This is a genomic window from Streptomyces sp. NPDC048248 (assembly GCF_043201875.1).
Classification (GTDB): domain Bacteria; phylum Actinomycetota; class Actinomycetes; order Streptomycetales; family Streptomycetaceae; genus Streptomyces.
The window spans coordinates 1-55,020 of sequence record NZ_JBICZL010000030.1 but is presented as its reverse complement, the minus strand read 5'-3'; the positions used below and the strand labels follow the sequence as shown (position 1 = coordinate 55,020).

Genomic DNA, 55,020 nt, shown 5'->3' with positions numbered 1-55,020 from the left:
CCGGCGCGAAGGGCTTCGCGGAGCTGAAGGCAGCCGGAATGAACGGAATGTATTTGAGTGATCAGGCCCTGCACCAGACGGCGTTGTTGGTGTCCGCTCTCCTGATCACCCGTGTGTGATCTGGTTGAGGAACCACGGGAAGCCCGAGGGAGACCGGGCCGTTTCGCTCGAAGCGGCGAGCCTGCTCACGCTTGCTTCGCAGGAGCGTGAGGGTGAGGTCGAGTCCATCGCTCTCACCCGCCAGTCCTCTGCGATGGCGTGCTCGCGGCGGGCAAGGAGGTCCTCTTCCAGCTCGTCCAGCCGGGGCAGCATCTTCGGGTTGACGCTCAGCATCAGGCAGCGGACACAGGCTCCTCTGAACTACGCGCGCGGCATGGCTCTTGGGACGGCGTTCAGCGCTGCCAGAGGAACGCGGCCTCACTGCAGGGCTGGCAGTGGAAGAGGTAACCGCGACCCCCGCCGCCGAAGTTCGCGGAGGTGGCGTATTCGTAACCCTCCTCCAGCTCGGCCGTGAACGTCATGCGAGTGGTGCACGAGGGGCAGTCAGGAGTCTCGTCACCCTGAATCCAGTCAGGCTCGCCGCCCAGCCGTCCGAGGACCGGCTCCTCCGTGGGATTGTCAGCGAGATGGAGGCGCAGAGCCGTGACCGCGCCCAGGAGTGTCTCGCCGTCGGCCGGGACGATGGTCGGGGTGAGCTCACCGGAGAACAGGTAGGCGCGGTTGGCACCGGCGTTGGCGTCCCAGTCGTCGCACATCCCGGGATCGTTCTGGCAGAAGAACACCGCGACCACGCCGATGTCGAGGGGCAGATGGGCGAGGAACTGCATGGCCTCATCGCACTCGCGGCACTTCGGCCAGACGAATTCACCCGGGACGAGCGGGACTCCGCCGGTGCGCGGCGTGGGCGCGTCGGCGGTGGTCTCCCCGTCGTAGATCAGCAGCATGGCCACAGCGTATGGTCAGCCCGTTGGGTCAGGTAGCTGGATCTGGCCTGATCCCAGACAACGTCCAGCAGCCACAACACTCTTTTCTGCACTTTGCAACCCGGCGGGCTGAGTAGACCTTGTGCCTGCGTAGGCTGCCCGCATGATCGTCCGCTGCATTCAAATCATCAGCCAGGCAACTGGAGAGGTCGTGGCCGATCACCCCTCCATCCGTGTCGGCAGTTCGTCGTATGGTGTGCACCGCGAGCTCTCGCCAGGCTCCGAAGCCCGGCCCGCCGAGGGTCCCGATGCCGTAGTGACAAAAGACGGGCAAATCGAACAGGTTCGCCGTGGACCGGACGTGCTCAGGTTGTCTCTCCAAGTCGGTGAGGGGCACCCGCTTCACGAAGACCGGAGTTCCGGCGACCTCCAGCAGGACCGACTTCCCACCGATGCCGGCCCCGATCGGTATTGCCGTGTCCAAGAGCTCGTGCAGGGCGTCGCCACTGCACGAGGACAGGGACTCTGAAACCGCCTTATGGACGGTCAGACGCGCATCACGCGACATGTCAGGGCACTTCACTGTGGCCTCCCCCGGGCGCCGGCCTCAATTCTGCACCCGCACGAGCAGTGCAGTACCAGAACACCGCCTCTACGCCAGTACGCCACCCTGCCGACGGCCGAAGCATCGCCACCGGTATCGCTGTCCTCGCCTGGAGCGCCGCATCTGCTCTTGCGCTGCGCGGACTGAGCCTGCGCCCGCAGGTGTGACCCGTCGCCGGTAGCCGTTCGTGTCGGGGAGTGGTCGGTCGGACGTAAGCCGGTCACTGCTCAGGCGGTCACGGTGCGCTGTGTGGAGCGCGATCGCTGGTCCGCCTCTGGCCTGGCCGGCATACGGGCCGGGCATGCGGTGCTGTCTGGCATCTCGTCAGTCCCCGCCGCCACCGCCGCCGCAGCTGAAGCCATCGCCGTAGCCATCATCCTTGCCGAAGTCGCCGCCGGCCCCGTCGTGGTGGCTGCCGGAGCTGTTGGAGCTGCTGGATGAGGAGCGAAAGATGTTGACGCCGATCGACAAGAACACCAGCCCCAGCAGCACATAGAGCCCTCCCATTGCCAGCCCCCCAATCACGAGCGACTTCAGTAGTACCTCTACGTGCAGCACGCCACCCCCTGCGGCCGCCACCGTGGCGGCCTCCACTGTGGCGTACCGGAGGCGGGCGCGGGAGGCCTTGGGGGCGGCGCGATGACGCCAGATAGCCGTGTTGGGTCGCAGGGCTGGCGGGTGGCCAGGTGACGCTCGCGCCCAAGAAGTGGCAGCGCCCAGGCTTCTGGGAGGAATACTTCGACGGCGAGCCAACTGCTGGCGCTGAACGCCACACCTGGAGGGGCCCGGCCCGTCACAACCGGACCGAGCCCCTCCATCTTCTAGCTCTTGCGGTAGCCCCGCGCGGAAGGCGGCAACGCCATGTCCAGGAGGCTGTCGATGGTCTTGCCATCGAGCCCGCTGTCCAGGCTGAAGGATCGGCGGAACAGACCCCCGACCACGGCAGGCTGCAGGCCCAGGCGCACGCGAGCCGTGAGGCAGACCTCCCCGAGGAGGTTCGCGGTCTCACGGGGCCGGCGCTGGATGTACCAGGTGAGGAGCTTCACGGCACTCGTGGGCATGTCCGAGAGCATGATGTCCTCCACCCCCTTGCCTTCGCTGACACGCTGTTCGACGTCTTCCGCGAGACGGCCGACGATGGACTCGACGAGCACATCCCGCAGCGGGCCATGAGGGATGAGCCCCTGGTCGTGGCCGTACATGAGGCTGGCCGCCGCGTCCCAGGCGAGAGAGTCGGCAGCACTTTGCGCCAAGTCGCCCTTCATAAAGGCCGGCTGCTTCTTCCCGCCGCTGTGGCGGGATTCCGTCAGAGCTTCGTGGAAGACACCGCGCAGCCGGTTGTGGTCGTCCACAAGGCCGGTGGGCTGGACCGTGTCGTACACAGTGGTGGCTGACAGGAGCGCTTCGGGCCCGTTGTCCCGAAGGTGGTTCTCGGCCCAGTCCTGCGCGACCGGCACGGACCACCACATGCTGCCAGCCGCCTCAAGCTGCGGCTCGGGCAGCGAGTTACGTCCGTACTTCGGATCGGGCAGGTCGTCCACACCGATCGCCGCGATCTTCGCCAACCCCGCCATGTCGACGAGGGCCTCCCGCTCCAGCTCGGGTGCATGAAAATCGACGATGCACGCGTCCAACGGCAGCCGGCCAGGATCTGCCGCACGGAGCTCCGCCCATAGGGCTAGGTGATCCTTCCAGTTCGTCACAGGCTCCTGCGCCGTGAAGCTGGCAATCTTCATGATGCTGGCGTTCTCAGGGCTCCCGGCGGAGTCCAGCAGATGGGCCGCCGTGATCGTCGTGGGGTTGTCGACCGGCCGAGGATCGTAGCCCTCGAAGGCCGTGTCCGACACCTGGCTGGGGCGATGCCAGCGCTTGCCGTTCCACCAGTAACCGCCTCGCCTGTGCAGGAAGCCCGAACGCCCATACTTCCACTGGTGGTGCAGATCGCCCTGATACCTGTCATGGATAAGAAGGACAGTGCGGCCATAGGGCGGGTGGTGATAGACGGCCCAGGCAAAGGACGGATTCTTGGGCTCGGTGGTGAACGCAACCCACCCGCCGCCCGTGGTGCGATCAGTGCGCCCCCAGAGCCCTGCACCCTGGTTCCGGCCGGTGCGTTCGATCGCATCGGGACTGTCCAGGGGCAGACGGCCGTCGTTGATGAACGGCAGGCCCGGGATCGGGTGGTCGGTGCTGATGCCGTTGGCCACCGGACGTAAGCGGTACAAGCCGGTTCCCCCTCTGCTGATGGTTATCGTGACGGCGGAACGCTAACCAACTAACGACCCAGATATGCCTCATGAGATATCCCGGTCTCCTCGTCCGTTGCCGTGAGGCTCCTCAGCCGACTGGCGCCACCACATTCCGGATTGCAACCGGAACATCAGCATCTGCCGGCCGTGCTGCACCGCCTTCGCCAATGTCGCCGAGAACTGGGCCAGGGGCCGTGGCCGCGGGGACATAATTTGGCCGTCTCCACGCCAGGCGCGTTGTCGTCGTCGAGCAACCTTCTCAGTATCAAGGGGAGCGCGTCGTCAGAGGTCTGCGGTGCCCGAGACCGGGCACCGCGCGATCAGTGCGTGGAACGCGGAACGACTTCGAACTCTCCGTCGGCTGGGAGCCCGGTCAGTTGTTCCGTCCGCTCCTGCGCGACGGACGGCCTGACAAGCTCGCGCCGCCAACAACTCGCCGGCCTGACAGGGCTTTGGGAACGAAGGCGCAGGCTAGCTATCTCCCATCACCAGGCCTTCATCGCCCGCCGCCGAACTGAGCGGCCCAGCGAGGAGTACCGCGAGCGCACCGCTACCCAGTGGGACGAGTTCCTGGCTCACTTCGAGCTCCGCAGGGTCGCCCTGGGAACCTGCGGCCGCGACTACGCGACCTCGTGCCAGCATGAAAACGCCTGCTCAGATGTCCCCTACTGCTTGTGGACTCGGCCCAGATGCCACGTCTCCAGGAGATCCACGCCAACCTCGTCGACCGCCTCCAGGAGGCCCGGGGCCAGGGCTGGCTTGGCGAGGTGGCCGCCAGCAGCCAGCGAACTACAGGACTGCGCCACTCTCTGGAGCGTGGGCGAGATCCCCGCAAGCGATGTCGTCAGCGCGGCCTGTGACGCGCTCGTCGCCGGCCTAGACAGCCCCGGACTTCGGGTGCTGGCAGCCTGCACACGCGCCGAGGCGGACTACGACGTGCACGACTTGCTCCCCGGAGCGCTCGATGAGCTCGGCCTCATTCTCTACCCGGCCGCCAGCGAGGCCAGCGAACAAGCCGCCGCGCGAGCGCTCGCACGACGCATGCTGGCCGGCGAGCTGAAACCTTGGGAGCTCACTTTCCGGATCAACCAGCGCTACGGGCATGAGCTGCCCCTGACAGCACGGCTCGTCGAACTCGATGACGAGTACGCCTTCCTCGAATACAGCGACGACAAAGCAATAGCTCAGATCGAGGCTGAGGTCACGGCCGAAGCCCGCCGCCTCGCCGCAGTCCACCCCCGCGTTCCCGCCGAACCCACGGACTTCCCCACCTGATGCACACGGAGCGACCCGCGAGTTCCCCCTGAACAAGCTTCAGTTTCTCTGAACCCACGGGGCTCACCGGCCTCGGGGAACATCGGTACAGCGGTTGGCGCTGAGAACGATCATGCTTGGCTAGCACACCGGCTGGAGGCTCCGCTGGGGTTCGCGGAAAGATCGCCGGGTCGGTTCCGCAGCTGGTTACGGTCCGCCTCGTGCCGGTTGAGATTCTGACTGATGAGCAGGCTGCGGCGTACGGGAAGTTCGCCGAGGGTGTTCGGATCGTCAATCCGTCCCTGCTTACGGAACTGGCGCCGCAGTGAGCGGGCGGGCTTCTGCGCAGGTTCTGCGGCCCCACCAGGTCGAGGCGGTGGCGGTCGTGCGGACCCTTCAGGGGCCCGCAGACGGGCACCTGCAGGAGGTGGAGCTGGGTGCCAGTGCATCGCCGCCAGCGGCTCCGGCCAAACGCTCATCGCCACCGCGACCGCCCAGCGGCTTCGGGCGCGGCGGGTGGTGGTGCTGGTGCCGACGCTGGATCTGCTGGTGCAGACGGCGACGGCGCGGCGGCGGGATCGTGGCCGGTCGGGGGCGATGGTGGGTGTGTGTTCCCTGCCGGCCAAGGATTCCGGAGGTCTGCCGTGCACCACGGACGAGGGCGAACTGGGGCGCGGCTGGCGGCGTTGCAGTCGGGGGTGCTGACCGCGGCCGCGCGGGAGAACCTACGCAAGGTGCTGACTTCCAACAGCCTGCAGGCAACGCGCAGGCACGAAAGGGCTCACCGATCGCTACAAGTCACCCATCTGGAGGAACAGCAGCTCCGTGCGGCATGGCGAACCGTTCCGCCAGGAAAGCCAGTTGCCATGAGACTCCTGCACCGCACGAGCGCGCTGTTCGCCGCCGCCGTCCCTGCCATGCTGGCCGCCTCACTGGCCGGCCTCGCGCCCGCCCACGCCACCACGGCGGGCTCCCCCGGCGCGGCCCAGCACCAGATCAGCTGCCCGCGCGGATTCGTCTGTATCTACCCCGAGATCGAATTCGGCGGCCAGCCCTACGTCAAACGAGCCGTCGACGGCTCCGTGCGCCACCTGCCCGACTACATCCGCGGAGCCGGCAGCTCCATCATCAACAACAGCGGCCGCACCGCACGCGTCTACCAGAAGGACAACTACTTCGGCCGGCACGTCTGCGTCGGACGCGAGGGAGGCACCATCGGCGACCTGCGTTCCTACCAGCTCAACGACACCACCCACAGCCTGCGCAACAACGACACCCCCTGCGGCGCCTGACACCGCCGCCTCCCCCTCCCGGCGGCAGGAGACAACAGGTCCCGCCTCAGAGCGCCGACGTCGGGGGAACGAGCCGGCGCTGGCCAAGGGCCGCAAGCCGCGCGGTCCCGGGGGCGGGCGGCCTGGGCCGCAGTGGACCGTACGGCGCGGCCGGGATGGCGGGAGGTGCTGGTCGGTCAGTTCTCTGAGGGGATCCGCGCTGCAATCTCCCGGGCGAACCAGTCCGCCTCCTGCGACAACTCCTCCAGCCCCTCCCCCGCGATCAGCTGAAGCAGGCGCAGCAGGTCGTGGGCTTCCTCCAGGGTGAGCATCTCCAGGCGGCGCGCGGCGTCCTGGGCGGGAAGCAGGGTGGTGATGTCGTTGCTCATGCTCCGATCATCAGCCGCGCTTCCCGGCCGGCGGGCCTGCATGCGGGATCGTCCACCCGCATGGAGGACGCTGTTCGCGACTGGTGCCCGTGCGTCGCACCATCAACGGCACGTTCAGGCGCTGTCGGCGTCCTGGCCACCGGCCGGGACGTACTCGACGTCCTGGTGGCCGCAGCCGTTCGCCAGTTCGGTCAGAGCGGCCGTCTCGGCCCGGTCGGCGCTCAGGCCCACCGGAACTTGGTGGCCGCGCCCGCTGCGCGACCCGGACGCGCCGGATCTGGACGAGAACGACGAGGAAGAAGGCTCCTGACACCTACTCGCTGGTCATCCCGTCACTTCTGCGGCAACGCCTGGCTGCGGCCGGGTACGCATGCCCAAGTGGGCAAGAGACGGGCCGACAGCGCCCAGTGCAGCGAAGAACAGCGCCAGCAGCAGCCAGCCTGTCGTGCCGAGTCCGAGCACCACCGTGGTGAGGATCGCGGGGGCAAGAGCCTGGCCTGCGCTGAAGCCGAGCCCGAGGACACCTTGGTACTGGCCCTGGGCATGGTCGGGGGCCAGACCGAAGCCCAGGGCGAAGCCCGCCGATGATTCCCAGACCTCTCCCAGGCCATGGACGAAGATCGCAGTCAGGACCAGTCCTACTGCGGCCCAGACTGGGCCGTAGGCCGCCAGCGCCATCATCGGGCAGCTGACGAGGAAGAGCAGCCCCGCTGTGCGAAACGCCCGGCCGCCGTCGTGCGGGGTCTCGATACGCGAGCCGATCCTGGTCTGCATCAACACACAGAAGAGAGAGTTGACGGCGAACAGCGCGGCTACCGCCCACACGTGGGAGTAATTGTCAAGAGTTGTGGATCATCGGAGAGCGTCTATTGGCGTTGCTCCCACGCGGTCCGGGTGAGCTCGTAATCGACGTCGCCGTGCTCCGAGCCCGGGATCGGTTCCGGCCAGTCCCCGGCGAAGCTCCGTAGGAAGGACAGGCCGGACTTCTCCATCACTCGTCGGGAACCAGTGTTAACCGCCATGGTGTGCGCGATGACCCGCTTCACCCCGAGCACCGTGAATCCCTTGTCGATCAGGGCCCGTGATCCCTCGGTGGCGTAGCCGCGGCCCCAGGCGTACTTGCGGAGCCGGTAGCCGAGTTCGACCTCGGCGCGGCTGTGCTCGTCCAGCGGCCGGAATTCGAACCAGCCCAGGAACGCCCCGGTGGCCTTCTCCTGTGCGGCCCAGTAGCCGCGGGTCCCGGTGCCCGGGTAGTCGCGCAGGAGCCGTGGCAGGGTGTACTCCCGGATCGTCTCGGTGCTGGCCGGCTTCCCGCCGTTGATGAAGCGCATGGCCTCGGGGTCGTCGTTGAGGGCGAACAGGTCGTCGGCGTCGGCCTCGGTGATCGCGCGCAGCACGAGCCGGCCGGTCTCCAGGAAGATATGCATGCCGCGATCTTCACCGCCGTCGGCCGGGGGCGCTACCGGTTTCAAGATGGGCTGGTGACGGAGCGCCGGTTCACGCAGCACAGGCTCCTGGGCGTTCGATCAGTTGTCCGCGTTCGAAGCGGGCTCCGGCTCGGACGAGGGCGACGAGATGGGATGCGTTCACGGCCCGCCAGCGGGCCTGAGCGGACTCGATGAGCTTGAACACCATGGCCAAGGCGGCTGCTCGGGAGCCGGCGCCCTTGGTGACCTTGGTGCGCAGCTGGCTTCTCCAGGGGCAAGGTCAACGGCCGGCGGCAGCAAGCGAGTCGCGAGGGGCGCGGTCGCCACCGCGTAGGGACACTTGCGCACCGGTCCATGGCCTCGGCCAGCTCAACGCCATGGTTATGACAGGTCGGTGCCCTGGCCGCCGCCTGACACGTTCAGCTCAGCTGGGTGCCGCGGTTAGTCGCGGTCTCGCCCTCTTACGGGACGCAGATCACCACACGGAGTCGCCCAGCAGACCTCGCATCCAGGCGGGGGACCCCGCGCCTCTCTCGTCGATCTCTTCCAGACCCTCTTCCAGTTGATACCGCAGTGCGCGCTGCTCGAGGTCGCTGGGAGCCATCGCCATGAAAAGCGCGGCGAGCTTGCGAAGGTGGAGCATCGCCACGAAGGAACGGAGATCCGAAGCGATCACCTTGTCCGGGCTCCAGCCCCCGGGCTCGTCGTGTGCCTGAGCCCGCAGAACGATTCCGTTGGAGCCGTCGATCACCACGGCCCCGCCCCACCACCGTCCTATCTGGAGGAAGGGGCCCTCAGCGTCGGGAGGCTGCTGCTCGCCGTCAGGCCAAGGGCTCGTCGCACGCAACTCGCTGTCGCCGGGAAGCGAGAGCTCAAGACCGCCCACCTCCCCCGTGGGCAGACCCATCTCTTGGAGGACTTGGCGTGTGGTGGGGTCGCTGAGTTCGGCCGGCAGCCTCCCGGGAGCAATTCTTGCGACGGGATCGGGTGCGAAGACCCTTCGGCAGGCGTCGTAAGCAGGGATGAGGACTTCCGCTGGAGGAGAGCCGGTCACGCTGCGGTAGGGCCAAACCGCATCCGTTTGCCTGGTGGGAGTCAGGTGCACAGGTGTCGACCAGCCGGCCGGGCCCACGGCGAAGGCGCCGCCCGGCCCGGCTACCACGAGCGTGTCGCCTACGTGCAGGGCACATGGCAGCCAGTCCCGGTCGGGGCCCTCGCCGTAGCTGCGTGCGGCTTCGTAGGCGAGGTTCTCGAAGGTCAATTCGACGTCACGGCCATCTGGCCATGCCATCGCTGCCAGGGTGTCGTCGGGGATGACGGTGTCGAACGGGGCTGTCAGCAGTTCACCGGTCGCCGCATCCCACATCCAGATCGGCCGAGCCGCATCTCGGAACTCACCCCACCCGAGAACGACGTGCTTGGCCTGCCAGCTCACATGAGCCAGAGCTGCGATGGGGCCGGGCTCGATGAACTGCGGCTGCCAGCTGCCGGGCGGCCTCCAGTGTGCCCAACGGCAGCGCCACGGCAGCGGATGCCTGATGGCGATGGCGATGTCTCGCGCCGTATCTGTCGCTCCCCGCGCGGTGGTGAACAGGTTGAGCCACGCCGCCCATTCCCCCGGATCACCCGGCGTGACGCCGTAGCTGTGTGCGTAGAACGCGTCCGATGCGAGTGTGTCGACCGGGGGGCCGTGGCGCAGGCAGGAAGCTGCATCGAGCAGAGCATCCTGGGAGACGGCGACGAGAGCGGCGCCGTTCTGCATCAAGCGCCTGAATTGTCCAGCGCTGGCTGCGTGCATGGCCGTTGCGCTTGCCCGGTAGCCCATGGCACCGGGGGTCTCTTCGGCGTCTGTGTCGAGAAGCCAGTTCATGACCGCGTGGTGCGCACGTTCCGCGATTTCGTTGCTGAGCGTACTGCGCAGCGCCTCGGCCACCGACTCGTCTGCGAACGCCACGGTGCCATCGGCGGACAACTGCAGCCCGGGGTGTTTCGAGGCGACTTCTTCAAGACGCGCCTCGTCCCACGTTCGTGAGGTGAGAACCCTCGCCAGGACACTCCAAATCGGCAGAGGAACCTTCCGCGCTTCAGCGAGCGAAAGGGCCAGGATTTCGGGAGAGGAAGAATAGGCGGCTGCTTCACGGGTCTCGTCCTCGGGCGGGCGCATCACGTACCGGTGGCGGTCCGCACTGAGGAAGTCCTCCTCGTCGTTGATCTCCACGAGGATCCCGAGTCCGTACTCCTCCGCGAGCTCGTCCAGCCGGGACTCGATGATCCTTCGTGGGTGGGAAGACCGCCGTGTCCGGCCGGCGCGGTGAGCGTTAACCAGCAACACCAGGGCTCGGCTGCTCCCCGTCTCCTCCTTGGAGCGGACGCGGATCGCTTCGGAGAGTTCCTCAGTGGTCCGTCCGGTTGCGTCGAGAACAAGTGCCTCCGGGATCTCCTGGGAGAGCAGTCTCAGCACGCTCGTGCGGCCGGAGCGTGGAGGGCCAGCGATCTCCCGCACCTCTGGCATCCAACTGGAGTCGCTCCACCAAGCGCTGAGCTGCGCGACGGCGTCGCGCTGGGTTACTTCGTGGCGCACAACTCTCCTCCATTGCCCAGCTCGGGAGACAGCGGGGCAGCAGCAGTTTGTGGGAACAAGATCAACAGGCGAGTCAGCGGTTGTCCAGTCCTGCGGTCAGGGCTGGCCCGTTCATATCATTCTGATCAGTCGACCGGCCCAAGAACGAAACCCTCATCCCCGACCACGCCGGAGCCGGGCAGCGGCGAGGGCACCGCCGGTAGTGGGGGTCATGGGTGGGCAACCACCGCCTACGCTCGCTGTGTTTGAAGCAGACAGGATCAGCGACGATCGTTCGGGCCGGGAAGCCCCCGCCGGCTCTCCGCCAGCCGGGACGTCAGCACGGGGCAGGGGGGCGTCGCCCCACGTGAGGTGAGCGCCGGTCACTGGCCACTCCCCCGGCGGGACCGGCGCCATCCGCCGGGCGTCGCGGATTGCTTCGTTGGTGCAGCACGGCCCGCAGATGCTGATGTTCCGCTCGGTGGCGATCCGGGAGCCTCCGCCAGTGTCGCCGGGGAACTGGGCCAGGGGGCCGAGGCAGTGGGGGCATTCTTGGGCCGTCTCAGGGCCGGACGCGTTGTCGTCCATCGAGGAACCTTCTCTGTATCAAGGGGAGTGCGTCGTCAGAGGTCTGCGGTGACGACCGGCGCCGCGCGATCAGTGCGTGGAACGCTGAGCAGTCCAGAGGTTTCCGTCGGCTGGTTCCACGTCAGCTGTTCCGTCCACTCCCGCGCGACAGAGCGCCTTAGCCGTCGCACCCGTCGATGTCGTCGTCGCAACCCTCCACGTTGTCCCTGGTGACGGTGTTCAGGCGCCACATGACGAGACCGGTGCCGTCCTTGACCGGGTCGACTTTGGCGGCGAAGGTGCTGCCCGGAGGGATGTTGAACTGATCGGCTTCGCTGTCGCCGCAGCCGACTCCGTATGCCTGTTCTTTGCTGCCGCGTGCCAGCGTGAGGGTGAGTTCCTTGACGCCTTGCGTATCGCAGGTGATGTCGAGGCGGTACCAGCGCTTCCCAGGCGCCTGGAACTCTTTGTGCGCGCCGCTCGCGATGTTTGCGGTTCCGGAGTCAATGAGTTTGGGGTCGCTGCCGTCGCCATCGTAGGCGTCCAAGGCCCGCTCAGCGCGGTCCAAGGCGTCGTCCGGTTCCCACGGCCGACTGTCGTCCGGTGGAGAAGTGGCCGGCCTTTGGGGGACCTTGGAGGGCTGCGCCAAAGAGGCGCTGGGCTCGGGAGTGGCGTGTTGTGCTTCGTTGGCGCAGCCGACGAGGAGCAGGAGGGTGACTGCGCTGAGCGGGAGTATGTGGTGCAGACGCATGGGGTCCCCGGGGTGTGGGTGTTGCTGATGGCGGGGCCTGGTGCAGGCCCCGCCATCAGTGCGGAGTGGTGGGTGCTAGCTAGTGGTCAAGCGGCGCAGTTGGCCGGGGCCGCATTTATGACGGATTCATACATTAGTACTAACTTTCTACACTCCTCGGCAATTCGGGAGTGTTGTCTCAGACGATCTCCGCAGCAGCGTTTCAGCGCCATCCCGACCAGCAGGTTTCGCAACGTGGATGACAATTTTTCGGACTGAACAGGACACCTGATCGCAGGACCGCTGGCCCAAGCGTGACCTCAGCACGTCGCCTCTGCCTGGCGAAGTCCTCTGCTCGCGAGTGACGCCGGGACTCCCCCGCGCGCGCCGCGCCTCCTGCGCCTCGAACACGACATCGCGCCCCGGCAGCGAAGCTGTTTGCCGGACCGGCTAGACGGCGCCCTGGCCCTCGGGCAGAGAATCGTTCATGGCTCCGTGCCGGAGATGGTCGCCTAGAAGAGTGCGGGGCGCGGCTACCCATTCAGCGCCACCTGGCCGCCGAGACGAGGCACCATCCTCACCCGACACGGGTGGGTCACTGCGTGGGTCTGCGGCCGCATGCTCCGTGGCGTGTCCACAGCCAAACGGAGGCAAGCTCTTGTTTCTTCGCTGGGAGCGATCCTAAGCAGAGCACGCAAGTTGTCCACTGGAGGTTCGGACGTGTCATGTACCCACCGACGTCTTCGCGCGGTCGTGCAGTTGCATCCCCCGGCGCCCGGTGGGTGCGTGCCGGCTCGGTGAGCCGGGGTAATGCCGGCCGTTCTCAGCGGGCCGGGGGCGGGGCGGACGGTTGGGGGGCGTCCAGCGGGAGGGCGTCCAGTAGCCTGGTCGCGTCCCCCAGGCGTAGGGCGCCCATTTCCACGTACGCGCGTCCGGTTCCGGAGACGAGAGGGCGGATGCTGGAGACGGCCGTCTCGGGTACTCCGGCGCGCTGGAGGGCAGCGCGGAGCAGGGCTGCGACGTGCTCGGCCTCGGCGCGGGCGCTCTTGTAGTCCTTCATGGGGATCACGCGGGGCTTCGCTTCAGCTTGTGGGGGTGTTGGCGGAGCTCCACATTGAGGTCGGAAGCCTTTGAGAGGTCGCCGCGGGCACGAGCTTGGTGGCGCTCCATGGCGAGCGCGGCGCACACGTCGCAACTGGGGTCTGGGCCCGGGTCGGCGTCGACTCGCAGGGGGAGCTCGACGGGTGGGCCCGGGTAGGTCGTCGGGTTGGTCATGGCCGTCCCCTCACGTAGTGACAGTGACGACGACGCTATGAGTCAGCTCGCCTGCGGCTCCACGAACTTGCACAAGCTTGCACATGAATTCCGTTGGCCTGTAGCAGTATTGACGGCTGGTTCGCTGCTCAGCAACGCTTGTGCAAGTCCGAGCAAGTGCCTAGAACAGGGAGCCAACCATGGCCGTAGAGTTCATCGGCATTGACCCTGACACGGACCGGGACCACTGCCCTACCGCGTGGGCGGACACGGAAGCTCAGGAGGTCTTGTTACAGGGGTGGAAGCTAGACGCCGAGACCCAAGCCGCGTGTGAGGCGACGAGCCCCGCGAACGGCTCCGTGCCCGAAGGCGAGGCTATCGTCAGGATTCCGGCCCGGATGATCCCCTTGATCAGGGAGGCGTGCGATGCCCTCGAGCGTGCCCAGCTTCGCTGAGCTGCTTGGGCAATGCCAGCGCTCTGCCATGCACCTGGAGATGCGGGATGCCTACGTGCCCTCGGACCGCTTCAGGGCATGGCAGCGCGGTGAACGGATCAGTTGGGAAGACCGTGCGAGCTGGTGGCATCCCTATGACCAGCTGATCCATGACACCGTGGCTCGGGGCGTGGTGATCCGCAGGGCGCGGATCATCTCCGAGCCTGTGTCGGAGTACATTCGGTGGGAGCACTACGTCACCCGATGCAACGTCACGGCAGGTGAGGAAGTCCGGTGGCTACCGCGCCGACAGGCCACCAACATCCCTCTGCCCGGCAATGACTTCTGGCTGTTCGATGACGTGCTGCTCAGGGTCCATCACTTCTCCGGTGACGGCGCGGTGGTGGATGACGAGATCACGGAGGACGCGGAGACGGTGAGACTGTGCTCCGCCGCCTTCGAAACGGTCTGGAAGCGCGCGGTTCCGCACCATCTGTACAAGATCTGACGAAGGTCCGCTCCCCATGCCCCCACATCCGTCGTCGAGCGTTCAGAAGGCCCGGGAGGCTCTCGCTGGGCAGCTGCGTGAGATCCGGCGGGAAGCTGGAATGAGCGGGCGGGAGCTGGCCGTCAGGTGTGGCTGGTCCGAGTCGAAGTCATCCCGGATCGAGAACGCCAAGACGCCTCCTTCTGACGCGGACATCCGAGCGTGGTGCCGTGCCTGCAACGCCGCAGACCAGACACCTGACCTGATCGCGGCCAACCGTCAATCCGCCGACAGGTATGTCCAGTGGCGGCGACTACAGCGAAGCGGGCTCCGCCGGCTGCAGGATTCCGCGGGAGACCTGTACCAACAGACCAGCCTGTTTCGGGTCTACGTTTCTGATGTGATCCCCGGATTTCTCCAGACCTCCGGATACGCGACCGCTCTTCTGTCGTCCATCGCAGACTTCCGAGGCACCCCGGACGATGTGAGCGCAGCCGTCGCTGCCCGTATGAGGCGTAACGCGGTGCTGACCAACGGGGCGCACCGATTCTCCTTCGTGCTGGAGGAGTCGGTACTGCGGTACCGGTTGTGCAGCGCAGCGGCCATGGCTGCGCAACTTGGCCATCTGCTGGGAGTGATGGACCATCACAATGTCGCTCTGGGCATCGTCCCCTTCTCGGCACGGCGGTCCGTGTGGCCCATGCCGACCTTCACGATCTTCGATGAGGTCAGAGTCCACGCCGATACTCTGGACGCAGCTTTGTCGCTGACGCAGCCCAGCGAAGTCGAGCTGTACGCTCGTGCCTTTGAGCGGTTCTCGCAGGGAGCCACAAGGGGGTCTGCGGCGCGTGCTCTTGTGGCGGAGGCGCTGTCGTCCATGGGGTGAGCGGATCATGGTGCAGCTCGTTCGATGCCGTACGGCGGGGGCGCGAACTGCGCGTACTTCTGCGGGGTATAGACCCTGAGCCGCTCGATCATGACTGCCCGCACGGCGATGGCCAGCCGGACGCAGTTCTCCGGGAGTCGGGGCACCCAGCGCAAAGCGTCCAAGGCACACCTCGATCACCTCTACGCCTCGGCGGAGTTCCGGGCGCCAGAAGGCGCGTACCCCGTCGACGTATGGACCTGTGGGAGCCTGCTCGCCGACTGGGCGCGTCGCGATGGACGAGCGGTATGAGGAGATGGATGAGGAGGATGGCGATGACGGATAGGTTCAGGGCCGCCGCGATCGGGCTTCTGAAGCAGAAGTAACTCTGGCGGCTTCCGCCGAAAGACAGTGGTCCCCCTCCATCAGTCCACCCCAGCTTGGCAATACGACACCCAAGGAGCCAGAACCTCATGGGCGACATCCCGCCTCCCCCAGAACGCGACCGCGCAATCCACCGTCGGGTTGGCCACTACATGGCCAGCGTCGCAGAGCTCCTGCTACGGGACGGCTACCCCGTGGCCTACGTGGGATCCTGCCCGCCAGAAGAACTAGACGACTCCCCCGAAAATGATGGCGCCGGGTACATCGACTTCGCCCCCGTAGTGATCACTCAGACCAACGGGGCGCCGGATGGAGCCCGGGAGCTGTTCTTCGACTGGGACACCAGCAGCGGCTGGAGACTGGTCCTCGAAACCAGCGCAAGGGCCTCCTCGCTGACCCGGTGGATGGGCGCCGGCCTCACTCCCGCGCCGGAGAGGGTCGCTGCCTTCTTCCTCTCAGCGCTCCTGGACCTCCACAGCGCGGGCAGCGACGAACGTCCCTTCTACCGGCAGGCAGGCCACGACATCGACGGCCTGGCCCAACGTCTCAGCCAATTCGACCGCAACACCTCGTTCAAAGAGCGCTTCCGCTCCGCACAGAACAGGACCGCGGAACGACAGTTCACCGGCGCCGTCTTGGCCGAGGACACGGTCATCACCCTTCCCCTGCGCACCGGGGAACTCACTGCCCTTCAGCGCCTGTCCGACTTTCTCGACATGAACGCTGAACTGCGCAGCATGACCACGATGCTCATCGCAGACCTCAAAGCCCGAGCTGTCGCTACCACCGACGACACGTCGCGCAGGTCAGTCACCTCCCACAGCACCGCAGCGGCCCTGGCAGAGCGGCTCGATCGTCTGCGCCGCCACCAAGGCTGACGCAGCACAGCAACCCTCCTCCCCCCAGGCGCCCTCGACAGCGCGCCTGGCGGAAGGGGGAAATCGCTGCGTTGAGGACGTGGTTGGCGCCGTAGGAGAGGACGCGGCCGCGGATGTGACGTTGCTCCCTGTTGGCCAAGTGATCGTTCAGTGGGTGCGGCAAACTTCACAAGCAGGATCGACATGAGTAGGGGTACTCATTGCTCCCCGGCGCCAGGCTCCAGCAACATGGCGTCATCTGGACCAAGGAGCCCTCCCCCATGCCCGAGCCCATCCTCACCTCGCCCTCTGACCGCTCTGTGTCCGAGAACCGTGCACTGCGGCGGTCGCTGCCGACTGCCCTCGTCGTGGTCGTCATCGCTGCCATGGCGCTCTCTGCCTGGAGCCCGCGCGACCCGACGACGTGGCTGCTGGAGACCGTGTGGGTGCTGGTCGGTCTGCCGCTGGTCCTCCTTAGCCGCCGGCGGTTCCCGCTGACGAACCTTCTGTACGGCCTGCTCGCCGCGCACGCGCTGGTGCTCGCCGTGGGCGGCCACTACACCTATGCGCAGGTCCCGTTGGGCGACTGGGTGAGGGAATGGCTCGGGCTCGACCGCAATCCCTATGACAGGTTCGGGCACCTTGTGCAGGGGTTCGTACCCGCCGTCCTGGTACGCGAGTTGCTCAGCCGGACCTCGCCGCTGCGCGACAGCCGATGGCTGGCGCCGCTGACCGTATGTGCCTGCCTGGCCTTCAGCGCGGTCTTCGAGATGTTCGAGTGGGCAGCTGCGTTGATCGGCGGACGTGCGGCCAATGACTTCCTGGCCACTCAGTCCGATGTGTGGGACACCCAGTGGGACATGTTCTGTGCACTGATCGGGGCGACTGTGTCAGTGCTGCTGCTGAGCCGTGCGCACGACCGTCAGCTCGACGCGCTCGGCGCAGCGGAGCAGTCGCGCGCCTGAAAGTTCCGCAACGGATTTCTCCTGCTCAAGGAAGTCGGTGGACTTGGCCGCAGGCTCCTCGAGTGTGGAAGATCGGCCCATGTTCGAAGCCCCTGATATCGCGACGGCCTGGCGCCGCTCAGGCTTGAGGGCGCGCGCGTCGGAGTCGACCGTGCGGAGTGCGCGGTGGCGGTACGCGGCGTGGTCGGGTTCCGGGTACGCAGCGAGGGGCCTGTTGCGGCTGGGGTGGGGCTTCTGGTGGGAGGAACGCATCGGTGGCGGCGATAGGTGGTCCTGCCGCTACGGCCATGTCGTAGCGTGCTTGCACCAGATGGACGAAGCGCTGGTCCCGTTTGTCTCCGGCGTTCATGGTCCGTAGCCAGCCCGTCCCCTCCCGCTGCCATTGCTCGCGCGCGATCTCGTGTCGGAAGTGGCCATCAAGTTTCACGGTCAGCTTGTCTGCGGAAAGGTGGCCGATCCGAAAGCGCTGCAGCAACTCGCCGAGCACGAGCGAGGCGACGAGGTGCTGCTGATGGCGAACCAAGGTGACCGGCGCAGCAGGGGGTGACCAGGCTCGCAGGAGCTCGGGGTTGACGAGTGCGAGAGCAGTGAGCTGAAGGTGGCTGTCTCTCACGGATTGTTCGTCGCCGGTGCGGGCCTGACGGAGCTGGAAGCCAAGTGACAGGACCACTCCTGCCAAGGCCACGCTCGAAATCAGGATCGATACGGCTCCATAGACCTGGCTGATGTCGCTGAGCCTGCCCCAGTCGTAGCCCACTGGCGCAATCTTGGTCAACGCAATCGGCGTGACCACTACCAGGGCGACCAGGCCGATCAGCGCGATGGCGCACAACGTAAGGACGGTTGGCACGCGCCGTCTGCTGCTATTCATGCCGAGCATGTTCCTCCAGAGAGCCTGCCAACCACCACGCATCGGAGCATCGCTCCGACCGGACAAGCCCCTCCCCGGCCGTTCTGTGGATGGTTTTGACCACCCGCGCGGAAAGGTGATCAATGATCAGAGCAGGACTAGCGGAGCAATCTTTCTTCGAAAGGGCTGGCACCAGCCGCCCTCAGCGCTCGGGCTACGGCCGAGGCCAGGTCGGCCGATGTGACAGGGACTCGCTTGCCACGCTTTGACCCGTCAGGCGTGGTGCCCGTCAACCGCGTCGGCCGGGCGTGGACCTGCGGAATTGTTGCAGGAGTTCAAGGGCCGGAGGGCTGTCCGGATCAAAGCCATGGATCCCGTCCAACTCGGCAGGCATGTCGGGCCCCATAGGCGGGCGCCGTGGCACTGGAAGCAGAAGGCGATCTGGAAAAGGAGGCTGGTGGCGCTGTGAGCAGGGATACCCCAGCCCGGGATGAAGCAGCGGTGCAGTTCACTTTCCGGAGCAGCGCTGATCAATATCAGGGCGTCGCTGACCTGATCCGCCTCCCAGATCGCGACCTCGTCACCTACCAAGTTCGCTGCGCTGAGATGCCCCATTGGGTCGGTGATGCGGACGACCTCGATCAACTCGGTCTTCTCGTGAACGGGCGGAAGGATCATGCGCAGACATTCGCTGATCAAGGCGCCGTGCACCAGAGGTAAGCAGGCCTGGTAGCAGCCGAGATCCGGTAGCGCTCGGAAGCCCCCTGGTCGCCCGGTTGTTCAACAGTCGCGGTCTTGCGGCGCGACCGTGCCGATTCCAGCGTTTGAAGGACTCGCTCGGCCCGCTCGGTCCTAACGCCTCGGCAGCCTTGCGGTCTGTGCTCGTTTTTTGGGGCGACACGAGGTCAAAACCCGCTGTGCGGGCGCCTGGCGGCCTCGGAGGGGCTCCAAGGTCGCGCCATACCAGCAACTCCGAGATCTACCGTCTACGGTGCCACTCTGCGAGTCGCCTTTCTGGGGTAATAGATAAAATGGCTCCGATGTCCGCTTCGAGGGCCCGGCACCTCCAGCCTTCAGCATGTGCAACGGGCTATCTGAGAACGCCTTCACTCCGACCCTGGGGACCAGCATCGGACATTCATTGCGACTCCCAACAGCGTGAGCTGTGCCAGGCTGCGCGCGGGTTGCCCGGCGTCAGTAGCGCCGGCCGAGGGAGGTGATGCATCAGCGGTGTGCCTGAGCCGGCAACACCACGGACTTCACGGATGCCCCGCGGGGGCGACTCTCCAACTGGGCCCTGACCGCGGGCTCATGACACACAGGGGTCTCGAGCGCCCCGGGGCGCCAGTTCCGTCGCCAGCCGTGAGGCCAGCCAGACACCCCGAGGCACCGCTACCTTTGCACGGTCTAGAGGCTCACGCCATGCGCTCCCCCGAACTCCCCCGGCATGAGACACGTTGCCTCCCTGGCCACGGAGGTCAGGGCGCCCAGGGCAAGACTCACTGAGCCGAGCATCTATCCCTTCGCATAGGTCCGAAGTGCTTGATCGAAGTCGTGCGCCTCGGCCCGTCTACCGCACGGTGCGGCTCCCGTCCCGACAGGCGCGAACACTGCTCTCGTAGTTAGGGTGCACCCCCTGTGCTCCCTGATCACCTCTATCCGCGAAAACGACGATGTTGCCGACTTCCTCTCTAGCCCGGGCGACTTCGACCCCGAGCGAGGCGACCACGTCGAGGAGGTTCACCTCGCGTCGGGCGCGACCTGCAGGGCTTAGACAAGGGACAGTGCCGGCGGGACGAACTTCCTCTGCGGGGCGATGGAGGCAAGGAACGCCCGGTCCTCTACTCAGACTCCGAGGGCGGCGCGGCTCTGGTCGCGATTTGGCTGCCCGAGCTCCTGCAGCTCCTGCTGGTGCTCCCTGGTGGCATGACTGCCGAACGTTCACCGAGAAGCGAGAGCGCCGAACTCGCTGCCGACTACTCGCAAGACATGGCCGACCTGGCCTTCCTCAGGGCCCGTGTGGCTGCTGTTCTCGGCCTTGATCTGCCCACCAAGGCCGCTGTCCTGGCACGCCTGCGTGAGATTGCCACCAAGGCAGGCAAGCACCACGACCTGATCTGCACGCCCGAGAATCTCCCCTACAGCCCGCTCATCGCTACCTGAACGTCATGCTTGACGGGAACAGCGGACAGGCGGCGCGGGGCGGGTCGCCGGGTGGTTGTCAGGAGACAAAGTCGCGGAGGGCAGGCAGCGGAGCGCCCGCCTCGATGGGGCCTAGGCAGACGACGGCCTCCTCGAACTGGAAGTAGGAGAGCCCTTCATGGCGTGGGCCGATGACGAGAAGGCTGTCTCCGCACCGCCAAGCGGCGTGGCGCCAGTCGCCGTCTCCCATGGCCAGGGTGCCACCTTCGGCGGTGATGTCCTGTTCCGGAGGACCGAGCAGTTGGGTAAACGCGGCGACAGCCGCGTCGATATGCGTGTTGAACACCGCACGTCCGGCGTTGGCGTGGCTGGACCAGCCGGGCAACGTGCCCCAGAAATCCTCGCACCAGTCCTCGCTGTCAACCCAGTAGAAGTGGGCGAACGACAGGATGAGACTGTCCCCGAGATAGACCAGGTGCCCCTCGGCGGTGACGAAGGCGTCTTCCAACGGCAAGTCTGCGTCCGCTTCCTGCCAGCCCAGGCCCCGCATCGCTGCCTCGGATACCGCCCAGTCGCCCAACGGCAGTTTCGCCAGGCCGACGACCTGCTCCACCAGTGGCGGGGTGATGGAGCACGCGGCGACGTGATCGACAGGATCTTTGTCAGTCATGGCAGGACGGTATCCGGGCAGCACGCGTGAGCCAGCGCCGGGCCGACACCGAGCGACGGTGCTAGTGGTGCGCCTTGTCGGTGGCATCGGCGGTTGCGCAGTTGGCCGAGTCCCGCTAGGTGTCGTTCACGTGAGGTTGCGGTCAGGCAAGGCGGATCGCGTTGGTCAGCGCTGACTGGCCAAGGAAGACCAGCACCCGCTGACGTCGCCAAGTGCTCAGGCGCGCCTGCGGTGGGTGTATCCCTCCATCAAGGGCCCGCCGAAAAGGTCGAGCGCCTGCTTCACCGCAGTGGCCAACGGCTGGGGGTCGGCATGCTCGGCCACAGCCAGATGACCGTCCAACAGGGCTTTACCCAGGGCGGGGTCTGCGCTCAGCAGGCGGCGGGGAAGCCATTTACCGATGCCTCTCCAGGCACCGTGGTGGGCAGTGACCAGGTCAGCGGCTTTGTGGAGCACTTGCTCAGCGAGGGAAAGCTGTTCGTACCGGCTATCGGGTGGGGTGTCGACCAGGTCGTCCAGGAAGCAGGTAAGAACGTAGCGGCCGTGTTCCCACTCGGCTGTGGTGAGTGGTAGAGGACCGGAAGCAAGTACTTCCTGGGCCAGTTGGCGGGCACGGTTCACATGCCCGTACGGGTCGGCCAGGGGCAGGCCTTGGTCATAGAGGAAGAGGACTGTTCCGCGCCGCCGAGCTCGGTCCCATGCGAAGAATTCCGGCACGTCCGCAAGGGTGTTCAGGAACAGTTCGACGATGCGGCCCTCGTGACGGATAACCTCCCGGCGGCTGGTGTCTGTGTCGGGGAGGAGGACGGCCACGTCGAGATCACTGCTCGGGGTGGCCAGCCCCTTGAGCGGCGGAGCCTCCGAGCACGGCGCAGGGCCTGCGGAAGGAGGTCAGTGACGACGCGGAGTGCTTGGGCTTCGACAGCTTTTTGATCAACCATGGGTGCTCATCGTGCCAGCCCTCAGAAGCAGGTTGCCAGCGTCCTCTGGCTAATGCCGTTGCGTGCATAGGGTATTCGGACTTGCTGCCTCGGCGTCGCCCGGGGGCCCGGCGGTGAGTTCATGGCACGGCGATCTGCCGCCGCTCGGGTTGCCGTGACTGTCGATGTATGGGCGCAGAGCCTGTAGCCAGCTGTCCCGCGATTGGCCGTGGGCGGTGGTCTTATTACGGCGTAATAGATGCCGGGCGGCGCAGGGGGCGCGGGCTTCATTACGGCGTAATGCAAGCTGCCTGGTGGGCGGCAGGCCCGGCCCCGGTCCGGAGGATGAGTCGTCTATAGGGGGTTTCGTGCTGCTCTGAGGTGGATCAGGTGGTCTGAGGTAATGGAGCTTGATTTGCCTCAAATTCAGCCCGAGCTTCGACATGCGGGTGTCATCGGGGGGCCGGCGATTGCGGCAGAGGAGCCAGAGGGTTCGAGCCCGTCTCCGGGAAACGCTCCCCACCCTTCGGTAGCCGACAGCCCCGGTGGCTGTCAGGCGCCAGCGGGGGTTGCCCATTGCACGAGCTGGATCACGACGCCGTTGAGGTCGGCGACCTGGAAGAGACGTTCGCCCCAGGGCTCTTACCGCAGCGGCACCGTGATGGAGACCCTTTCGGCGCACAGTCGGTGTTCCTGCTCCTCGATGCCGATAACGGTGAAGGCCATGCTCAGGCCGGAGGCGTCACGCTGCTCCGCCCGGCTCCGGTATGCCGCGCTTGAGCGGGACCAGGTCGACGGCAGCGTCGGGGTGGGACAGGGGACGAACCCGTCCGCTGCCTGACTTGCCTGTAGCCGAGGTGCTTGGTGAAGGAGTCGCTGGACGCTGCTACTTCGTCGACGGTCAGGAAGACGGTGGAGGCGGTGCCGTGCATCAAGCTCCCTAGTGCCGTGACCCGGAACGTTCACCGGGGTGGCTTGCGGTGGTGGGTGATGCCGCGGGCCGTTTCCCGGGCCGTGCCGAAATCGTTGGACACCCTTCGGTGAGTCAGCGAGCATCCGCAGGTGACACATGATGCTGATTACCAGAGACCGCTCAAGCGGAGCCCGAAACGCGTCCGTTTTGTCGAGCTGTCCGGCGGAGTGATGTCCGCTCTGCTCGATGGAGACCTGTCCGCAGCCAGCAAGATGGCCGGGGTTTCGCTGACCGATTACTTCGTGACCGACCAAGCACGGTGGCTGTGGCAGTTCCGGCTCGACCAGATGGCCGCCGATCCCGGCCAGGCGCGGTGGATGGCCCGGCAAGCGGTCGTCGGCGACAAGGGCCTCGTCGTCGGACACGCCGGGTTCCACGGACCGCCTGATGAGGTCGGCATGGTCGAGATCGGCTACTTCGTCGTTCCTGGCTTCCGGCGCCAAGGATATGCCCGGTCCACGCTGATCGAGTTGCTGCACCGGGCAGCAGAAGAGACCGCAGTCACGACCGTGCGGGCGTCGATCAGCCCCGACAACGTGGCATCCCTAGCCACGATCTCGGGCTTCGGCTTCGTTGAGGTCGGAGAGCAGTGGGATGAGGAGGATGGTCTCGAACTCGTCTTTGAGGTCCCTGCCCGCCGAGTTCCACCGGCTTGATGGGCAGGTTCGCGGCAGAACGCTGAGCTGTGACCGTAGCGTCCGGCACGGTGGTCAGGCCGCGGCAGCCAGTGCGCGTCCGCCCCAGCGGATGCCTTTCTCGCTGCGGATGCGGGCGCGTTCGCGGCGTTGAGCGGCCAGGACGTCGGGGTGGCGGGCATTGACCCAATCGGCCGAGCGGTACCCGGCTCGAACACCACCCCGGCGAACCTTCCCGGTCACGGCACTAGAGACCAGAAGGCGGGCTGGCTCCCAGTGCGTGCCCTGGATGTTCATCGACTTGAGGCCGTCACCATCACCGAGCGGCGCCGTGGTCCGGGGGCTACCTACGCGGCGAACTCCACTACCACCGCGACGCTCTGCTCACCTCAGGCACAATGGGCCGCCGCCAACTGCCCGCGGCTCCTCCTTCTGTTCCAGTGCCGCCAGGAGCAGTCGTAAGACGCCTTCAAGGTGACGAGGGCCGCACGAAAGCGTGAGGCCGCCGGCGTGGTGACCAACGTGGTGATGAGATCAGGACGCGGCGGCTCCTGCGCCTCGGTTCCTCCCCCACAACTCGACTTTCGGGGCTTCGCGGGATTGCCGTGTCGGCCATGTTCGTAGCTGCTGTGTCGGCAGCTTCTGGGAGTTCGAGGTGCTTCAGCACGGCTCATCGTGTGGTCGAGTCGTCGGCGGCCAGCTGCGTGCAGGGCTGTCGCGAAGCGCTGTGTCTGGGGTGGGCAGTCGCATTACGGCGTAATAGGCGTCGGTCCGCGCCGGTTCGGTGAGGGCTCGTCATTACGGTGTAATGCGGCACTGCTTGCGGGCAGATGGCAGATTCTTCAGTCCAGCGTGGCTTACTAACGTGCCGGTGCTTCACTTGATCTTCAATGTTAGTAAGGTGTCTCCCATGACATCGCCCTCCCCCGGCGACCGGGAAAAGGTCGTCTCGAAGCTCCCTGCTGGCCTGCAGCAGGACTTGAAGATCCGCACAGCGCAGCACGGCATCGACATCCAGCACGCCGTCGAGGCCGGCATCAAGGCCTGGCGCGGTCTCGGTGCGAACCTCTCCCCCATCGACACCGCGCGCGCCAAGTCGTTTTCGACCTGGCTGCCCGAAGGCCACTGGGAGGAGTTTCGTGCGGACTGCGCCGCACGAGGCGTCTCCCTCGTCCAAGGGCTCACGCAGTCGGTGCAGCTCTGGCTCGACAAGAACCCGGCGCCCGATGTGCAGCGTCCCGTGATCGTCAGGCGCATCATCGTGTGCAATCAGAAGGGCGGCGTCGGCAAGACGGCCGTCACCGCGGGCGCCGGCGAGGCACTGGCCGAAGGCGCCGACCAGCTCCACGCGGTGCGGGTCTCCAAGCACTTCGCCAACGCCCGAACCGAAGCGGACGCGGTTCAGGATCCGCTCGAGTACGAGGACCTGCCCGGCCTGGGGCTGCGCGTTCTGCTCGTCGACTTCGACCCGCAGCACCACCTGACCAACCAGCTTGGCCATGAAGCGCTCCCCATCGAAGGGGACAGTCTCACCAAGCACATGGCCGGCGAGGGCAAGGGAGAACTGCGCGAGCTGGTCGTCACGGTCGAGGACGACCGCTTCGGCGATCGGCTGCACCTGCTTCCGGCATGCACCGACGCGTTCCTCCTGGACGTCAAACTGTCCGGAGTCCGTGCCCGCGAAGCAGCCCTCGAACGTGCCCTGATGCCGCTCGAAGACGACTACGACGTCATCTTGGTGGACTGCCCGCCGAGCCTCGGCCTCAGCATGGACGCCGCTGCTTACTACGGACGCCGCCGCCCCAAGGAAGCGCCCGGCAACAGCGGCGTGCTGGTCGTGGTCCAGGCCGAAGACAGCTCCGCGGACGCCTACGGGCTGCTGACCTCTCAGATCGAGGACCTGCGCGGCGACATGGACCTCGACCTCGACTACCTCGGCCTCGTCGTCAACCACTACGACGCCCGCCGCGGCTACATCGCCACCTCCTCACTGGAGAGCTGGATGGAGATAAAGGATCCGCGTGTCGTCGGCGTCATCGGAGACCTGAAGGAACAGAAGGAAGCAGTACGCGTCAAGCGGCCGCTCCTGGCCTACGCACCGAGGTGCGACCAGTCGGTGGCTCTGCGCGCGCTTGCACGGGAGATTTCATGAGCAAGGCAGCAAAGCTCGGCAGCGGCTCGTCGTTCAGCCAGACACAAAGGGTCAGCCCCCGCCGGCAGGCCATCAACGACGCCACCAAGGCACCAACCGAAGGGACCCCGCCGCCGGTTCAGCTCCCCGTCGAGCTCATCAGCCTCAACCCCGCCAACCCCCGCTCCGAACTAGGTGACCTCACCCAGCTCGCGGGAAGCATGCGCGACCACGGCCAGAAGCAGGCCATCAGCATCATGTCCCGCTTTACCTATGTCGAGGCCAACCCCGGCCAAGAGGCCAGTTTGGAGCCGGACACCCGGTACGTGGTCATTGACGGAAACTCTCGCCTGGCCGCAGCACGGGAAGCCGGCCTGGCCACCGTCAAGGTGATGCTGGACGAAGAGCTCGGCAGCAACCCCGACGAAATACTGGAAAGCGCGCTCGTCGCGAACGTCCACAGGCAGGACCTCGACCCCCTCGACGAAGCCAGGGCTCTCGAGCAGCTGAAGACGGTATACGGCACCCAAGAGGCCCTCGCTGCCCGCCTGCACCGGACGCAGGGATGGGTCTCGCAGCGTCTCGCACTCCTCAAGCTCACGCCCGAGCTGCAGCAGAAGCTGCAGTCTGGCGAGGAGTCCGCCGAGCTGCTTCGCAGTGTGGGAAGCAAGAAGCCGGGCGAGCAGGAGGAGCACCTGCAGCGGCTGAAGGAGAAGAAGCGGCAGGAGGAAGAGGACAGGAAGACGAGAGCTGCGGAGCGAGAGCGCGCGACGGCGCGGTCAACCACCCAGTCGCCCGCATCCGCACCGGCTCGGGCACCGCAGTCTCAGGCCGCGGTTGGTGGGGGCGCCCATGCACAAGATGCCGATGACGATCATTACGGCGTAATGAAGGCGCCCCCGCTGCAGGAATCAGGGCCGACAGTTCCTGTCCCTGACCCCCGCCCGGCGGGGGTCAACAAGCCCCCTCAGGCCAAGATGCCGTGGGCTGACGGTGTAGCCAGCATGGACATCATCTTCTCGAAGGTCCCCACGCCCGAACGGCAGAGGATGATCGGCCGCTACCTTGAGCTGCTCGGGAAGCCTGAGGTATTCGTGGCGGAGTTGAAGGGCGCATGTACTCCCGAGTACCGCAAGCGGGTCGCCGAACTACTCCTGAAGGACCTCTAGAGCCGGCCGTGCCTGGCCCCGCCCCCGATCACCTGGTGGGGGAGCGGGGCCATTTTCGTGCTCCTGTCGAACACCGAAGTGACGGTCGTTCTCCATACAAGGCGCCTTGAGGAAGGGCATCGAGCATTACGGCGTAATAATGACCGGCTCAACGGCGGCGCTTGCTCGGCCGCCTGGGAGATGACCCGGGGGAGCGAAGGCACGAGGAGAGCAGGCTGTACCGGCCCAGGCTCGCCTCACACTCGTCAAGACGAGGGTGGACCCTCACGCCAAGAAGCTGCCAGCACAACGTCTGATCTCCGCCAGCCCCGAGACGAGCGGCCCCAGATGCTGGAGCCATGACCACAACTCACGAGACTCGAGCCATCGATCCGGCCGTGCTCAAGCAGCTGCGGGTGCGGGACGACGCAGGTCTCGCCCGGGACCCCATCACCGATCCGGAGGGCGGTGCCCCCCTGCGCTGCTGCCTGCGGCACAGTGAGGCAGGTGAGCGAATCGTCCTGGTCTCATACGCGCCACTTCGTCGCTGGGCGGCGGAGACAGGCGCTGAGCCCGGCCCGTACGACGAGTGCGGCCCGGTTTTCATTCACGCCCAGGAGTGCCTCGGACAGACCTCCGGCCCCGGCTATCCGGAAGAACTGCACGGCGCTCGCCGGGTACTACGTGCCTACAGTGCCCATGGGCACATCCTCAGCGGGACTCTGACCGAGACCCCCAAGGAGCGGGCCGCAGAGGTAGACAGCGCGTTGCGCGACCTCTTCGCTGATCCGGCGGTGGCGTTGGTGCACGTCCGCGCAGTGGAATTCGGCTGTTTCATGGTCGAGATCCGCCGCCGGTAGGCAAGGCGGAGAGCTGGGCCGCGCTCCGGCGCCACGCTGAGGTACGCCCACGGGACCGGCCTCATCCCACTCCCACGATTCGCGGTCCTCAAGCTGGAGCTCGGCGAGGAGTCCGCCAAGCTGCAGAAGCGGCCGGGGAAGGGGACAGAAGGGCCCGAGCTGCGGAGCGGGAAGACGCGACAGCGAAGTCGGCTCCTGCTACCGGCTCTGCAGCCCGAGGCCGCCGCAGATAATGGTGCGGCCGTGCAGGAGTTGCCGGTGATTACGGCGTAATGAAGCCGGCCACTCAGCTGCAGGTAGCAGGCCGACGCCGCCCTGACCCTCGCACGGCGGCGAACGGCAAGCCCTCAGGGCTGACGGTGCGGCCAGCATGGACATCATCTTCTCGAAAAGTACGCCCCAACAAGGAGGGTCGGCCGCTCCCTTGAGTGGCTCGGGAAACTGAGGTGTTCGTGGCGGAACTGAGGGCGGCACGCGGCACCGAGGACCGACAGCGGGTCATCGAGCAACGCACGAAGGGTCTCTGGGGCCTGCCCTGGCCCCTCATCGGGTGAGGACGGGCGATTGCGTTTGTGCCGAGCGCCGACGTGACGATGGATGCTCGTGCACGGTGCCTTGAAGGAGGGCTCTGAGTATTACGGCGTAATATCGGCCGGCTCAAAGGCATGTTGCTTGCTCGAATCCTGGCGGAACGAACGCACCAGGGGAGCAGGTTGCACCGGCAGAAGCTGACCTTGCACTCGCCCAACTCATGCAACCCTCAAGCCAACGCTCCGCCAGCGCAGATTCTGATTTCGGCCCGCTGAGGCTGGCACCGGCTCGACCACATGGTCAGCACCCGAGCTCGAGCTGAAGAGATGCGCCGCTGTCTCCGACGGGTTGACTCCCGTGGGGGAGCGGTTCTCCGGAAGAGAGGCCCAACGTCGCGGGCATCTTCAGATGGTCCGCGCGGTAACCCAGAAGGAGGCTCAAGCGGGCGGCATGACCGGTGACCATACGCCCATCCACTGTTGGGCGCCCCACTCCTCGTACCGTTGCACCTCGGTGAACCCCAGCTTCGCCGCGAGACGCATCGATCGGTCGTTGGCTGCCTGGGTGCAGAGCACCACCGGCTCGCCAGGGCGGGCGTCGGCGTACCAGCCGAGCGCCGCCGCGCACGCCTCGGCAGCGTACCCGTGTCCCCATGCCTCTGGCAGGAGCAGGTAGCCGAGTTCGGCCTCCCCGGCATCCGGCCGGACATGACTGCGATGCTCCCCCTCGCGTCGGTTGAGCTCGATGGTGCCGATCATCGTTCCGTCGAGCTCGATTACGAAAAGGCCGGGACGCCTCTCGGGCGTCTCAGGCAATGCACGCTCACAATCATCACGCGGTCGAGGGCCGCCTAGGTAGGTGCCCACCTCCGAGGAGGTGAACAGCTCGATGAACACCGCACGGTCCCGGCTCTCGGACTCGCGCAGCACGAGCCGCTCGGTCCTTATCGGCGCAGGCGGCCAGGCGACGGATCCCAGTTCAGCCATGGCGAGCAACCTACCGCACCACCGCGAGCACCATCCGAAGGGAAGCCGTAGGCCAGACGGACTGGCGATGGGCCGTGGGGCAGGTCTGGTCCGGTCGTCGAAACAACGCCCGGGTGATAGCGGTGCTGTACCCAGCCGCCGACAGGACTCTCAGTGCTGAGTAGCCGCAGGTGATAACGCCGTTGTCACCGAGGTGTCGGTCAGGAGAGCGACACCGCACTCCGTCCTGTACTTGCCGTTGGTGCAGCCTCCGCCAACCGCGGCATCGTGGTCATGCTGACCGTCGGCGGAGGCCTTGGCTGGCGGGCGAAGACCTTCTTCCAGGTTCCGCCGGGCCCACGAGGGGAGCGCTCTGAAGGGCTGTCCGGTAATGATCAAGGTCAGGTCGCAGAACGTGTGTACGGTGTCGAGGTGATCGACAATGACGGCGTTCGACTGGGAATTCAAGCCGCGCATCGCCTCGCGCTGGCTGACTGCTGCGAGATAGAGCCAGGCCTGAGCGAGGCCGAGTTCAGGCGCATCGAGGCCGCATTCGGCATTGAGTTCTCCGCCGACCATCGAGCCTTCCTGGCCGCCGGCCTGCCCGTCGCCGAGCCCCCTGAAGAGGGAGCAACCTGGGACCAGCCGTGGCCGAACTGGCGTCACGGTGATCATGAAGATCTTCGCTACCGCCTTGAATGGCCCGTCCAGGGTGTGTTGAACAGCGTCGGAAATGGCTGGTGGGAGCAGGTCTGGGGGCCCCGTCCAGCAGATGACTCGGCTGCTTTGCAGGTGGCTAAGCAGGAACTTGCCCATGTGCCGCAGCTTGTCCCCGTGTACGCGCACCGGTTCGTTCCTGCCGGAGGAGGTGCCTTCGGACACCCGGTTCTCTCGATATGGGGCATCGACATCATCTGCTATGGCCAGGACTTGGCCGATTACATCGATCACGAGTTCCGCGAGGCCGACGAGGACGCCCCCTGGAGCCCACAGCCCACGGTCGCCTTCTGGAAGGACTTCATCTGCGGAGGAGTCGTCCGACAACCGGATGCACCCTAAAATGATCTCGCGATGTCAGGTGTGAATCACGGCGTCGGAGCCGGCTTGGAGAAGCTCCCTCACCAAGCTGAGCCCGGGCTGCTCGCTGAGTGGTGGGAGTCGCAGGCGAAGCCGGACCAGAGTGGTTGGCCGGTGACCGCAGTCGGACCTAGCTGAACTCGGAAGTGGCCGTGGTTCTCCGATGCTTCTAATGCTTCGGAGAGGGCGTTCCGACCCAGCACCAGCCCTGCCGCCCTGGTAGACAGCTGCCATGACGTACTACGCAGACCTAACCCCCTACACGTACGACAGCGACAACGGGGATCCTGAGGCATCAGGTACCTGGCGGGGCGTTGAGGTGCTGAATGTGGGTTGGCTCCGTCGCGGCAAGAGATATCCGAAGGGAGCGCCGCCGCCGAAGCTGGCAGCGACGTTGAATCGGATGGCCCGCACCCACCGAGCAAGGCAGACCCGCGGCTTCCACGACTGCCCTTGGTGCACTTCGCGACTGTTCCTCGGAAGGTCTGACGGCCCTCGGGCAAGTGCCGAGATACGGGTGATGGGCAGCGGGGTTGCCTATGCAGCCCCCGAACTGGTTGGCCACTACGTCGAAAGGCACCGATACCTGCCACCGGCTGAATTCATAGAGGCGGTGCTCTCCTCCAATACGGCGTCCTGAGCAAGGGCCCCGTTTCAGTGGCTATGGCCGGGCAGCGAAGCCTGGTGCCAGCAAGGTTGTTTCAAGTACTCCAGATGTAAGGCGTGAGCTTCACGCTTCGGACCGCACGATGAAGGCGAAGAACAGGCGCTGGCTTCGTAGCAGGTGAGCGGAACCATCTCGTCAGGCACAGGGTGGAGGGGATTTTCGTCAGCTCGGACGACGGCGCAATTTGCACCCCCGGCCGGCGACGTGGACGGACACTACTCAATGCTTGTTGCGACTGGCTTCCCCCGGGGGCGCCACCAGTAGCGTCCGACGAGGAGTTCATCGAGTGAGCGGAGCCTGTTTGCCGCCATCTGCGCATCTACATCGGGGCGTTCGAGCACGCCGCGAAGGTCGGAAGCCAGATGAGCCGCTTCGCGAACCTCACATTCCGCTCGGAGGGTCTCCAGCGAGCTCTTCGTCGCCTGGGCGATGACGTCGAGAACGGTTTCCGTGTGGGGGCCGCTGAACCGGGCCAGGAAAAACCAGTCATCGGCAGGTTCGCCGAAGCGCGCCCACTCGAAGTCCAGCAGGGCAGTCACGCTCAGGTCACGCACCAGCCAGTTGTCCCAGTGGCAGTCCGCGTGAACCGGGATGGTCGCCTGTGCATGCCTTGGCGCGCGCTCTGCGATCGCTGTCAGGCCGTCGAGCAGACCGCGAGGTACGAGTCCGTGCCGGCCCAGGGCGGCGAGGTGCTCAACTTCGGCAAAGAGCGCAGCCTGGCTGGTGAACCCGCCGTGATCCAGTGGCTCTCTCAGGATCTGTTCGGTGTTGCCCGAGGGGATCCAGCTGTGCAGTCGGCCGAGCTGGTGGACTGCCGCCTCCGCCCATGAGCGTGCGGTCACGCCGTCCACTCCCGGCATGCCCATGCCGGGGGCTGCCCCCGGCACGCGGGCGTAGCAGGCGTAACGAATGGCGTCTGTTTCCAGCCGGAAGAGCCCACTGTCGAGCAGTGGGGCCGTGAGCCCGGTGGGCAGGTGGGGTGCGAGCGCGATCTCTCGGTTCAGTCGCGAGTGGCCGTCGACATCGATGATCTTCACGACTACATCCGAGCCCGCGTATACGTGGTGCGAGCTGCTCTCGACCCTGCCCATGGGGCCGGGGTCTCGCCCCAGGGAAGCTGCTGCGATCGCGCGAGCGGCGCCGTGAGCTTGGCGCAAGTCGGTCATGAATACTCCAGCCGAAAGGCGGTGATCCTGCCCTGGTGATCCTGCCCTTGGGGCCGACTGAGACGGGGCTGCGGCCGCCGTTGACCACCGGTTTGTGAAGACAACGAAGAATCGGTAGCCGCCAGCTCACAGCATAGATCCCGACGCTTGGCGGGAGGTGTTCGAGGTGGCCACGGGCCGGATCGCCGGCTGGTTCACCCCGATCGAATCCCGCTGCCGGCCAGCCGGTTGAAAATGGGCTTGGTGTCGGACCTGCCCCGCAACACCTGTTGGACGATTGAGGTCGCCCGGCACCCAGGGAGCCGGGCGACCGGCAGTCAGCAGCCGTTCAACACGGAGGAGAGGGCGTTCTTCTCTGCTGTGTCGACGGTCATGGCGTAGTGGTGTTTTACCTGGACCCAGGCGCGTGCGTAGGTGCAGCGGTATGCGGTGCGCGACGGCCACCAGGTGCCGGGGTCTTGGTCGCCTTTGGACTGGTTGACGTTGTCGGTGACGGCGAGCAGTTGGGGGCGGGTGAGGTCATTGGCGAGGGACTGTCGTTTGGTGGTGGTCCAGTTGTAGGCGCCGGAGTCCCAGGCTTCGGCGAGGGGGGTGAGGTGGTCGATGTCGACGTCGGAGGCGGCGCTCCAGGTGGCACCGTCGTAGGGGGAGTACCAACTGCCGCTGGTGGCGGCGCAGGAGGAGTCGGTGGTGACGCCGGAGCCGTCGCGTTTGAGGATGGTCTCGCGGGTGTCGCAGGAGCCGCTGATGGTGATCCAGTGTGGGAACAGGTCGCGGCTGTAGCCGGTTCTGGAGTGCTCGGTGGCGACCGTGAGGGACGCCAGGTAGGCCCGTGCGGTGCTTGCGCTCACGGGGGTGGGGAGCGCGGCCTGGGCGGGGGTGGTGGCGAGGAGGGTGAGGGCGGCGGTGGCTGCCGCCACTGTGGCGGCGAGGAGGCTGCGGCGGGGGCGGATGCGCATGAGTCGACTCCCGTACTCGAGGGGTGAGGGGGTGCGCGCTCATGGTGGCGTGGGGCGTCTATGCGGGTAGATGCAGCACGGTTAAATTACGGTGACTCGCCGGGCGGTGACGGCAACCAGGGAGCGCTCGGCGCCGAGGTCGTTGGCATAGGCCTGGCGGCGCTCCGGGGGCCCATTGGGATGCGCCGGAGTCCCAGGCTGCGGCGAGGGGCACCATGTGATCGATGTCGAGACTCGAAGGCCCTTCGACGATGATCTCGCCGTAGTAGCTGAGCCAGGTACCACTAGTGATCTTGCAGCCAGTCCCGACGGTGGGCTGGGCGATGGCTCTGGGCCAGGAGGACTTCGGCCCGGGTGTTGCAGCCGTCCTTGTCCTCATCGATCCAGTGCTTGAACTTGGTGCGCTCGTAGCCTTCGCGGGACTCGGCGTAGTACTGCAGCCGCAAACAACCCTTCGATCACCCGGCCGCGATGATCGCCGAGTTCATCGGATTCTGGAGCAGCGGGTCTGTCGTGAGCGGCGGGCGGCGCAAGTTGGCTTAGGACCTGTTCGGCGGATCATGTCGTGATCGCGCGTTCTCAAGCGGTTGCGCAAAAGGAGTTCTGGACGGGGCGATCGGCGCCGCACTACGGTCTCGTGATGCCCTTTCTCCCCCCGATGCTGCCGCCCGGCTACCGTTCACAACCTGCGACTGTCGACGACGTCGGCGCGATTCGCAGGTTGGTCGCGGACTGTGAGCGGGCGGTGGACGGGCGGGTGCAGACCGATGCCGGCTCTGTCGCCGCTGTCTTCGCCCGCCCCGGCCTAGCCTTGGACTCGGACACCGTGCTGGTCCGTGACCGGTCCGGTCGGCTGGCCGCGTGGGCCTGGGTGGAACGGCACTCCGAAGTCGACGTGCATCCCAACCATCGCGGCCGCGGCCTGGGTGCTGCTCTGCTGGACTGGGCCGGAGAACGGGCCCTTCAGGCGGGCAGCGAGGGGATCGTCCAGACCGTTCCAGACAGCGACGACGGGACGGTCGCGCTGGTGCGCTCGCGAGGCTACGCCCCGCTGGTCACAGCCTGGTTGCTGGAGTTCCCCATGCCGGACGAGCCTTCGGTACCTGAAACACCGCCCGGAATCGTGGTCCGACCGCTGCGCGCGGGGGACGAGCCCGCCGTACACCTGCTGGTGCAGGACGCGTTCGACGAGTGGCAAGAGCGGCGCCAATCCTATGCAGAGTGGGCAAAGCACACTGTGGACCGGCCCACCTTCGCCCCAGCCCTGTCGCCGCTCGCCTTCTACGACAATCAACTGGTCGGCGCGGCACTGTCCTTGGACTTGCCCGAGTCGGACGAGGGGTATGTCGAGCAGGTCGCGGTGCGCCACGATCAGCGAGGTCGGGGCATCGCCCGACAACTGCTGCGTCATGCCTTCCAGTCCTTCCACCAGACAGGCCGACGTTGCTGCACTCTCTGGACGCACTCGGACACCGGCGCACTAGACCTGTATCTGCGGGTGGGCATGAAGGTCCGGCACAGCTCGACGGTCTTCCGTAAGGAACTGCGTGATTAGGTACTGCTCGGACGATTCTGTCGGCGGAGCCAGAGCGGAATCGCGCCTGCTGAAACGGCTCCGGGGAAGCCGTAGGTCCGCTAGACCTACCTGGTGGCGACGGCCCGATAGTTCTTGAGGCGATTGATCGTCTGCTCGACTTCGTTGCGGCGCTTGTAGATCGTCTTGTTTGCAGCCGACGGCCCGGCCGCCGTGGCTGCCGCGACGTTGGCGGTGTGCCCGCTGGTCTTTCGGTTCCGGGATGGTGTGCTTGCTCTGGCGTCGGCGCAGGTGGCGGTTTCTACGGGATGAGTACGCTTTGTCTCCGCCCAGGTGGTCGGGTCGGGTGCGGGGGCCGTCGCCGCCGATTCGGGCGACACGGACACGTTCCAGGACCGGGATGAACTGCGGCGTGTCGCTCCACTGGCCCGGTGTGAGCAGGAAAGCGAGCGGACGGCCTGGCTCGCTGGCTAGGTGGATCTTGCAGGTCAGTCCGCCTCGGGAGCGTCCAAGTACCTCATCGGGCGGTGCTAGCGGGACGTGTGTTCTCCCGACACTAGCGGCGGCTTCTTGCGCGCTCCGGCGGCGTGCTGGTGAGCCCGGCATGAGGTCAAAGACCCCACTCACCACCGACCAGTCGACGGTCCCGTGTTCCGTCGGCCGACCGGCGTCTGTGACGTTCGTAGACGGTCTTCCACGAACCGAAATGCGCAGCAGATCGTGCCACGCCATCCCAGTCCGTTTGCAGAACGGAACAGCTGCCCGGTCATGGGGAGATGCGGCTTCAGCCGCGCCCACTCGGCAATCGTCAGATCTCTCCGACCCATGCTCATGCCAACGATCAGAACCCACGAGCGTCACAAGATCCGCCCGATAGTACTTAATCGGGCTGAACCCGACGACCACGCGCTCGGATGCTCCCGCGGCGGCCTGAGCACGAAGGTCCACCTGGCCAGCGACAGTCACGCTCGCGCTCTGATACTGCGGTGCCACCGCAGGCCAGGCCGGCGACGCCCCAGCGTTCGAGACAGGGGGCAGGACTCCGTGTTCTGCGAAACGGGCGGAACAGGCCGAGAGCACGGCCGGATGCCGTCCTGACGGACCGTGCGTATTCGTCCCGCGCGATCCGGGGCATCTCCGCCGGCTGGGGGATACCTGCCGGCGCCCCCAGCCACCCGACCAGGTTGACACCTTCTGCGACGAGGCCGTGCACGCGGCCGACCGCCTGCGTTGGACCCCAAGGCATACAAGCAGCGCAGCGCGGTCGAACGATGTATCCACCGGCGCAAGCAATGGCGCGGTCTGGCCATGCGGACGGACAAGCACGCCATCGCCTACCAGTCGGCACTCCAATTCGCCGCCATCGTCCTCTGGGGGCGGCGCTGACCGAGCGGGGTGTCCATCAGCGCTGTCTAGAGCTAGAGGAACAGCTCAAGATCCTCCATGGACCCTGGCCCGGTCAGGAAGCCCTCCGCCTGGGCAACCTCCTTCTCTGGTGGTACCTGACGCTCTCGAAGAAGCTGTGTCATCCACTTCTCACCCTGCTCGCCGATCGCGTAGATCCCGGACAGCAGTTCGGCCATACCCGCAGGATGCTTCGGACTGCGCCCGACCACAGGTTGGAGTTCCCACCCCCCTGCTCGGGCCGCAAGCCGGAGAACTCCAGCCCAATTGGCGATCCGCCCGATACGTACGTGCCACGAGTCCTCGGTGAACGGAGCCAGTCGGCCGCCGTGCAGCGCATTGGTCGCGGCCATGATGTCCGCCACCACCTGCCGCTCCACGGGATCACGAACCCAGCGCCCCTCCTGCGCCTCCTCGACAGCGACCGACCACCACTCCCATGCGCCGTCCAGCCGGGCCGTGAATGTATCCATCCCGACAGAATCCCACGCGTGTGGACGTCTGACGGGCCAAGCCCGCTCCGCACACGGCCGACGGCAAGCCAGCTCCAGTAGCTTCCGGCTCGAGGTCAGCCCAGGCATGGTCAAGCACGAGTGCACCCAAGAGCTCCTGTGAGCCGTCCAGTTGCTCGACGAAGGCCATAACCCCGCCCGCCACACCAAGGGCACCGACGCCGCATTCGACGAAGCACGTTGAAAGTGTCCCCCGCCCCGGGCCGTGGCACCAAGCTCGACCGCGTCGAGGAGGTCCTGGAGCGCTCCCCGGACAGCGTGTTGGCCACCGACGAGTTCGGGCCGCTCGGCATCCGGCCTACCGTCGGCTCGTCCTGGCAATCTGGCGCGGCGAGACTGCTTGAGCCGGTTGTGCAGATCAGGAACGCAGCCAGAGGCGGATCGAGGCGACGGTAACGGAGCCGTGGAAGATGCAGGCGCGTTTGTCGTGGCTCGTGGCCACGACCCGGTAGTTCGGCCGAAGGCGGCATGGGGCTCATGGGGCTCCCTTCCGGGTGAGTTTGTGCGGCCGGTCGCGGCGGTCCGTAAGGGCGGCAAGTCACAGAAGTATTCGCGAACTGGTGGCAATGCGGCCTGACGTGTGGGGAGAACGTCCGGGGGGCGTTCGGCGTGCGTCGCGGCCAGACGGAGACGGCTGCGGCCGAAAAGTGGGTGCGGAATTGGGGCGCTGGGGTCGGTCTGCTGTACTCAGCACTGGCCGAGTACCGGTTCATCCGTATCGGGCTCCGGCCGCGGGCCTCGGCGATACCGTGGAAGCACCCGCCAGGACCTCGCCTCAGGAGCCCTCAATGAGCGACCAGTCGGCCCCCACCTCCACCACGCGGCAGCAGCTGGAGCCTGCCGCTGCCGACGCGGTGCGTGCCTATGCCGCCAAGACCCGGGAGAACGCCGACCGACTCGCCGCGGTCCTGGAGGACATCGCCTCCAACGGTCTTCCATCGGCCGAGGAGTGCACCCCCTGGGAAGAGCTGCGCGAGAAGCACCTCGCCCGTCTCGCCGCTCAGCGCCCCGCCGTCGCCTGATGGCCGCCACCCGGCGCGCCCGAATCGCCTTCAGCGACTCCGCGATTAAGCAGCTTGAGGAACTCACCACCGAGCGTGCGGTCCATGCCCTGGACCGTGCCTTGGTCGCCATCTCCGTCGACCCTGAGATCGGCGACCCGATACCCGGAGACGGCGCCCGTCCGGACCTGCGACAGTACGCTGACGAATTCGAAGACGTCAGGGTGCTCTACTTCGTTACTGCGCTGCGCACCGTCGTGGTGGTGGCCTACATCGAGACGTGACCGCTACGACCGAGGCCGTCCTCAGAACCGAATGTTCAGGCCGCGCTGCACGAATCAGCGCCCAGGGCAGAGCCTGTTCAGGGCGTCTGCCGTTTGTGCTGCTCGGCTTCGGCACCGTGAGGGGCGTGGGGCTGCACGGTGGGTCTTGGGCTGCTGCTCGCGGTGCGGTGCGCCGGGTGTGTGGCGCTGCTTTTGCTTGAGAGCGATGGCACTCCAGCAGGCCGGAAGCAGGAGCGCTCGGCGTTTGTTGCGCGGCTGAAGGTCGGGCTGCCTATAGCGTCGGCTTGGAGCCCGCTCCGGTAGCGGGAAGAGGCTGGGGTGCACTGCCCCTCGCACGTCGGTGCGCCCCAGCCGCCTCCCCGACGAGTTCGTCTGCTGCGCAGGGACTCGCCTGCCAGGTCCTTTCGTTCGGACTGCGAGCGGCCTGAAACGTGGCGGAGGGGCTGGGGCGCGATCGTCGTGCCGCTGTGCGTCGTCAGTGTTCCGCGTTCACCAGGACGCTGGCCAACCGCATGAAGGTACGGCGGTCATGCCTGGCGCGCCTGATGTTTGGCGCTGGTCACAGGTCGCCCTTGATGTAGGAGCGTGCTGCGGCCATGACGTCCTTGAACCGGTCGGCTGCGATGGCCTGGAGCGGTGAGTCGTCATCGAGCTGTGGGTTCATCCCGATCATCCACGCCCGTGCGATGTGGCAGTTCTCGGCGTGCTCGATGGTCTGGAAGACCTGGTACGCGGCGCGCAGGCGCAGTTCAGAATCGATGCGCGGGGCGTTTTGCGCGCTGCACCATTTTCCGACCTGCTTGGCGTCTTCGATGCCGGCGATGTGGGCGGTGAGCCGTTGGCTGAAGGTGTCCTGCAGAAAACGCGCGATGTCAGCGATCGTCTGTCGCACGGTGTCGCGGTTGGCGGATTCTTCGGCGGTGGTCTCTCGCTGGGTTTGCATGGTCTCCTCGTTCCTCGTCGCTGTTCGCGTGGGGGCGTGAGCGGAGGACTGTCGGCGCTGAGCGCCGTGAAGGCTGGTGGGCGCTGCGTGTCTGGCCGGCCGCTGGGTGAGCGGTGGGTCAGGGACGCAGGCCACGGATGGCGGTGGCCGCGGTGATGGGCGCGGCGTTGCGCTGGGTGGCAGCCTGGAGGAGATGGGGAGGGTGGTGCTTGCGGGGTCGGGTGCACGCGGGGTGCTGCGCGGTCGGTGTGTGGTCTGGGGGTAAGTGGGTCCTGTGATGGGCCAACATGGTTTCTCCCGTTCGTTGTTGAGAGAAGCCTACCCGTTTACACGTTGCATACTCCACAGTTTTCCCCCCTTAAAACACCCCTAAAGCCCACCGCTTGCCCTCGATCGTTATCGCTGACCTGCGGTCTTGTGATTTTGACGAGGGCAAGCTGCGGCATCGGGGTGGTGCACGACACTGGGAATGCGCCCCTTCGGGGGAAGCTTCGTACGCCCACACGCGCCAACCAGACGCGTCACCACACGGTGAGGCCGTATTCCTTCGCGACTTCCTGAAGCTCATCGGACTCGGCCCTGATGGCCTTGCGTTCGGCTTCGTGGAGGCCGACGTCGTTCAGGATCGCCCAGCATCTGCGGCCACCGTAGCCGGAGTGGTAGGCGATGCCCTGAACGAGCATGTGGCCTGCGTCATTGCGCTGGGCGACTGTCCAGGCCGCGATTTGACGGGCAACTCGTCGGTCCTTGCCGTGGATGTGCTCGTCCGTCAGCGGACCATCGATCTCCCAGGCGTCCAGTTCGTGATGGAGCTCGCGGGCGAGGATCTTACGGGTAGCTTCGCAGTCCACGTCGAGGAAGCGTGCGTCAGGGCTGGGGATAAGCCGGACCAGGATGCGGTCTTCCCGCCAGCTCGATGCGAGGTGACCAGGCCTCATGAGGGCAGCATGGGCCGCTGCGTCGTCATCGTCCAGCAGGCCTCTGATGACCGGTTGCACCCGGAATGGCGCCAGCCCCTCGGCGTAGCAGCCAGCTGGTTCGCTGCAGCAGTAGAGCATTCCGAAGCGGGGGAGGCTGAAGCGGCCCGCGGACGATCCCAGGCTCGTCTCGAGTTCGAGCCTGTTGTACTGGAGGGGGTCTTCTGCTCTGCCCAGACGCCACACGCCGCGCGGCGGGGCGGGCAGGAGGGTGACCTGCGGCTCGTTCAATGCGCTCATCGTCCGCGCCCCCTGCCCGCCGTTTGCAGTGTCGTGCGGACGGCTCCGCGCCCTGCAGGAAGGGGAAACGCCGGTAACTGGCGCGCTATGCGACCCCGTAAGACCGCACGGCAGGGCTGGAGGGGTAAAGCATCGTTCATGGGTCCTCGCTGGGTGTTCCGCGATGTCGGGCGGCGCGAGCCGGGCCCGCAGGCACCGTTGTGCGCCGGTGCCCGGCGATGCCTGTGCCGGATCATTTTTCCGCAAGGTTCGCCACCTTGTGCCCACTTCTACTCGAGGAGCGGGGCGCACAAGGGGAGCGCCGGGGCGTGTGCGCGGCGCACGGCCCAGGTCAGGTCTGGTCCAGGCGGAGGCGGAAGACGCGGACTCCTGCTTGCCCTGCGGCCAGCAGGACCGGCGCAGCGCTTTGTGAGCTTGCGAAGGGAGGCTGGTGGACCGAGAGGTGGGTGATGGGCCGGCCGGTGACGATCCGCAGCAGCAGGGTGCCGGTGGCGGCGTCCCAGACGTGGATGTTGCTGCGGCCTGCCGCCGCCACGAGGGTGCGCTGCGCGGGGCTTTGCAGGCAGGTGACGGCGGTGAGCGGGCCGTCGTGGGGGGCGAAGCAGTGTGGCTGTGCGGCGGGGTGTGGGGCTGAGGGGTGCCAGAGGCGGACGGTGCCGTCTTGGCCCGCAGTGACGATCAGCCCGGTGGTGCGGGGGCCGGCGGGGGCTGTGGCGAGTGCGGTGACGGTGTGCTGGCCGCAGCGCAGGGTGGTGCCGTGCTGTTGGCGGGTGCCGGGGTGCCAGAGACGGACGTTGCCGTCGGTTCCTGCGGAGGCGATCAGCGGGCCGTCGTCGGTTTCGAGGGTGGTGACGGCGCGGACGCTGAGGTGGTGGTCGGGGAAGACGGCCAGTTGGTCGTGGGTGTGGAGGTTCCAAAGGCGCACGGTGCCGTCGGCGCTTCCTGTGGCCAGCAGCGATTGGGACTGATAGCTCAGCGTCGTCATGGTCGTAACGGGCAGGGCGTGGCCGGTGAGTGTGTACGCAGGCTCAGGGGCCGCGGTGTCGTGCCCCACCGGGTGGACGGTGACGCTCGCGTCCTTGTGGGCGGTGGCGAGCAGCAGGGCCGAGTCGGTGCGTACCCAGGTCAGGGCCGTGACCGGCTGGCCCAGACGTAGAGCGTGGGGCTGTCCGGTTTCGATGTTCCACACACAGGTGCCGTTTTCGTCGGCGACGGCGAGGAGGGGCTGTTGGACACGGGTGTGGGGGTCGGGCATGGCGGCGGCGTGAATGCGGTGCCATGGGGAGCGTGGTGGGCGGCTGGTGTGGCCGCGCATCGGCCAGCTGCGGACGGTGTTGTCGGCGCCGGTGGTGATGACGCGGTCCTGTTGTGCGTTGGTGTAGGTGGCCATCGCGGTGATGGGCGTGGTGTGGCCCTGGAGTGCTTCACCTAGGGGTTGTGCGGTACGGGCGTGCCAGAGGCGGACGGTGCCGTCGGCGCCGGCGGAGGCGAGGGCTGGCAGGGCGTCGACGGTGACCGTGACCAGGGCTGTGAGAGGGCCGGTGTGCAGGCGGTGGGCGGTGACGGTCGGTCCGTCCGGAGCAGCGGTGTCGAAGTAGCGGAGGTCGCCGGCGTCGTCACAGGTGGCGTAGTGGCCAGGCGCGGGCAAGGGGGTGATGGCGCGGATGTCGCCGTCGTGCTGGCTGGCGGGCGTGAGGGTGCGTCCGTCCCAGCGGCTGACGGTGTGGCGTTGGGCGAGGACGAGGAGCGTGCCGTCGTTGTCGGGCTGGGGGATCGCAGCGAGGAGTGTGGGGGCGCGGGGGAGTGGTGGCAGGGGGATGTCGATGGGCGCGTAGGTGGCGGTGGAGAGGGCGGTGAGGTGCCCGTCGCTGTGGGCGGCGAGGAGGACGGGTGGGTGGCCTGCTGGTTTGTACAGGGTGAGCGAGCTGACCCAGGTGTGGGGGCGGGTGATTGCTTCGCTGAGCAGACGGCCGCGAGCGCCATCGAGGATGCGGACGGCGCCGTCGGTGCTGCCGACGGCGATGAGGCCGTCATGGAGGGGGAGAAGGTGCTGGATGGCAGCGCCGCCGGTGGGCAGGGGGGTGGTGGCGGGGGAGCCGTCGGCGCGCCAGATGCGGATGGTGCCGTGGTCGTCGCCGCTGATGAGGACGCCGCCGCAACCGCGTGAGGTGGTGGTGTGAGTGAGCGCTTCGATGCGGGTGTCGGTAAGGGCCCAGACATTGTCGGGCGGGGCGCAGTCGCTCCACAGCGGTGTGACGCGGGAGCCGGCGAAGCGGGCGGTGGCGGGCAGCTGTTGCGGGGGCGTGCGGCGGAAGGCTTCCGCGTGGTGGGCGAGGTGGAGGCTGGTGACGCGGGAGATGGCGTCGGCGCCGTTGAGGAAGGGTTCGAGTGCTGCCCAGGCCTTGAGCCATGACTGGCCGGTGCGGGGGAGGTCTTGCTGGTGCAGGAGGCGGCGGACGCTGGCACTGGTTTCCCACGGCAACAGGGCCGGGGGGACGTGGGAGTCGTCGAGAACCTTGCCGTAGGAGGCGTGCTGGGCGAGGTGCCGGCTGAGGTAGGGGTGGGGTGGGACGGTGGGGTCGCTGGTGACAAGGGCGGCCAGGGCACCGGCGATCTGTCGGTGGATGTCGTCGTTGCCGGCGCTCGGGTGGCGGCCGTTCATTCCTGTACCTGTTCCTGCAGCAAGTCCACGTCGCGGTCGCGGAGGGTGGCGGCGAGGGCTTCGTGGGCCGGGCGGTATACGCGGCGCTGGTCTTCGTGATCGTGCGCGAGGTAGCCGTTGAGACGGCTTTTCAGGAGCTTTTTGATCATTTCGTCGGGGTCTTCCATGGGCTGGTCCAGGAAGGTGTTGGCGATGGTCGGCCAGATGATGGACCAGGGAACACCGGCACCGAGCGCGTAGGCGCTGGCGCGCAGCAGCGCAAGCGCGACACGCGGAGGGAGGCCTTCTTCCGCCACGAGCTGCAAGTCGCGGCGGAGCAGCCCGGTCGTTCCGGCCTGCAGCGTGCGCTGCCAGTGGGGCTCTGCCACGGCGGCGGCCGGGTCGGGCGTGGTGCGGAGCTGGTCGCCGGCCAGACGCGCATCGAGGAATGAGGGCCACACCAGAGGCGCTACGGCATGCGCAGCAGCGAGCGCAGTGCCGCGGTGCTCGCCGTCAGCGCAGATCAGAGCATCCAAGTACTCGACGAGATCGCCTTTGGCCGAGGCGTTGTCGGTGCGTTCGACGACGGCGGTGGGGAAGGCGCGGCGCAGGGCATCGAGGAGGCTGTGCTCCGCCTCTGCGGGCAGGGCGAGGGTGTCTGAGGTGACGGGCCGACTGCTGCGGACCCCGATGAGCAGGCGCAGTCCTGCGGGCTGCGCCTCGCCGCGGCGCTGTCCCGGAACGGCGCCCGCGGGAGTGGTGCACAGTGGGGCAAGCGGGATGAGGAGGTCGTCGATGATGCGGTGGGGTTCGAGGGCTTCGTCCAGGCCGTCGACGACGATCGTGACGGTGCCTTCGGCGTGCTGCAGGTTTTCCTCGAGCTGCGCCGACCACGCGGCGACGGGGTCCTCGCCCGTTCCTGGGGAGGCGGGGGCGACCTGGAGTCCGTGGAGGATGTCGGCGGCGACATCAGCGGCCAACCGGTGGCGGGCCAGAACAGCGCAGGTCACGGAACCTTCGGGTGGGATGGTTCCGGCCTCCGCCTGTTCCAGGGCGGATTTGTAGGTGGGGCTTTCCCGGAAGAGTGGGTCGCTGAGGGTCACGGCGCGGGCCAGGACAGCTGATTTGCCGCTGCCGGCCGTTCCGGTGACCAACATGGCGCCCCGTAATCGGGACGGTTGTAGGAACGCCGCGACCTGTTGGTTGAGGTGCTTGCGGCCGCGGAAGTACCAGCCCGAGTCCACCTCGCGGGGGCGTCCTGTCGCCCGGTCCAGCCAGTAGTCGTCCGCGGGGGTGGCCACCTGGCGTCGGGGGGCGCCGACCAGTTCGCGCACGTAGCGGTAGCCGGGGTTGGGAATGCAGGGGGTGGTCCGGGTCTGGCCGCTGCCGTCGATAACGCGGTGCAGGCGGTGCTTTTCCTTGGCCGCGTCGGTGCGCAGCTCGTTCTCGAACTCCGTCATCAGCGTCGCGACGCTCAGGTGAGGGGTGGTGATGCCTGCGTTGGTATGCAGCCGGTTCCACACGCCGCGCAGCACGGTCGAGAAGCGCCGGACCTGGACCGGCGAGTCATGTTCGCAGGTGACCAGCACGTCAAGCTTGCACTTGGTGCGCCGGCTCCTGCGGATCTCCTTGTACAGAGCGGCCAGTTCGCTTTGGATCTCGCCGGCGTAGCACGTGTTGACGATGACCAGGACGTTCTCGGCATGGGAGTCGAGGGCGGCGGTGACGATATCCGTGGTGCGGATGGCGGTTGCCAGCTTCCGCATTTCGTCGGTCTGGGGCAGCTGCAGGAAGTGGCCCGATTTGCCAGCCATGCCGTGGCCGGTGATGAACAGCACGAGCGCCTCACCGGTCGTTTCGCGCAGGTTCTCCCGTTCGAGGAACTGCTCGACGTCGTGTCGGCTCTGCAGCGTGGGCGCGGGGCTGTGGCGGAAGGGTGACCACCACTCGTTCACGACTGCCAGCTGGTCGTCGATGCCTTCAGCGAACCCCTCTTCGCTGTCCGGGTAGTCCCGCACGGCAACGGTGAACAGGGTGCGCTGCTGGTCAACGGGGGTCTCTAAGTTTCCAGTTCGTACAATCTCGCCCGCCCTGTTCCGCATCTCTTTATTGTTCCAGCCATGAACCAGCCGCCGCAGTCGAACGCAGCAGGCCACAGGCCCGGCGAGCAGCCGTACAGCCTGCCGGACCTTTCGCCCAACACCACCCAGGACGCGGTTGTCGTCGTCCCCGGCATCATGGGAAGCGAGCTGTACGACACCGCGACCAACACCGTCTTATGGGGCCTGGCCAATCCGGGCTGGCTCGGTAAGGCCTGGACCACCCGCCACGGCCTGGCAGCTCTGCACCTGACCGAAGAGGAAAAGGCCGGCCAGACCGGCCGCGTCAAAGCCCGACGCCTGCTGCGCACCCCGGCCTGGAGCCCATTCCTGCGCGGCATCGAGCCCTACCACGAACTACTGACCACCGTCGGGCACTGCGTAGCCCACCCCGACGCGATCCTTCCCTTCGCCTACGACTGGCGCCTGCCCGTCGCCACCAATGCACAGCAGCTAGCGAAAGCAGCCCGCGAGCACCTGGAGGCATGGCGCCGTCATCCCGCCCACACCGCCGCACGCAAGCACCGTGTCGACGAACGCGAAGGCCGCCTGGTTTTCATCGCCCACTCCATGGGCGGACTCCTCACCCACGCCGCCCTGGCACTCGGGCCGGACAGCGACCTGGCCGATGACACCCGCGGCGTGATGACCCTCGGAACGCCCTTCCACGGCGCGGTGATGGCGGCCTCCATCCTCAACACAGGCCAAGGAGCCCCCCTCCCCCTCCCACACGGCAAGCTCAAGACGCTCGCGTCCACCATGCCCGGCGTGCACGACCTGCTGCCCCGCTTCCCCTGCCTGGACGAAGGCCTCAACGTGCGCCGGCTGACCCCCACCGACGTCGCGGACCTGGGCGGCGACAAGGACCTCGCAGTCCAGTCACAAGCGTTCTACGAAGAGCTCCGCCGCCACACCCTGCCCCGTCACCGGGCTGTGGTCGGCGTCAGCCAACGCACCCTGCAGTCGCTGACACTGCAGGACGGAGTCGTGGTCGGATCCGAGCACACCTTCCGCGAGCACCACGACGGCGAATTGATGCGCGACGCTCACGGCATCCCCCGCCGGTTCCCGGTCGGCGGCGATGGCACAGTCCACAAGGAATCCGCTTCACCCACCAGGGCCGTCGTCCCTTTCTCTCTCCAGCACGGGGCTCTCGCCTCAGGCCACGCGGCCATGGAAGCAGTTGCCTCGTTCCTGCAAGAGGACGAGCATCTCGGGCCCGACCAAGCCGCCTCTGGTCTGGGGCTGACCGTCCCCGACTTCGTCAGCCCCGATGCCTCCTGGGAGATCCAGCTCAACGGCACTGACGACCCGGCCGGCATCACCTGCACCATCGAAGGTGTCGAGGGGGACTTCACCAAGCGGGCGCGTCTGTACGCCGATGATGAAGATGCGCTCACCGCCCGCGTTCAGGTCCCGGCGGCCGGGCTGTATCGCGTAACCGTCGAAGCTGGCGGCCCTACCGCCCTCACTCAGCTGGTCCTGGCCGGCTCGGGTGAAGACCAGGGCTGACTTACCCCGGGTCAGAACGCTGGCCTGGTCAATAGCGTAGGCACCGACCGCTCAGGTGCTGTCTCCTGCTGGGCAGGGCGCTGCTCTCCCCAGCGACTGGAACGTTGTCGCAGCGACTCAACGGGTTGAGTCGCTGCTTCGGTCGCTGACGAAGAGTGCAGGTGGAAGGGCTGGAGCTCCACGATCAGCGACTGAAGCGACTGAAGTTCCGTATCTATGACGCGCACGCGCGCCCGGGAATGTCTTCATAGTTCCAGCTCTGAGTCGCTTCAGTCGCTATTTACTCTTCACACCCCGCTGGCCTGTGACTTCCCCTCGTTCAAAGTCCAGCGACTGAACGCTTTCGGTCGCTGCGCTTCAGTGCTGCCGCCCCAGGCTCCTGGAGCGGGGGGCAACACAGCCGTCCAGCTCCTCCCTTGCCACAGAGACTCAGGAAGCAACCTCTCCTCGCAGCAGTGGGCCTGCCCTTCGCGCGGGCAGCTGGCCGTAGCCCCGTGGGGCGCAGCCTCTACAACACTTGACTTCTTTGGTCCCTGGTTCAGTCCCTCCGCGAAACCTGCAGGTCAGGGGCTTCTCACCAACGCGAGCAGGGGACTCAAGGGACTGAAGGGACCGAATATTCTAGTTCCTGGCATCACGCGTGCGTGCGTATGCGCGGGCGTGAGACATAGTCCTCCTACTGTGAGCAGTTCATAACTGGGACTTTCAGTCCCTTCGGTCCCTCCGATGAGGTCTGCAGGTCCTGTGACCTGCACTTTTACGGGAGGGACTGAAAGAGGGACCGACATGCTGTGAAAGCTTCGGTCCCTCGGCGTACTCAGCTGGGCAGACTCCGACACGCCCGGCTCTCCGACCCGACCAAGTGGACTCAACCGCGGCGGGTGCCCCAACTCCCCAGGTAACAAAGGGACTGAAGGGACCCAAGACCGGAAACAGCTACGCCTCCGCCCGGACGGCTGTTGTAGGCTCTGACTTCATTGGAAAACTCAGTCCCTTCGGTCCCTCATCTGGCAGCAGCAACGCTGTGAACTGGCCTTTTGCCCAGGGACTGAACAGAGTGTTGGCCCCTTGGCAAGGACGATCAGCGTGCCGCGTCACCGTGAGACCAGCGTTCCCCAGTCGGCGGGAACCGCGAGTCCCTATGACGTCGCTCGCTGGTGCGCTGGAAACGGCTGGCCGGTCCACCCGCTGGCACCGGGCCGCAAAACCCCCGCAGCTAACTGCTCCACCTGCCGAGCCGAGCCCCACCGCCCCCAGGACTGCGCTTGCCCCGCTGAGGGCAGGTGGTGCCACGGTTTTCACGCCGCGACCACGGATCCCGATTTCCTGGACGCCTGGTGGGGCAAGCACCCCACACTCGGAGTCGGAGTCTCCTGCGGCCCAGCAGGCCTCCTAGTCCTCGACATCGATGCACACTGCGCCGAAGTACCCGAACGCAACAGGCTCCTGCCGGGCATTCCCATCCATGAGAGCGTCAACCTGGCAGGCCTGGCCTCCGGCTTCGACACTCTTGCCCTGCTGGCTGCGCTCCGCGGCCAGCACAACCCAGCAGACGACGACTCCACATTGCGCGTACGGACCCCATCGGGCGGACTGCACATCTGGTACCGCACCCCCGACACAGGCCCGCGCTACCGCTCCTCGGTGGGGTCCAGCCCAAAAACCGCACTCGCCTGGCAGGTCGACGTCCGGGCCACCGGCGGATACATCGTCACTCCCGCCACCCGAACTCCCGCCGGCACCTACAGTCCCGTCGGCGCAGCCAGACTCCCCGCACTTCTGCCGGACTGGCTCGCCACCGAGCTCCAGCGCACCGGCCACACCAACACCATCCACCCCACACCGGTCCCCTCCCCGCGCCGCACTCCAACCCGCCCGGCCCGCCAGCGCGCCCACCGGCTCTTGGAACCGCTGCTCGCCCAGGTGGAGGCCTGCGCAACCGCCACCGAGGGCACAGCCTTCACCGAGAAGCTGAACCGCGCCGCCTACACCGCTGGTGGCCTAATCGCTTCCGGTCACCTCACCGAGTCCCAGGCCCGGGACGTGCTGACCGCTGCAGCGGACACAGCCCGGCCACACCGTAGTCGGCACAGCCTCACCGTCATCGCCTCTGCCCTGTCCGCCGGTGCGATCCGGCCGCTCCATCTCAAAGGACGCCCATGAGCAGCGCCGACAGCCCACGCTTCGACGCCACTGCCGCAGCGCAGCAGATGCTCGACCTCGAAGTCCGCGCCCAGCCGAGCCTGCCCGCCCAACAGGGCACTGCCACCGCCGCTGCAGCCCACGAGCCGGCCCCGCCGTCGGGCACACTGCCCAAGCTCCTCACCGACCGCGGCAATGCCAAGCTGTTCGCGGTGATGTTCGGCGACCAGTTCCGCCACGTCGAGGGCCTGGGCTGGTACCACTGGGACCAATACCGGTGGAAGCGCACCGGCGGTGAGAAGGCCGCCGTTTGGGCAGCAGGAGACCTCGCCGAGCAGATGCCCGACTCCGACCCCAGCGGCCGCTTCAGCGACCGCGAGCTGGCCGCACACCGCCGCCGCTCCATGTCCACCCCCGGCATCAAGGCCATGCTTACCCAAGCCAAAGCGTCCCCGGCCCTGGCCCTGGACCCCGATGTCCTGGACGGCGACCCCTACGCCCTGTGCACGCCAGCCGGAGTCGTCGACCTGCACACCGGTCACCTCCACAAGCCCGACCCCGAGGCGGACATGCACTCACGGGCGACCAGCGTCGCCCCGGAAGCCATGCCCACACCACGCTGGCACCGCTTCCTCCACGACACCTTCGGCGACGACGCCAAGGGCCAGGAGACGATCCACTTCCTCCACCTCCTGCTCGGCTACTCCGTCACCGGCGACGTCGGTGCGCAGGTCCTGCCCTTCCTCTACGGCACCGGCGCCAACGGCAAGTCAGTCCTACTCGACGTCATGACCCAGATCCTCGGCGACTACGCCCAAGCCGCACCGCCCGGCTTCCTCATGGAGAAGGGCAAATTCTCCGAGCACTCCACCGAACTCACCGAACTTCACGGCCGGCGCATCGTCGTGTGCTCCGAACTCAAGCCCAACGACAAGTTCGACGAATCCCGCGTCAAGCTCCTGACCGGCGGAGACCGCATCATGGCCCGCCGTATGCGCCAGGACTTCTTCAGCTTCAACCCCACCCACAAACTGTGGCTGCTGGGCAACCACCGCCCCGAAGTAGGCACCGGGGGCCATGCCTTCTGGCGCCGGATCCGCCTCATCCCCTTCGAACGCGCTGTCCCCGCCGCACGCAAGATCGACAACCTGGCCAAGGAACTCGTCCAGAGCGAAGGCCCAGGCATCCTGCACTGGCTCATCGAAGGCGCCCAGCTCTACCTCGACACCCGCGACCCACTGGCCGGTCCCGCCGCCGTCCGCACCGCCACCGAGGCCTACGCCACCACCGAAGACCACATCGGGCGCTTCCTCGCCGAGTGCTGCACCACCGACACCCCCGACCCTGGCGGCGAACGGGCCCCGGGCGACCTCCGTGTCGAACAGGGCTTGCTCTACGCCACCTACAGCAGCTGGTGCAGCGCCGGCGAAGGCATCCGCCCCGCCACCGCCCGTGCCTTCGCCACCCGCGTCCGTCAGGAACTCTCCCTGGCCTCACCCGCCGACATGATGAAGTCCAGCGGCAAGAAGTACTACCCCGGCCTCGGGCTTCTCACCGACGATGAAACCTAGGCATCCCATGCCCCGCCCCAGACACCCCCACGCCGCCTACCATGGACACGGTGCCCCCACCCGGGATCGTGCTCACCACACCCACCCCGGCCCGCAAGTGGCCGGTCACAATGCAAAGGGGCTGCTGCCATGAGCTCGCTGCTGAACGAGAGCGACCTCCGCCACGAGAATGCCGTGGTGTGGCTGGAGAACCCCGAGGACCTCGACTACGTGCGCCAGGCCCTCGACAAGACGCCTCGACGCCGCGGCAAGCCCCGTTACGAACGCGACGGACGCATGGTCGGCTACACCGAACTCGACGCCCAAGCCGAAGCCGACCCCGACAGCGGGCTCCAGCTCCGGCGCGTCTTCTTCCTCCTGCCGCACGACCGCGACGCCGACCCAAACGGGCCCTACCATGAAGGTGCCCCGGGCGAAGCCGTCGATCCCCGGACCATCGAACCGCAGCGCGTGGGTGACAAAACCCCTCGCTCTCAACGTGGCCCCGCAGCGATAACAGCCACTAACCACTGAGCTGAGGGTGCAGCGGCAGGTCGGGACCGTGGGGGCATAGTGACGAACCCCGAGAATGCTTCCCGAAGCTCCTCGTCTCCTGAGGCCGTCACGGCTGTCAGCGACTGGTGGCGAGACCGTCGCCCCTGTGGCCCTCCGGCGATTCTGCTCGACCCGTCAGGGACGGACGGCGCCTCAATTCTGCGGGAAGTCCACAGTCGGACTGAAGGCAGTGTCCTTGTGGATGCCCACGGGCTCACCGCGGAGGAGGTACAGGAAGCAGTTCTGCTCGCGCTCGGGGTGGAGCTGTCTCCCGGTAGCAGGAGTCGCTGGCGAAGTTCTCTGCGGCAGATCGCCGAGCCACGGCTGGTGCTGCTCATCAACACACACAGGGCAGGCCGGACCCGACGCTCGTATGAGCCGGAGCGTCTGATCTCCAGAACCGTTGCCGGCCTGACCAGCGGCCACGTTGCTGTACTGGCTCATACCGCGCCGCGCGATCTCCCGCACCGGTCCCAGGTGGTCCTTCACCTGCCGGAAAACGAGGCAGGAGAGCGGCCGGAGTCCCCCCTTCTGCGGGCATTGGCCTTGGCCGAGGCGCGCGTTACACCGATGCGGATCTGGACTGAGCTGGCCGGCGCCCTGACTGGTCAACCGACATCCGAAGCGGCGCTCGCGCAGCTCCTGAGTGAGCGCTCCGACATGATCGAGCAGAACCCCGACGGCGTGTCCTTCATCGATGAGGGGACAGCGGAACGGCTGCGGCGGGCGACGGAACCTGCGGAGATCACCCGGGTCAGCCGTCATCTGTTCGATTGGCTGCGGCGTGTCTCGGTCGAGTACCGCCACCCTGAGGGATGGGCCGGATACGGCCCGGAAGGCCTCTACGCGGCAACAGGAATGGCCGCGCATGCCGTGCAGGCCGATGCGTGGGAAGAGCTGCTGTCGAAGGGCGGGCTTCTTGCGAACATTCCTCAGACTGTCTTGATGGATGCGGCGTGTTGCGCACTTGGGAGCAGCGTCCCGGGCAACTCCGCTGCCGCCGATGGCATTCACTTGTGGTCCTACGGAGTTGTCCCGGCCAGGCAGTCGGAGTGGGCTGCCTGGATGCACCTGATGGCCACGGCACGGAACGACTCGGCTTTCGCCTCTGCAGTCGCCGAGTCGAACGTCCAGCTTCCGTGGAAGGCCAAGTGGACGCGCTGGCGGCCACCCGGCGGCTACCACGTGAGCTACACACAAATGACGCCACTAACAGGGACGGCCGAAGTGCGCTGGCGCGGCCGCCCCGCCATCGCTGGTATCTGTGAGCGCAAGCGGCCGGACGTCGCTGTCTGGGACGCCGAGACCGGAGAACCCCTCGCTGCTCCCTTCCAGGGATTGGAATTGCCCGAGGAATATCTCGAAGCACTGTCCTGGCCACCAACGACCGGCGCCGACCGGCGCAACCTCTTGACGTCCCAGGATTTGTACATGGGCGTTCCCGAAGGCCAGGGTGTACACCCCGCTCTGCTCGAATGCTCCCCGCTGGCCGTCGGGGACCTGGTGGTGCTCGGGGGAGCACACGGCCTCTTCGCGATCGAGCCCCAGGCGAGGGAAGAATTTGCGGGCTTCAGCTCCCGCAATATCGAGCCACTGTCCGGCCCCTACGCCGCGGTCGGCCGGACGGCACCCGTGCACGCCCCTCCACCCACCCCGGGCGATCTCATCCACCTCTACGGAGAGGAGGAGGTCTTCGAACTCGAAGAGGAGGAACTGCCCGACGGTCTGACGGACGAAGCAACTCGGCGCATACTCCGCGAGATTGGCTTGCCCGATATGCGGGAGGGCGGTATGGGGCTTTACCCATACGGCGACTACCGCTTCGAGGTGATGGATGAAGTCACCTGGCCCGACGATGTGGTCATGGCCGAGGAGACCGGACCGTTCTTTCAGATCGGCTTCTGGATGGGCGGCGAACTCGTCATCGACGGCCCCACCGGGCACGTACTCCGCGTCCCGACGGAACCCGGCGAGGAACACCTCGCAGCCCTCCCCGCTGCGCACAGCCTGGAGAACTTCCTCACCATGGTCGGACTCTGGGTCACTGGCCTCCGCACAGTGCAGAACATGCAGAACGACCTCGAGGCCAAATTGCTTCCCCAGTACGTGACAGTCGCGCACTCGGCCATCGACCATGCGGGAGCTGAGGCCCCTGCCTGGTCATATGTCTTCCACAACCCTTAGCTGGTGCACGCGCGGGGTCGGCACACTAATCAATTCAACGTTCTGTCGGCCAAGGAAGCGCGTGCCGGAGGCTGGGTTGCGGGGCCGATACCGCGCTGGTGACCGGAAGAGGTTGCTGCTACCCGCGGACGACGGGAGCCTGGGGGTGGTGGGACAGGCCGAGCCGGCAGCTGCGGATTGAAGAGCCGCATCGCGTAGTTGGCCCACCCCGGCGAGAGGGGGGTCTTCTTCCTCATCCTGGGCCGGAAGCCTGGTGTGGGTGGAGGAGAGAACAGGGGCCGGGGGAGTGGCGTCCGGTGGGGCGTGGAAGGGCCTGCCGACCGTTCCATCGGCGCCCTCGTCGAGGTGGACGAGAGGCCTATGGAGGGGGTGGCCGCACGAATGAGTCTATGACGCAGTGGGCAGTGGCGACGTCGTCAACTACATCGTCTACCTCGAATACGACAACGACCAGGCGACCATCCCCCGCTACATACAGATGGAAGCCTGGGAACGCAACGGCACGCTGTTCGACACAATGCTGGAAAACCCCGCCTGGCGAGATGAGCCCTGATGAACGACCTTGAACGCCTTAAGGAACTCTGCCCGCCTCCGCCTGGCCACACGCCGCCCACCGTCAACTGGCACGACACAGAACAGGCCCTCGGACACCCGCTCCCCGACGACTACAAGCACCTTGTCGAGACCTACGGTCCAGGACACTTCGTGCAGTTCCTCAGCCTCTACCAACCCAAATGCCCCTACCATGCCCTGGACCTTGAGCGTCAGACCCGTGACGTCAACGCCCAGCTCACCCGGCACCAAGAGGTCAGCCAGCAACCGCTCCCGCACCCCCCGCGAGAGCTGCAGCCGGTCGGCGGGACGGACAACGGCGACTACCTCTTCTGGCTCAAAAACGATCCTGAACAGCCGAACGGCTGGACGATCGCTGTGACCGGACTCAAGGACGGCGACTGGTCCCACTTCGACGGAAACCTCACCGCGTTCCTCGTAGCACTCTCCCAGCACGACACCGACGTCTCCGCATTCCCCGACAGCCTCCTGAGGCAGAGCCCATCCTTCACGCCCTACACCACAGCCCCCGAAGAGATCGAGAAGGCCAACCGCCACAGCAACACTGCGACCGCCGCCCCCGTGCAGTCCCAGGACGTCAGGCAATGGGCACGGGAAAACGGTTACGACGTTCCCGAGCGCGGACGTATTCCGGCAGACGTCCGCAAGGCGTATGACGCTGCGCACAACTAGCTCTGGCCCAGGAACCGTGAACGAATTCCTCGAGCGACTCGTAGATATCGTCCCACCGCCTTCGGGCTCCAGGGAGAAGCACTGGGAGAGCGTAGAGGAGGCACTGGGAGCCGGGCTCCCCTCCGACTACAAAGCGCTCATTGAGACCTATGGGGGGAGCAACTGGGACGACTACCTGTACGTCTTGGAACCCGGCTGCCCCAACGACAACTACAACCTGATCGAGTGGGAGGACCAGCAGACAGAGGCTCTTGAAGGCCTGTGGGAGTTCGAGCAGAAGCCGGCGGAGCTCGAGGAAGACGGAGTCAGGGTGATCCCCTGGGCGACCACCGACAACGGAGAGTGCCTGTACTGGCTGGTCCGAGACGGTCAGCAGGCCGATGACTGGACCGTCATGGTCAACGAAGCGCGAGGGGACCGCTGGGAGCACTTCCCCTCCACGTGCACAGAATTCTTGGCTTCTGCCCTCACGGGTGAGCTCCGCTCCACGATCCTGTCGTCGGGCTTCCCCCTCGAGGTACACGAGTTCCGGCAGCTCCACGCGGTGTGACTACCTAGCCCGCCGCAGTTCGCCGAGGAAGCGGCACTGCACCCTCAGAGTCGAGCACCTGTCACCCGCGGGCCGCGCCGAGTGGGCCGGCAACCGCCTCAGGGCAGGAGGTGGATCACTCGGTTTCCAGAGCAAATGGGCCTCCCGAGGGACGGCGGCGCAGGTTGGCGTAGACCTGGACGGTGACGCCGACCCGGCCGGGGGTGCCAGGGGGCGGAGCGGTCGTTGGAGCGCCACAGCCCTCCGAGTGTGGCCCCGTCCGGGGCGGTCTCTTCATCGGCCGCGGTGATGTCGATGACGACCAGGCCAGGCTCGTGAAGTACATCTTCATTGCACTCCACGGGCTGTCAGACAGCCTTTATGGGCGCGCAGTTCGGCGTCACCGGGGAAGTCACTGGGTGGTGGCTGCGTGCTCCTCGGGGCGCGACGATTGTCTCCCTGCCCCAGTCCCTCCCAGAGATCACCTTTAGCTGACGATCCGTGACCCAAGCCCACCAGAGCAAGACCACCTAACAGCAGCCATGAGAACGTGAAGGCGCTCGCATGAAGTAGCTGAAAGAGGGGGAGCTGCGTGGGTCAGGTAACGGGGAGGCCATCAGAGCTCGGCCGAGCTCACCGCATCCTGATCGGTGTGGTCGTCGCCGGGGCTGCGCTGATCGCGGCCATCGGATTCGCGGGCTCCTACGCGGCGGTGCGCGAGCTGGCCGAGAAGAAGGGCTTCGGCGGCTTCTCG

52 protein-coding genes and 8 pseudogenes (1 of these 60 only partly in view) are annotated in these 55,020 nt (G+C 66.7%); 30 read left to right on the top strand and 30 right to left on the bottom strand.

Annotated elements, in window-relative coordinates:
* On the top strand, positions 1 to 119 hold the 3' end of the coding sequence (locus ACGFZW_RS36645) for a hypothetical protein (RefSeq protein WP_393897656.1). It extends 367 nt beyond the left edge of the window; 119 of the gene's 486 nt are visible here — the last part of the coding sequence; the start codon falls outside the window, past its left edge; its stop codon occupies positions 117 to 119.
* Here the strand turns inward: ACGFZW_RS36645 and ACGFZW_RS36640 are convergent.
* The 6 genes and pseudogenes from ACGFZW_RS36640 to ACGFZW_RS36615 all read right to left on the bottom strand — a co-directional run bounded on the left by ACGFZW_RS36640 (position 106) and on the right by ACGFZW_RS36615 (position 4,582).
* The gene (locus ACGFZW_RS36640; RefSeq protein ID WP_393897655.1) at positions 106 to 333 is read right to left on the bottom strand and encodes a hypothetical protein; all 228 of its coding nucleotides are present in this window, start codon (positions 331 to 333) and stop codon (positions 106 to 108) included. The genes ACGFZW_RS36645 and ACGFZW_RS36640 overlap by 14 nt on opposite strands.
* Before the next feature lie 59 nt (positions 334 to 392).
* On the bottom strand, positions 393 to 944 hold the full coding sequence (locus tag ACGFZW_RS36635) for a hypothetical protein (protein WP_393897654.1): 552 nt from the start codon (positions 942 to 944) through the stop codon (positions 393 to 395).
* A gap of 229 nt (positions 945 to 1,173) precedes the next feature.
* A pseudogene (locus tag ACGFZW_RS36630) lies at positions 1,174 to 1,491 on the bottom strand (protein kinase family protein); the annotation flags it as partial.
* Between the two features lie 360 nt (positions 1,492 to 1,851).
* Entirely contained in the window at positions 1,852 to 2,085 is a 234-nt protein-coding gene (locus ACGFZW_RS36625; protein ID WP_393897653.1) for a hypothetical protein, read from the bottom strand.
* Between the two features lie 263 nt (positions 2,086 to 2,348).
* Entirely contained in the window at positions 2,349 to 3,734 is a 1,386-nt protein-coding gene (locus tag ACGFZW_RS36620) for a hypothetical protein (protein ID WP_393897652.1), read from the bottom strand.
* Between the two features lie 707 nt (positions 3,735 to 4,441).
* Positions 4,442 to 4,582 (bottom strand): hypothetical protein, encoded by a 141-nt coding sequence (locus tag ACGFZW_RS36615; RefSeq protein ID WP_393897651.1) that lies wholly within the window; start codon positions 4,580 to 4,582, stop codon positions 4,442 to 4,444.
* Positions 4,583 to 4,592: 10 nt separating this feature from the next.
* Between ACGFZW_RS36615 and ACGFZW_RS36610 the strand changes: the two genes are divergently transcribed.
* Entirely contained in the window at positions 4,593 to 5,051 is a 459-nt protein-coding gene (locus ACGFZW_RS36610) for a hypothetical protein (protein WP_393897650.1), read from the top strand.
* 845 nt (positions 5,052 to 5,896) lie between these two features.
* A complete protein-coding gene (locus ACGFZW_RS36605) occupies positions 5,897 to 6,322 on the top strand; it encodes a peptidase inhibitor family I36 protein (protein WP_393897649.1) in 426 nt (141 codons plus the stop codon).
* 176 nt (positions 6,323 to 6,498) lie between these two features.
* On the opposite strand, the gene ACGFZW_RS36600 is transcribed toward ACGFZW_RS36605, so the two are convergent.
* From ACGFZW_RS36600 to ACGFZW_RS36570, 7 genes and pseudogenes are all read right to left on the bottom strand, one after another.
* Positions 6,499 to 6,690 carry a DUF6417 family protein gene (locus ACGFZW_RS36600; protein ID WP_393897648.1) on the bottom strand — a complete coding sequence of 64 codons (192 nt, stop codon included), beginning with the start codon at positions 6,688 to 6,690 and terminating at the stop codon, positions 6,499 to 6,501.
* A gap of 324 nt (positions 6,691 to 7,014) precedes the next feature.
* On the bottom strand, positions 7,015 to 7,515 hold the full coding sequence (locus ACGFZW_RS36595; RefSeq protein ID WP_393897647.1) for a hypothetical protein: 501 nt from the start codon (positions 7,513 to 7,515) through the stop codon (positions 7,015 to 7,017).
* Between the two features lie 41 nt (positions 7,516 to 7,556).
* Entirely contained in the window at positions 7,557 to 8,117 is a 561-nt protein-coding gene (locus ACGFZW_RS36590; RefSeq protein WP_393897646.1) for a GNAT family N-acetyltransferase, read from the bottom strand.
* 70 nt (positions 8,118 to 8,187) lie between these two features.
* A pseudogene (locus ACGFZW_RS36585) lies at positions 8,188 to 8,379 on the bottom strand (IS256 family transposase); the annotation flags it as partial.
* Positions 8,380 to 8,592: 213 nt separating this feature from the next.
* On the bottom strand, positions 8,593 to 10,698 hold the full coding sequence (locus ACGFZW_RS36580) for an SUKH-4 family immunity protein (RefSeq protein ID WP_393897645.1): 2,106 nt from the start codon (positions 10,696 to 10,698) through the stop codon (positions 8,593 to 8,595).
* 724 nt (positions 10,699 to 11,422) lie between these two features.
* Positions 11,423 to 11,791, bottom strand: a complete 369-nt coding sequence (locus tag ACGFZW_RS36575; RefSeq protein WP_393897644.1) for a hypothetical protein — start codon at positions 11,789 to 11,791, stop codon at positions 11,423 to 11,425.
* A gap of 1,006 nt (positions 11,792 to 12,797) precedes the next feature.
* Positions 12,798 to 13,043 (bottom strand): hypothetical protein, encoded by a 246-nt coding sequence (locus ACGFZW_RS36570; protein ID WP_393897643.1) that lies wholly within the window; start codon positions 13,041 to 13,043, stop codon positions 12,798 to 12,800.
* Positions 13,044 to 13,428: 385 nt separating this feature from the next.
* Between ACGFZW_RS36570 and ACGFZW_RS36565 the strand changes: the two genes are divergently transcribed.
* The 3 genes from ACGFZW_RS36565 to ACGFZW_RS36555 are packed head-to-tail and all read left to right on the top strand — an operon-like array spanning position 13,429 to position 15,035.
* Positions 13,429 to 13,683 (top strand): hypothetical protein, encoded by a 255-nt coding sequence (locus tag ACGFZW_RS36565; protein WP_393897642.1) that lies wholly within the window; start codon positions 13,429 to 13,431, stop codon positions 13,681 to 13,683.
* Entirely contained in the window at positions 13,655 to 14,170 is a 516-nt protein-coding gene (locus ACGFZW_RS36560; RefSeq protein WP_393897641.1) for a DUF6879 family protein, read from the top strand. The genes ACGFZW_RS36565 and ACGFZW_RS36560 overlap by 29 nt, the downstream gene beginning before the upstream one ends.
* A gap of 16 nt (positions 14,171 to 14,186) precedes the next feature.
* A complete protein-coding gene (locus ACGFZW_RS36555; protein WP_393897640.1) occupies positions 14,187 to 15,035 on the top strand; it encodes a helix-turn-helix domain-containing protein in 849 nt (282 codons plus the stop codon).
* 5 nt (positions 15,036 to 15,040) lie between these two features.
* Here ACGFZW_RS36555 and ACGFZW_RS36550 read toward each other — a convergent pair whose 3' ends face one another.
* Positions 15,041 to 15,199, bottom strand: a complete 159-nt coding sequence (locus tag ACGFZW_RS36550) for a hypothetical protein (RefSeq protein WP_393897639.1) — start codon at positions 15,197 to 15,199, stop codon at positions 15,041 to 15,043.
* Between the two features lie 288 nt (positions 15,200 to 15,487).
* Here ACGFZW_RS36550 and ACGFZW_RS36545 point away from each other — a divergent pair, with 288 nt between their 5' ends.
* Together ACGFZW_RS36545 and ACGFZW_RS36540 are read left to right on the top strand one after the other, a co-directional pair.
* Entirely contained in the window at positions 15,488 to 16,276 is a 789-nt protein-coding gene (locus tag ACGFZW_RS36545) for a hypothetical protein (protein WP_393897638.1), read from the top strand.
* 260 nt (positions 16,277 to 16,536) lie between these two features.
* Positions 16,537 to 17,220, top strand: a complete 684-nt coding sequence (locus ACGFZW_RS36540) for a DUF2238 domain-containing protein (RefSeq protein ID WP_393897637.1) — start codon at positions 16,537 to 16,539, stop codon at positions 17,218 to 17,220.
* A gap of 118 nt (positions 17,221 to 17,338) precedes the next feature.
* On the opposite strand, the gene ACGFZW_RS36535 is transcribed toward ACGFZW_RS36540, so the two are convergent.
* A complete protein-coding gene (locus tag ACGFZW_RS36535; protein WP_393897636.1) occupies positions 17,339 to 18,091 on the bottom strand; it encodes a DUF6082 family protein in 753 nt (250 codons plus the stop codon).
* 396 nt (positions 18,092 to 18,487) lie between these two features.
* Here ACGFZW_RS36535 and ACGFZW_RS36530 point away from each other — a divergent pair, with 396 nt between their 5' ends.
* Both ACGFZW_RS36530 and ACGFZW_RS36525 read left to right on the top strand, forming a co-directional pair.
* A complete protein-coding gene (locus ACGFZW_RS36530; RefSeq protein WP_393897635.1) occupies positions 18,488 to 18,790 on the top strand; it encodes a hypothetical protein in 303 nt (100 codons plus the stop codon).
* A gap of 1,206 nt (positions 18,791 to 19,996) precedes the next feature.
* Positions 19,997 to 20,233, top strand: a complete 237-nt coding sequence (locus ACGFZW_RS36525) for a hypothetical protein (protein ID WP_393897634.1) — start codon at positions 19,997 to 19,999, stop codon at positions 20,231 to 20,233.
* Positions 20,234 to 20,291: 58 nt separating this feature from the next.
* On the opposite strand, the gene ACGFZW_RS36520 is transcribed toward ACGFZW_RS36525, so the two are convergent.
* Entirely contained in the window at positions 20,292 to 20,882 is a 591-nt protein-coding gene (locus tag ACGFZW_RS36520) for a hypothetical protein (protein ID WP_393897633.1), read from the bottom strand.
* A gap of 216 nt (positions 20,883 to 21,098) precedes the next feature.
* Positions 21,099 to 21,695, bottom strand: coding sequence for a nucleotidyltransferase domain-containing protein (locus ACGFZW_RS36515; RefSeq protein ID WP_393897632.1), 597 nt, complete (start codon positions 21,693 to 21,695; stop codon positions 21,099 to 21,101).
* Positions 21,696 to 22,945: 1,250 nt separating this feature from the next.
* On the opposite strand from ACGFZW_RS36515, the gene ACGFZW_RS36510 reads away from it, so the two are divergent.
* Positions 22,946 to 23,431 (top strand): GNAT family N-acetyltransferase, encoded by a 486-nt coding sequence (locus ACGFZW_RS36510; protein ID WP_393897664.1) that lies wholly within the window; start codon positions 22,946 to 22,948, stop codon positions 23,429 to 23,431.
* A gap of 54 nt (positions 23,432 to 23,485) precedes the next feature.
* On the opposite strand, the pseudogene ACGFZW_RS36505 reads toward ACGFZW_RS36510, so the two are convergent.
* Positions 23,486 to 23,593 (bottom strand): annotated as a pseudogene (locus tag ACGFZW_RS36505) (IS630 family transposase); the annotation flags it as partial.
* Positions 23,594 to 24,320: 727 nt separating this feature from the next.
* Between ACGFZW_RS36505 and ACGFZW_RS36500 the strand changes: the two are divergent.
* The 3 genes from ACGFZW_RS36500 to ACGFZW_RS36490 all read left to right on the top strand — a co-directional run bounded on the left by ACGFZW_RS36500 (position 24,321) and on the right by ACGFZW_RS36490 (position 27,549).
* Complete coding sequence (locus tag ACGFZW_RS36500; RefSeq protein WP_393897631.1) at positions 24,321 to 25,562, top strand: ParA family protein; 1,242 nt, start codon at positions 24,321 to 24,323, stop codon at positions 25,560 to 25,562.
* Positions 25,559 to 26,710, top strand: coding sequence for a ParB/RepB/Spo0J family partition protein (locus ACGFZW_RS36495; protein WP_393897630.1), 1,152 nt, complete (start codon positions 25,559 to 25,561; stop codon positions 26,708 to 26,710). Before ACGFZW_RS36500 ends, ACGFZW_RS36495 begins: the two co-directional genes overlap by 4 nt.
* A gap of 338 nt (positions 26,711 to 27,048) precedes the next feature.
* Positions 27,049 to 27,549, top strand: a complete 501-nt coding sequence (locus tag ACGFZW_RS36490) for a DUF1203 domain-containing protein (RefSeq protein WP_393897629.1) — start codon at positions 27,049 to 27,051, stop codon at positions 27,547 to 27,549.
* Between the two features lie 968 nt (positions 27,550 to 28,517).
* Here ACGFZW_RS36490 and ACGFZW_RS36485 read toward each other — a convergent pair.
* Positions 28,518 to 29,066, bottom strand: a complete 549-nt coding sequence (locus ACGFZW_RS36485; protein WP_393897628.1) for a GNAT family N-acetyltransferase — start codon at positions 29,064 to 29,066, stop codon at positions 28,518 to 28,520.
* Positions 29,067 to 29,339: 273 nt separating this feature from the next.
* Here ACGFZW_RS36485 and ACGFZW_RS36480 point away from each other — a divergent pair, with 273 nt between their 5' ends.
* Together ACGFZW_RS36480 and ACGFZW_RS36475 are read left to right on the top strand one after the other, a co-directional pair.
* Positions 29,340 to 30,104, top strand: a complete 765-nt coding sequence (locus ACGFZW_RS36480; protein WP_393897627.1) for a hypothetical protein — start codon at positions 29,340 to 29,342, stop codon at positions 30,102 to 30,104.
* Between the two features lie 250 nt (positions 30,105 to 30,354).
* Positions 30,355 to 30,762: a hypothetical protein gene (locus ACGFZW_RS36475; RefSeq protein ID WP_393897626.1), complete on the top strand. Its 408-nt coding sequence runs from the start codon at positions 30,355 to 30,357 to the stop codon at positions 30,760 to 30,762.
* Positions 30,763 to 31,004: 242 nt separating this feature from the next.
* On the opposite strand, the gene ACGFZW_RS36470 is transcribed toward ACGFZW_RS36475, so the two are convergent.
* The 3 genes and pseudogenes from ACGFZW_RS36470 to ACGFZW_RS36460 form a co-directional block, all read right to left on the bottom strand.
* A complete protein-coding gene (locus ACGFZW_RS36470) occupies positions 31,005 to 31,826 on the bottom strand; it encodes a phosphotransferase (RefSeq protein ID WP_393897625.1) in 822 nt (273 codons plus the stop codon).
* A 446-nt stretch (positions 31,827 to 32,272) separates the two neighbouring features.
* Positions 32,273 to 32,914: an HNH endonuclease family protein gene (locus tag ACGFZW_RS36465; RefSeq protein WP_393897624.1), complete on the bottom strand. Its 642-nt coding sequence runs from the start codon at positions 32,912 to 32,914 to the stop codon at positions 32,273 to 32,275.
* A gap of 99 nt (positions 32,915 to 33,013) precedes the next feature.
* A pseudogene (locus ACGFZW_RS36460) lies at positions 33,014 to 33,348 on the bottom strand (DUF1524 domain-containing protein); the annotation flags it as partial.
* Positions 33,349 to 33,479: 131 nt separating this feature from the next.
* Between ACGFZW_RS36460 and ACGFZW_RS36455 the strand changes: the two are divergent.
* Positions 33,480 to 34,469, top strand: a complete 990-nt coding sequence (locus tag ACGFZW_RS36455) for a GNAT family N-acetyltransferase (protein ID WP_393897623.1) — start codon at positions 33,480 to 33,482, stop codon at positions 34,467 to 34,469.
* On the opposite strand, the pseudogene ACGFZW_RS36450 reads toward ACGFZW_RS36455, so the two are convergent.
* Positions 34,466 to 35,275, bottom strand: a pseudogene (locus tag ACGFZW_RS36450) (IS5 family transposase). The gene ACGFZW_RS36455 and the pseudogene ACGFZW_RS36450 overlap by 4 nt on opposite strands.
* Positions 35,276 to 35,327: 52 nt before the next feature.
* On the opposite strand from ACGFZW_RS36450, the pseudogene ACGFZW_RS36445 reads away from it, so the two are divergent.
* Positions 35,328 to 35,834: pseudogene (locus tag ACGFZW_RS36445) on the top strand (transposase); the annotation flags it as partial.
* A 32-nt stretch (positions 35,835 to 35,866) separates the two neighbouring features.
* Here ACGFZW_RS36445 and ACGFZW_RS36440 read toward each other — a convergent pair.
* Complete coding sequence (locus tag ACGFZW_RS36440) at positions 35,867 to 36,325, bottom strand: hypothetical protein (protein WP_393897622.1); 459 nt, start codon at positions 36,323 to 36,325, stop codon at positions 35,867 to 35,869.
* 207 nt (positions 36,326 to 36,532) lie between these two features.
* Between ACGFZW_RS36440 and ACGFZW_RS36435 the strand changes: the two are divergent.
* A pseudogene (locus ACGFZW_RS36435) lies at positions 36,533 to 36,682 on the top strand (IS630 family transposase); the annotation flags it as partial.
* A gap of 40 nt (positions 36,683 to 36,722) precedes the next feature.
* Here ACGFZW_RS36435 and ACGFZW_RS36430 read toward each other — a convergent pair.
* Positions 36,723 to 36,818 (bottom strand): annotated as a pseudogene (locus ACGFZW_RS36430) (IS5/IS1182 family transposase); the annotation flags it as partial.
* 334 nt (positions 36,819 to 37,152) lie between these two features.
* Between ACGFZW_RS36430 and ACGFZW_RS36425 the strand changes: the two are divergent.
* Both ACGFZW_RS36425 and ACGFZW_RS36420 read left to right on the top strand, forming a co-directional pair.
* Positions 37,153 to 37,386: a hypothetical protein gene (locus ACGFZW_RS36425; RefSeq protein WP_393897621.1), complete on the top strand. Its 234-nt coding sequence runs from the start codon at positions 37,153 to 37,155 to the stop codon at positions 37,384 to 37,386.
* Positions 37,386 to 37,649, top strand: a complete 264-nt coding sequence (locus ACGFZW_RS36420; RefSeq protein ID WP_393897620.1) for a hypothetical protein — start codon at positions 37,386 to 37,388, stop codon at positions 37,647 to 37,649. Before ACGFZW_RS36425 ends, ACGFZW_RS36420 begins: the two co-directional genes overlap by 1 nt.
* A gap of 559 nt (positions 37,650 to 38,208) precedes the next feature.
* Here the strand turns inward: ACGFZW_RS36420 and ACGFZW_RS36415 are convergent.
* From ACGFZW_RS36415 to ACGFZW_RS36400, 4 genes are all read right to left on the bottom strand, one after another.
* Positions 38,209 to 38,592 carry an XRE family transcriptional regulator gene (locus ACGFZW_RS36415; protein ID WP_393897619.1) on the bottom strand — a complete coding sequence of 128 codons (384 nt, stop codon included), beginning with the start codon at positions 38,590 to 38,592 and terminating at the stop codon, positions 38,209 to 38,211.
* A 521-nt stretch (positions 38,593 to 39,113) separates the two neighbouring features.
* On the bottom strand, positions 39,114 to 39,809 hold the full coding sequence (locus tag ACGFZW_RS36410) for an RES domain-containing protein (protein WP_393897618.1): 696 nt from the start codon (positions 39,807 to 39,809) through the stop codon (positions 39,114 to 39,116).
* Positions 39,810 to 40,140: 331 nt separating this feature from the next.
* Entirely contained in the window at positions 40,141 to 42,471 is a 2,331-nt protein-coding gene (locus ACGFZW_RS36405) for a WD40 repeat domain-containing protein (RefSeq protein WP_393897617.1), read from the bottom strand.
* A complete protein-coding gene (locus ACGFZW_RS36400; RefSeq protein WP_393897616.1) occupies positions 42,468 to 44,552 on the bottom strand; it encodes an ATP-binding protein in 2,085 nt (694 codons plus the stop codon). The genes ACGFZW_RS36405 and ACGFZW_RS36400 overlap by 4 nt, the downstream gene beginning before the upstream one ends.
* A gap of 18 nt (positions 44,553 to 44,570) precedes the next feature.
* Here ACGFZW_RS36400 and ACGFZW_RS36395 point away from each other — a divergent pair, with 18 nt between their 5' ends.
* From ACGFZW_RS36395 to ACGFZW_RS36360, 8 genes are all read left to right on the top strand, one after another.
* On the top strand, positions 44,571 to 46,061 hold the full coding sequence (locus tag ACGFZW_RS36395) for an esterase/lipase family protein (protein WP_393897615.1): 1,491 nt from the start codon (positions 44,571 to 44,573) through the stop codon (positions 46,059 to 46,061).
* 1,086 nt (positions 46,062 to 47,147) lie between these two features.
* On the top strand, positions 47,148 to 48,224 hold the full coding sequence (locus ACGFZW_RS36390; RefSeq protein WP_393897663.1) for a bifunctional DNA primase/polymerase: 1,077 nt from the start codon (positions 47,148 to 47,150) through the stop codon (positions 48,222 to 48,224).
* The gene (locus tag ACGFZW_RS36385; RefSeq protein ID WP_393897614.1) at positions 48,221 to 49,774 is read left to right on the top strand and encodes a phage/plasmid primase, P4 family; all 1,554 of its coding nucleotides are present in this window, start codon (positions 48,221 to 48,223) and stop codon (positions 49,772 to 49,774) included. Before ACGFZW_RS36390 ends, ACGFZW_RS36385 begins: the two co-directional genes overlap by 4 nt.
* Before the next feature lie 129 nt (positions 49,775 to 49,903).
* Positions 49,904 to 50,287 carry a DUF6009 family protein gene (locus ACGFZW_RS36380; RefSeq protein WP_393897613.1) on the top strand — a complete coding sequence of 128 codons (384 nt, stop codon included), beginning with the start codon at positions 49,904 to 49,906 and terminating at the stop codon, positions 50,285 to 50,287.
* Positions 50,288 to 50,635: 348 nt separating this feature from the next.
* A complete protein-coding gene (locus ACGFZW_RS36375) occupies positions 50,636 to 52,492 on the top strand; it encodes an SUKH-4 family immunity protein (RefSeq protein ID WP_393897612.1) in 1,857 nt (618 codons plus the stop codon).
* 397 nt (positions 52,493 to 52,889) lie between these two features.
* Complete coding sequence (locus tag ACGFZW_RS36370; RefSeq protein ID WP_393897611.1) at positions 52,890 to 53,045, top strand: hypothetical protein; 156 nt, start codon at positions 52,890 to 52,892, stop codon at positions 53,043 to 53,045.
* A complete protein-coding gene (locus ACGFZW_RS36365) occupies positions 53,045 to 53,737 on the top strand; it encodes a histone-like nucleoid-structuring protein Lsr2 (RefSeq protein ID WP_393897610.1) in 693 nt (230 codons plus the stop codon). Before ACGFZW_RS36370 ends, ACGFZW_RS36365 begins: the two co-directional genes overlap by 1 nt.
* Before the next feature lie 16 nt (positions 53,738 to 53,753).
* On the top strand, positions 53,754 to 54,287 hold the full coding sequence (locus ACGFZW_RS36360) for an SMI1/KNR4 family protein (RefSeq protein WP_393897609.1): 534 nt from the start codon (positions 53,754 to 53,756) through the stop codon (positions 54,285 to 54,287).
* 98 nt (positions 54,288 to 54,385) lie between these two features.
* On the opposite strand, the gene ACGFZW_RS36355 is transcribed toward ACGFZW_RS36360, so the two are convergent.
* Positions 54,386 to 54,628, bottom strand: a complete 243-nt coding sequence (locus ACGFZW_RS36355) for a DUF6207 family protein (protein WP_393897608.1) — start codon at positions 54,626 to 54,628, stop codon at positions 54,386 to 54,388.
* A 230-nt stretch (positions 54,629 to 54,858) separates the two neighbouring features.
* Between ACGFZW_RS36355 and ACGFZW_RS36350 the strand changes: the two genes are divergently transcribed.
* A partial coding sequence (locus ACGFZW_RS36350) for a DUF2637 domain-containing protein (protein WP_393897662.1) occupies positions 54,859 to 55,020 on the top strand: 162 nt, incomplete at its 3' end.

What these genes read in the sequence shown, in the direction of transcription:
- ACGFZW_RS36640 (WP_393897655.1), bottom strand. Translation starts at nt 333, where the DNA reads ATGCTGAGCGTCAACCCGAAGATGCTGCCCCGGCTGGACGAGCTGGAA.
- ACGFZW_RS36635 (WP_393897654.1), bottom strand. Translation starts at nt 944, where the DNA reads ATGCTGCTGATCTACGACGGGGAGACCACCGCCGACGCGCCCACGCCG.
- ACGFZW_RS36605 (WP_393897649.1), top strand. Translation starts at nt 5,897, where the DNA reads ATGAGACTCCTGCACCGCACGAGCGCGCTGTTCGCCGCCGCCGTCCCT.
- ACGFZW_RS36600 (WP_393897648.1), bottom strand. Translation starts at nt 6,690, where the DNA reads ATGAGCAACGACATCACCACCCTGCTTCCCGCCCAGGACGCCGCGCGC.
- ACGFZW_RS36590 (WP_393897646.1), bottom strand. Translation starts at nt 8,117, where the DNA reads ATGCATATCTTCCTGGAGACCGGCCGGCTCGTGCTGCGCGCGATCACC.
- ACGFZW_RS36565 (WP_393897642.1), top strand. Translation starts at nt 13,429, where the DNA reads ATGGCCGTAGAGTTCATCGGCATTGACCCTGACACGGACCGGGACCAC.
- ACGFZW_RS36560 (WP_393897641.1), top strand. Translation starts at nt 13,655, where the DNA reads ATGCCCTCGAGCGTGCCCAGCTTCGCTGAGCTGCTTGGGCAATGCCAG.
- ACGFZW_RS36555 (WP_393897640.1), top strand. Translation starts at nt 14,187, where the DNA reads ATGCCCCCACATCCGTCGTCGAGCGTTCAGAAGGCCCGGGAGGCTCTC.
- ACGFZW_RS36545 (WP_393897638.1), top strand. Translation starts at nt 15,488, where the DNA reads ATGGGCGACATCCCGCCTCCCCCAGAACGCGACCGCGCAATCCACCGT.
- ACGFZW_RS36540 (WP_393897637.1), top strand. Translation starts at nt 16,537, where the DNA reads ATGCCCGAGCCCATCCTCACCTCGCCCTCTGACCGCTCTGTGTCCGAG.
- ACGFZW_RS36535 (WP_393897636.1), bottom strand. Translation starts at nt 18,091, where the DNA reads ATGAATAGCAGCAGACGGCGCGTGCCAACCGTCCTTACGTTGTGCGCC.
- ACGFZW_RS36525 (WP_393897634.1), top strand. Translation starts at nt 19,997, where the DNA reads ATGACTGCCGAACGTTCACCGAGAAGCGAGAGCGCCGAACTCGCTGCC.
- ACGFZW_RS36520 (WP_393897633.1), bottom strand. Translation starts at nt 20,882, where the DNA reads ATGACTGACAAAGATCCTGTCGATCACGTCGCCGCGTGCTCCATCACC.
- ACGFZW_RS36510 (WP_393897664.1), top strand. Translation starts at nt 22,946, where the DNA reads ATGTCCGCTCTGCTCGATGGAGACCTGTCCGCAGCCAGCAAGATGGCC.
- ACGFZW_RS36500 (WP_393897631.1), top strand. Translation starts at nt 24,321, where the DNA reads ATGACATCGCCCTCCCCCGGCGACCGGGAAAAGGTCGTCTCGAAGCTC.
- ACGFZW_RS36495 (WP_393897630.1), top strand. Translation starts at nt 25,559, where the DNA reads ATGAGCAAGGCAGCAAAGCTCGGCAGCGGCTCGTCGTTCAGCCAGACA.
- ACGFZW_RS36490 (WP_393897629.1), top strand. Translation starts at nt 27,049, where the DNA reads ATGACCACAACTCACGAGACTCGAGCCATCGATCCGGCCGTGCTCAAG.
- ACGFZW_RS36485 (WP_393897628.1), bottom strand. Translation starts at nt 29,066, where the DNA reads ATGGCTGAACTGGGATCCGTCGCCTGGCCGCCTGCGCCGATAAGGACC.
- ACGFZW_RS36480 (WP_393897627.1), top strand. Translation starts at nt 29,340, where the DNA reads ATGCTGACCGTCGGCGGAGGCCTTGGCTGGCGGGCGAAGACCTTCTTC.
- ACGFZW_RS36475 (WP_393897626.1), top strand. Translation starts at nt 30,355, where the DNA reads ATGACGTACTACGCAGACCTAACCCCCTACACGTACGACAGCGACAAC.
- ACGFZW_RS36465 (WP_393897624.1), bottom strand. Translation starts at nt 32,914, where the DNA reads ATGCGCATCCGCCCCCGCCGCAGCCTCCTCGCCGCCACAGTGGCGGCA.
- ACGFZW_RS36440 (WP_393897622.1), bottom strand. Translation starts at nt 36,325, where the DNA reads ATGGATACATTCACGGCCCGGCTGGACGGCGCATGGGAGTGGTGGTCG.
- ACGFZW_RS36425 (WP_393897621.1), top strand. Translation starts at nt 37,153, where the DNA reads ATGAGCGACCAGTCGGCCCCCACCTCCACCACGCGGCAGCAGCTGGAG.
- ACGFZW_RS36420 (WP_393897620.1), top strand. Translation starts at nt 37,386, where the DNA reads ATGGCCGCCACCCGGCGCGCCCGAATCGCCTTCAGCGACTCCGCGATT.
- ACGFZW_RS36415 (WP_393897619.1), bottom strand. Translation starts at nt 38,592, where the DNA reads ATGCAAACCCAGCGAGAGACCACCGCCGAAGAATCCGCCAACCGCGAC.
- ACGFZW_RS36410 (WP_393897618.1), bottom strand. Translation starts at nt 39,809, where the DNA reads ATGAGCGCATTGAACGAGCCGCAGGTCACCCTCCTGCCCGCCCCGCCG.
- ACGFZW_RS36405 (WP_393897617.1), bottom strand. Translation starts at nt 42,471, where the DNA reads ATGAACGGCCGCCACCCGAGCGCCGGCAACGACGACATCCACCGACAG.
- ACGFZW_RS36400 (WP_393897616.1), bottom strand. Translation starts at nt 44,552, where the DNA reads ATGCGGAACAGGGCGGGCGAGATTGTACGAACTGGAAACTTAGAGACC.
- ACGFZW_RS36395 (WP_393897615.1), top strand. Translation starts at nt 44,571, where the DNA reads ATGAACCAGCCGCCGCAGTCGAACGCAGCAGGCCACAGGCCCGGCGAG.
- ACGFZW_RS36385 (WP_393897614.1), top strand. Translation starts at nt 48,221, where the DNA reads ATGAGCAGCGCCGACAGCCCACGCTTCGACGCCACTGCCGCAGCGCAG.
- ACGFZW_RS36380 (WP_393897613.1), top strand. Translation starts at nt 49,904, where the DNA reads ATGAGCTCGCTGCTGAACGAGAGCGACCTCCGCCACGAGAATGCCGTG.
- ACGFZW_RS36365 (WP_393897610.1), top strand. Translation starts at nt 53,045, where the DNA reads ATGAACGACCTTGAACGCCTTAAGGAACTCTGCCCGCCTCCGCCTGGC.